Source organism: Enterobacter sp. EC_64 (assembly GCF_019584165.1).
Lineage (GTDB): Bacteria > Pseudomonadota > Gammaproteobacteria > Enterobacterales > Enterobacteriaceae > Enterobacter > Enterobacter roggenkampii.
Genome location: NZ_VDAS01000014.1, coordinates 55,376 through 113,046, shown reverse-complemented (window position 1 = coordinate 113,046; position 57,671 = coordinate 55,376). Strand labels below are relative to the sequence as shown.

General features: G+C 56.4%; 51 protein-coding genes (2 of these 51 running past the window's edge). 28 read left to right on the top strand and 23 right to left on the bottom strand.

Annotated features, from left to right (window positions below; genetic code table 11):
• The 6 genes from accC to FHC52_RS13430 all read right to left on the bottom strand — a co-directional run.
• On the bottom strand, positions 1 to 200 hold the 5' portion of the coding sequence (gene accC, locus FHC52_RS13455) for an acetyl-CoA carboxylase biotin carboxylase subunit (RefSeq protein ID WP_003860388.1). The gene continues 1,150 nt to the left of window position 1, outside the view; only the first 200 of its 1,350 coding nucleotides appear in the window; its start codon is at positions 198 to 200; the stop codon falls past the left edge of the window.
• 10 nt (positions 201 to 210) lie between these two features.
• Positions 211 to 675 carry an acetyl-CoA carboxylase biotin carboxyl carrier protein gene (gene accB, locus FHC52_RS13450; RefSeq protein ID WP_008502856.1) on the bottom strand — a complete coding sequence of 155 codons (465 nt, stop codon included), beginning with the start codon at positions 673 to 675 and terminating at the stop codon, positions 211 to 213.
• A gap of 21 nt (positions 676 to 696) precedes the next feature.
• Positions 697 to 1,149, bottom strand: a complete 453-nt coding sequence (aroQ, locus tag FHC52_RS13445) for a type II 3-dehydroquinate dehydratase (RefSeq protein WP_008502855.1) — start codon at positions 1,147 to 1,149, stop codon at positions 697 to 699.
• A gap of 234 nt (positions 1,150 to 1,383) precedes the next feature.
• The gene (gene msrQ / locus FHC52_RS13440; RefSeq protein ID WP_049121832.1) at positions 1,384 to 1,983 is read right to left on the bottom strand and encodes a protein-methionine-sulfoxide reductase heme-binding subunit MsrQ; all 600 of its coding nucleotides are present in this window, start codon (positions 1,981 to 1,983) and stop codon (positions 1,384 to 1,386) included.
• Positions 1,984 to 2,985 (bottom strand): protein-methionine-sulfoxide reductase catalytic subunit MsrP, encoded by a 1,002-nt coding sequence (gene msrP, locus FHC52_RS13435; protein ID WP_008502853.1) that lies wholly within the window; start codon positions 2,983 to 2,985, stop codon positions 1,984 to 1,986.
• 77 nt (positions 2,986 to 3,062) lie between these two features.
• On the bottom strand, positions 3,063 to 4,037 hold the full coding sequence (locus FHC52_RS13430; protein ID WP_023294684.1) for an MDR family oxidoreductase: 975 nt from the start codon (positions 4,035 to 4,037) through the stop codon (positions 3,063 to 3,065).
• Between the two features lie 182 nt (positions 4,038 to 4,219).
• Here FHC52_RS13430 and csrD point away from each other — a divergent pair, with 182 nt between their 5' ends.
• Positions 4,220 to 6,160, top strand: a complete 1,941-nt coding sequence (gene csrD, locus FHC52_RS13425) for an RNase E specificity factor CsrD (protein WP_023326184.1) — start codon at positions 4,220 to 4,222, stop codon at positions 6,158 to 6,160.
• Between the two features lie 80 nt (positions 6,161 to 6,240).
• On the opposite strand, the gene FHC52_RS13420 is transcribed toward csrD, so the two are convergent.
• Complete coding sequence (locus FHC52_RS13420; protein ID WP_162230876.1) at positions 6,241 to 6,474, bottom strand: hypothetical protein; 234 nt, start codon at positions 6,472 to 6,474, stop codon at positions 6,241 to 6,243.
• On the opposite strand from FHC52_RS13420, the gene mreB reads away from it, so the two are divergent.
• The 7 genes from mreB to tldD all read left to right on the top strand — a co-directional run bounded on the left by mreB (position 6,443) and on the right by tldD (position 16,484).
• On the top strand, positions 6,443 to 7,486 hold the full coding sequence (gene mreB / locus FHC52_RS13415) for a rod shape-determining protein MreB (RefSeq protein ID WP_000913396.1): 1,044 nt from the start codon (positions 6,443 to 6,445) through the stop codon (positions 7,484 to 7,486). The two genes, FHC52_RS13420 and mreB, sit on opposite strands and share 32 nt — an antisense overlap.
• A gap of 62 nt (positions 7,487 to 7,548) precedes the next feature.
• Positions 7,549 to 8,565 carry a rod shape-determining protein MreC gene (mreC, locus tag FHC52_RS13410; RefSeq protein WP_008502850.1) on the top strand — a complete coding sequence of 339 codons (1,017 nt, stop codon included), beginning with the start codon at positions 7,549 to 7,551 and terminating at the stop codon, positions 8,563 to 8,565.
• A complete protein-coding gene (gene mreD, locus FHC52_RS13405) occupies positions 8,565 to 9,053 on the top strand; it encodes a rod shape-determining protein MreD (RefSeq protein WP_008502849.1) in 489 nt (162 codons plus the stop codon). Before mreC ends, mreD begins: the two co-directional genes overlap by 1 nt.
• A gap of 9 nt (positions 9,054 to 9,062) precedes the next feature.
• Positions 9,063 to 9,656, top strand: coding sequence for a nucleoside triphosphate pyrophosphatase (locus FHC52_RS13400; RefSeq protein WP_008502848.1), 594 nt, complete (start codon positions 9,063 to 9,065; stop codon positions 9,654 to 9,656).
• A complete protein-coding gene (rng, locus tag FHC52_RS13395; protein ID WP_008502847.1) occupies positions 9,646 to 11,115 on the top strand; it encodes a ribonuclease G in 1,470 nt (489 codons plus the stop codon). The genes FHC52_RS13400 and rng overlap by 11 nt, the downstream gene beginning before the upstream one ends.
• Before the next feature lie 41 nt (positions 11,116 to 11,156).
• On the top strand, positions 11,157 to 14,954 hold the full coding sequence (gene yhdP / locus FHC52_RS13390; RefSeq protein WP_126289140.1) for an AsmA2 domain-containing protein YhdP: 3,798 nt from the start codon (positions 11,157 to 11,159) through the stop codon (positions 14,952 to 14,954).
• An 84-nt stretch (positions 14,955 to 15,038) separates the two neighbouring features.
• Positions 15,039 to 16,484 (top strand): metalloprotease TldD, encoded by a 1,446-nt coding sequence (tldD, locus tag FHC52_RS13385; protein ID WP_220420111.1) that lies wholly within the window; start codon positions 15,039 to 15,041, stop codon positions 16,482 to 16,484.
• Between the two features lie 46 nt (positions 16,485 to 16,530).
• Here tldD and FHC52_RS13380 read toward each other — a convergent pair whose 3' ends face one another.
• Both FHC52_RS13380 and aaeR read right to left on the bottom strand, forming a co-directional pair.
• Positions 16,531 to 17,145, bottom strand: a complete 615-nt coding sequence (locus FHC52_RS13380; RefSeq protein WP_058655008.1) for a YagU family protein — start codon at positions 17,143 to 17,145, stop codon at positions 16,531 to 16,533.
• A 219-nt stretch (positions 17,146 to 17,364) separates the two neighbouring features.
• Positions 17,365 to 18,291, bottom strand: coding sequence for an HTH-type transcriptional activator AaeR (aaeR, locus tag FHC52_RS13375; protein ID WP_008502843.1), 927 nt, complete (start codon positions 18,289 to 18,291; stop codon positions 17,365 to 17,367).
• A gap of 179 nt (positions 18,292 to 18,470) precedes the next feature.
• On the opposite strand from aaeR, the gene aaeX reads away from it, so the two are divergent.
• From aaeX to FHC52_RS13350, 5 genes are all read left to right on the top strand, one after another.
• Entirely contained in the window at positions 18,471 to 18,674 is a 204-nt protein-coding gene (aaeX, locus tag FHC52_RS13370) for a p-hydroxybenzoic acid efflux pump operon protein AaeX (protein ID WP_003860416.1), read from the top strand.
• A gap of 7 nt (positions 18,675 to 18,681) precedes the next feature.
• Positions 18,682 to 19,614, top strand: coding sequence for a p-hydroxybenzoic acid efflux pump subunit AaeA (gene aaeA / locus FHC52_RS13365; RefSeq protein ID WP_021242282.1), 933 nt, complete (start codon positions 18,682 to 18,684; stop codon positions 19,612 to 19,614).
• A gap of 5 nt (positions 19,615 to 19,619) precedes the next feature.
• Positions 19,620 to 21,587, top strand: a complete 1,968-nt coding sequence (gene aaeB / locus FHC52_RS13360; protein WP_008502841.1) for a p-hydroxybenzoic acid efflux pump subunit AaeB — start codon at positions 19,620 to 19,622, stop codon at positions 21,585 to 21,587.
• Positions 21,588 to 21,677: 90 nt separating this feature from the next.
• Complete coding sequence (locus tag FHC52_RS13355) at positions 21,678 to 23,132, top strand: NAD-dependent succinate-semialdehyde dehydrogenase (protein WP_008502840.1); 1,455 nt, start codon at positions 21,678 to 21,680, stop codon at positions 23,130 to 23,132.
• A gap of 45 nt (positions 23,133 to 23,177) precedes the next feature.
• Positions 23,178 to 23,450: a barstar family protein gene (locus FHC52_RS13350; protein WP_008502839.1), complete on the top strand. Its 273-nt coding sequence runs from the start codon at positions 23,178 to 23,180 to the stop codon at positions 23,448 to 23,450.
• A 61-nt stretch (positions 23,451 to 23,511) separates the two neighbouring features.
• Here the strand turns inward: FHC52_RS13350 and yhcN (FHC52_RS13345) are convergent, their stop codons facing one another.
• The 3 genes from yhcN (FHC52_RS13345) to argR all read right to left on the bottom strand — a co-directional run bounded on the left by yhcN (FHC52_RS13345) (position 23,512) and on the right by argR (position 24,998).
• Entirely contained in the window at positions 23,512 to 23,778 is a 267-nt protein-coding gene (gene yhcN, locus FHC52_RS13345) for a peroxide/acid stress response protein YhcN (protein ID WP_008502838.1), read from the bottom strand.
• Between the two features lie 110 nt (positions 23,779 to 23,888).
• Positions 23,889 to 24,152, bottom strand: a complete 264-nt coding sequence (gene yhcN, locus FHC52_RS13340) for a peroxide/acid stress response protein YhcN (RefSeq protein ID WP_008502837.1) — start codon at positions 24,150 to 24,152, stop codon at positions 23,889 to 23,891.
• Between the two features lie 375 nt (positions 24,153 to 24,527).
• Positions 24,528 to 24,998, bottom strand: coding sequence for a transcriptional regulator ArgR (argR, locus tag FHC52_RS13335; RefSeq protein WP_008502836.1), 471 nt, complete (start codon positions 24,996 to 24,998; stop codon positions 24,528 to 24,530).
• 397 nt (positions 24,999 to 25,395) lie between these two features.
• Between argR and mdh the strand changes: the two genes are divergently transcribed.
• The gene (gene mdh / locus FHC52_RS13330; RefSeq protein ID WP_008502835.1) at positions 25,396 to 26,334 is read left to right on the top strand and encodes a malate dehydrogenase; all 939 of its coding nucleotides are present in this window, start codon (positions 25,396 to 25,398) and stop codon (positions 26,332 to 26,334) included.
• A gap of 56 nt (positions 26,335 to 26,390) precedes the next feature.
• Here mdh and degS read toward each other — a convergent pair whose 3' ends face one another.
• The 3 genes from degS to zapG form a co-directional block, all read right to left on the bottom strand.
• Entirely contained in the window at positions 26,391 to 27,458 is a 1,068-nt protein-coding gene (gene degS / locus FHC52_RS13325; protein WP_008502834.1) for an outer membrane-stress sensor serine endopeptidase DegS, read from the bottom strand.
• A 91-nt stretch (positions 27,459 to 27,549) separates the two neighbouring features.
• The gene (degQ, locus tag FHC52_RS13320) at positions 27,550 to 28,917 is read right to left on the bottom strand and encodes a serine endoprotease DegQ (RefSeq protein ID WP_032653656.1); all 1,368 of its coding nucleotides are present in this window, start codon (positions 28,915 to 28,917) and stop codon (positions 27,550 to 27,552) included.
• A 171-nt stretch (positions 28,918 to 29,088) separates the two neighbouring features.
• Positions 29,089 to 29,487 carry a Z-ring associated protein ZapG gene (gene zapG / locus FHC52_RS13315; protein WP_008502832.1) on the bottom strand — a complete coding sequence of 133 codons (399 nt, stop codon included), beginning with the start codon at positions 29,485 to 29,487 and terminating at the stop codon, positions 29,089 to 29,091.
• Between the two features lie 189 nt (positions 29,488 to 29,676).
• On the opposite strand from zapG, the gene zapE reads away from it, so the two are divergent.
• From zapE to nanQ, 10 genes are all read left to right on the top strand, one after another.
• Positions 29,677 to 30,801, top strand: coding sequence for a cell division protein ZapE (zapE, locus tag FHC52_RS13310; protein WP_032675556.1), 1,125 nt, complete (start codon positions 29,677 to 29,679; stop codon positions 30,799 to 30,801).
• A gap of 299 nt (positions 30,802 to 31,100) precedes the next feature.
• Positions 31,101 to 31,529 (top strand): 50S ribosomal protein L13, encoded by a 429-nt coding sequence (gene rplM / locus FHC52_RS13305; protein ID WP_003860434.1) that lies wholly within the window; start codon positions 31,101 to 31,103, stop codon positions 31,527 to 31,529.
• A 15-nt stretch (positions 31,530 to 31,544) separates the two neighbouring features.
• Positions 31,545 to 31,937, top strand: a complete 393-nt coding sequence (gene rpsI / locus FHC52_RS13300) for a 30S ribosomal protein S9 (protein WP_003860436.1) — start codon at positions 31,545 to 31,547, stop codon at positions 31,935 to 31,937.
• Between the two features lie 308 nt (positions 31,938 to 32,245).
• Positions 32,246 to 32,884 (top strand): stringent starvation protein SspA, encoded by a 639-nt coding sequence (sspA, locus tag FHC52_RS13295; RefSeq protein WP_008502830.1) that lies wholly within the window; start codon positions 32,246 to 32,248, stop codon positions 32,882 to 32,884.
• A 5-nt stretch (positions 32,885 to 32,889) separates the two neighbouring features.
• Positions 32,890 to 33,387 (top strand): ClpXP protease specificity-enhancing factor, encoded by a 498-nt coding sequence (sspB, locus tag FHC52_RS13290; protein ID WP_032676057.1) that lies wholly within the window; start codon positions 32,890 to 32,892, stop codon positions 33,385 to 33,387.
• Between the two features lie 92 nt (positions 33,388 to 33,479).
• Positions 33,480 to 34,262, top strand: a complete 783-nt coding sequence (nanR, locus tag FHC52_RS13285; protein ID WP_032675555.1) for a transcriptional regulator NanR — start codon at positions 33,480 to 33,482, stop codon at positions 34,260 to 34,262.
• 122 nt (positions 34,263 to 34,384) lie between these two features.
• A complete protein-coding gene (nanA, locus tag FHC52_RS13280; protein WP_032675554.1) occupies positions 34,385 to 35,278 on the top strand; it encodes an N-acetylneuraminate lyase in 894 nt (297 codons plus the stop codon).
• A 112-nt stretch (positions 35,279 to 35,390) separates the two neighbouring features.
• Positions 35,391 to 36,881: an MFS transporter gene (locus FHC52_RS13275; protein WP_022651922.1), complete on the top strand. Its 1,491-nt coding sequence runs from the start codon at positions 35,391 to 35,393 to the stop codon at positions 36,879 to 36,881.
• A 46-nt stretch (positions 36,882 to 36,927) separates the two neighbouring features.
• On the top strand, positions 36,928 to 37,797 hold the full coding sequence (locus tag FHC52_RS13270) for an N-acetylmannosamine kinase (protein WP_032645685.1): 870 nt from the start codon (positions 36,928 to 36,930) through the stop codon (positions 37,795 to 37,797).
• Positions 37,794 to 38,261 carry an N-acetylneuraminate anomerase gene (gene nanQ / locus FHC52_RS13265; protein ID WP_032675553.1) on the top strand — a complete coding sequence of 156 codons (468 nt, stop codon included), beginning with the start codon at positions 37,794 to 37,796 and terminating at the stop codon, positions 38,259 to 38,261. Before FHC52_RS13270 ends, nanQ begins: the two co-directional genes overlap by 4 nt.
• 34 nt (positions 38,262 to 38,295) lie before the next feature.
• Here nanQ and gltD read toward each other — a convergent pair whose 3' ends face one another.
• Together gltD and gltB are read right to left on the bottom strand one after the other, a co-directional pair.
• Positions 38,296 to 39,714: a glutamate synthase subunit GltD gene (gene gltD, locus FHC52_RS13260; protein ID WP_032675552.1), complete on the bottom strand. Its 1,419-nt coding sequence runs from the start codon at positions 39,712 to 39,714 to the stop codon at positions 38,296 to 38,298.
• Positions 39,715 to 39,723: 9 nt separating this feature from the next.
• On the bottom strand, positions 39,724 to 44,184 hold the full coding sequence (gene gltB, locus FHC52_RS13255) for a glutamate synthase large subunit (RefSeq protein WP_032675551.1): 4,461 nt from the start codon (positions 44,182 to 44,184) through the stop codon (positions 39,724 to 39,726).
• A 687-nt stretch (positions 44,185 to 44,871) separates the two neighbouring features.
• Here gltB and FHC52_RS13250 point away from each other — a divergent pair.
• Positions 44,872 to 45,813, top strand: a complete 942-nt coding sequence (locus FHC52_RS13250) for a TIGR01212 family radical SAM protein (RefSeq protein ID WP_115437282.1) — start codon at positions 44,872 to 44,874, stop codon at positions 45,811 to 45,813.
• Here FHC52_RS13250 and FHC52_RS13245 read toward each other — a convergent pair.
• On the bottom strand, positions 45,793 to 47,295 hold the full coding sequence (locus FHC52_RS13245) for a helicase HerA-like C-terminal domain-containing protein (RefSeq protein ID WP_023344992.1): 1,503 nt from the start codon (positions 47,293 to 47,295) through the stop codon (positions 45,793 to 45,795). The genes FHC52_RS13250 and FHC52_RS13245 overlap by 21 nt on opposite strands.
• A 137-nt stretch (positions 47,296 to 47,432) precedes the next feature.
• Here FHC52_RS13245 and FHC52_RS13240 point away from each other — a divergent pair, with 137 nt between their 5' ends.
• The gene (locus tag FHC52_RS13240; RefSeq protein WP_032675549.1) at positions 47,433 to 49,073 is read left to right on the top strand and encodes a dihydroxyacetone kinase subunit DhaK; all 1,641 of its coding nucleotides are present in this window, start codon (positions 47,433 to 47,435) and stop codon (positions 49,071 to 49,073) included.
• A gap of 43 nt (positions 49,074 to 49,116) precedes the next feature.
• On the opposite strand, the gene FHC52_RS13235 is transcribed toward FHC52_RS13240, so the two are convergent.
• The 5 genes from FHC52_RS13235 to pepA all read right to left on the bottom strand — a co-directional run bounded on the left by FHC52_RS13235 (position 49,117) and on the right by pepA (position 55,774).
• Positions 49,117 to 50,136, bottom strand: coding sequence for an NAD(P)-dependent alcohol dehydrogenase (locus FHC52_RS13235; RefSeq protein WP_008502818.1), 1,020 nt, complete (start codon positions 50,134 to 50,136; stop codon positions 49,117 to 49,119).
• An 83-nt stretch (positions 50,137 to 50,219) separates the two neighbouring features.
• A complete protein-coding gene (locus FHC52_RS13230) occupies positions 50,220 to 50,723 on the bottom strand; it encodes a GNAT family N-acetyltransferase (protein WP_008502817.1) in 504 nt (167 codons plus the stop codon).
• Between the two features lie 123 nt (positions 50,724 to 50,846).
• The gene (locus tag FHC52_RS13225) at positions 50,847 to 53,702 is read right to left on the bottom strand and encodes a valine--tRNA ligase (protein WP_032675548.1); all 2,856 of its coding nucleotides are present in this window, start codon (positions 53,700 to 53,702) and stop codon (positions 50,847 to 50,849) included.
• Entirely contained in the window at positions 53,702 to 54,145 is a 444-nt protein-coding gene (gene holC, locus FHC52_RS13220) for a DNA polymerase III subunit chi (RefSeq protein WP_008502815.1), read from the bottom strand. The genes FHC52_RS13225 and holC overlap by 1 nt, the downstream gene beginning before the upstream one ends.
• A 117-nt stretch (positions 54,146 to 54,262) precedes the next feature.
• Positions 54,263 to 55,774, bottom strand: a complete 1,512-nt coding sequence (gene pepA / locus FHC52_RS13215) for a leucyl aminopeptidase (protein ID WP_032653629.1) — start codon at positions 55,772 to 55,774, stop codon at positions 54,263 to 54,265.
• Between the two features lie 266 nt (positions 55,775 to 56,040).
• Here pepA and lptF point away from each other — a divergent pair, with 266 nt between their 5' ends.
• The gene (lptF, locus tag FHC52_RS13210; protein WP_021242268.1) at positions 56,041 to 57,141 is read left to right on the top strand and encodes an LPS export ABC transporter permease LptF; all 1,101 of its coding nucleotides are present in this window, start codon (positions 56,041 to 56,043) and stop codon (positions 57,139 to 57,141) included.
• Positions 57,141 to 57,671: the start of an LPS export ABC transporter permease LptG gene (lptG, locus tag FHC52_RS13205; RefSeq protein WP_023326171.1), read on the top strand. The gene runs 552 nt beyond the window's last position; only the first 531 of its 1,083 coding nucleotides appear in the window; its start codon is at positions 57,141 to 57,143; its stop codon lies off the right edge, out of view. Before lptF ends, lptG begins: the two co-directional genes overlap by 1 nt.

Here is a 57,671-nt window from a genome sequence, read left to right as displayed (position 1 = left end):
ATGATAGCCGGGATGTTCAGATAGCTTTTTACGGACGGAGCCGGGCCAATACAGACCGTCTCATCCGCCAGCAATACGTGTTTTAAATCGCGATCCGCGCTTGAGTGCACAGCGACAGTCTTGATGCCCAGTTCTTTACAGGCACGAAGAATACGCAGTGCGATCTCGCCGCGGTTGGCGATAACAATTTTATCCAGCATGTACGCCTCGTTACTCGATGACGACCAGCGGCTCGTCAAATTCAACCGGCTGACCACTTTCGACCAGAATCGCTTTCACAGTACCTGATTTGTCTGCTTCGATCTGGTTCATCATTTTCATCGCTTCAACGATGCACAGGGTATCGCCTACGTTGACTTTCTGACCCACTTCGATGAACGCCTTCGCGTCCGGGCTCGGGGTGCGGTAGAAAGTACCAACCATTGGGGAACGTACGATGTGACCACTGATTTCTGCTGCAGCGGCAGGTGCGGCTTCAGCTGCTGCTGGTGCAACGGCTGCGGAGAGCGCAGGCTGCTGCACTGGCGCAGCGTAAGCTTGCTGCATTACCGGGAAGCTAGCGGCTGGGGCTGCACGGCTGATGCGTACAGACTCTTCGCCTTCAGAAATTTCCAGTTCGGAGATGCCTGATTCTTCAACCAGCTCGATCAGTTTTTTAATCTTACGAATATCCATGAGTGGGTTCCGTACTCTTGTTTAGTGTGATTGTGACAAGCGTTTTACCGCTGTCTGTAAAGCGTATGAATAGCCGTCTGCGCCCAGTCCGCAGATAACGCCAGCAGCGATATCCGACAGATACGAATGGTGACGGAACGGCTCTCGGGCGTGCACGTTACTCAGGTGGATCTCGATAAACGGGATACTCACCGCAAGCAGTGCGTCGCGGATAGCAACACTGGTGTGCGTAAACGCGGCCGGATTGATCAGGATATAGTCCACATTGTCTTTAGCCTGATGAATACGGTCGATGATTGCGTACTCCGCGTTTGACTGAAAATGATCCAAATCCACATTCAGCGACGCTGCTTCCGTGCTCAAACGGTTAACAATTTCGCTTAATGTCAGCGTGCCGTACTTCTCCGGCTCACGGGTGCCGAGCATGTTCAGGTTCGGTCCGTTCAAAACTAAGATCTGGAACTTATCAGTCATTATGCCGCTATCTCCTGCGATTTTCGGGTAAAAAACAAAATATACCGTCGAAGCGCAAATGTCACCTTTTCAGAGGCCAAAAACCACTGTCAGGCGAACCAAGGTCGCACATTATAACGATTTCGTAGCATTTGGCAGCTAAATACTGGTCTTATCAGGGAAGATTATCAACCGCAATCCAAAAAAGATTTGCGGTTGAGAGGCAATCTGCGGGAAAACGCACAGTTTCGCGAACTATCGCAACCACTGGCGGAACTTCTTGTAACGCCATGCTAAAAGCGCCACGGCCGCCAGCGCGTAAAGGATCGGCTGCGGAGAGAGGATCTTCACCGACCACAGATAATGAATGGGTGCGAGGATCGCGACAAGATAGACGAAGTTATGCAGCAACTGCCATCGACGGCCCAGCTTTCGCTGCGCATATTGCGTGGATGTCAGCGCTAACGCCAGTAAAATCACCCAGCTCACAATACCCAGCGTCAGATAAGGGCGCGTCACCAGTTCGCGGCCAAGCAGTGTCAGATTGTTAATTCCCAGTTCCAGCAGGGCATAGCTGGTCAGATGCAGCGTGGCCCAGGCAAAACACCATAGCCCCAAAAGCCGACGGGTGCGTATCAATAGTGGCTGTTTAGCGTAGCGCGCCAGCGGCGAGACGAGCAAGGTGGCCAGTAAAAATTTCAGAGCCATCCGACCGGTAAAATGCTGGATATCCTTGGCCGGATCGGCGCTAAAAAGCCCCTGGCTGGCGGCCCAGAACAGCCAGATAAAAGGGAGTAATCCGGCTAAATGCAGCAGCACTTTCAGCCAGGTAATCTGTTTTGCCGTTAAACGCACTCAGAAGTTCTCCCGTAAATTGAGGCCACGGTACAGCGAGGCCACTTCATCCGCATAACCGTTAAACAGCAGCGTTGGCTGGCGCTTTACGTCCAGCGCGCCGCCGGAACCGATAAAACGCTCGGTCGCCTGCGACCAGCGCGGATGATCCACGTGCGGATTCACGTTGGCGAAGAAACCGTATTCGTCCGGAGCCGCCAGATTCCAGGTGGTTGGCGGACGCTCGCGGGTGAGCTTAATGCTGACGATAGACTTAATTCCTTTGAAACCGTATTTCCACGGCACGGTCAAACGGATGGGCGCGCCGTTCTGCGGCGGAAGCGCCTTGCCGTAAACGCCGACGGTCAGCAGCGTAAGAGGGTGCATGGCTTCGTCAAGGCGTAACCCTTCAACGTAGGGATACTCCAGCCCGCCGCCAATGAACCGGTCTTTCTGGCCCGGCATCTCGTCCGGCGCATACCGCGTCTGGAAAGCGACATATTTTGCGTTGCTGGTGGGCTCCACCATCGCCAGCAATTTATGCAGCGGGAAGCCGATCCAGGGCACCACCATCGACCAGGCTTCCACGCAGCGCATGCGGTAGATACGCTCTTCGAGCGGGAAACGGGTGGTCAGATCGTGGTGGTCCAGCGTCAGGGGTTTTGCCACTTCGCCGTCGATTTTCAGCGTCCACGGATCGGTTTTGAGACTACCGGCGTTGGCCGCAGGATCGGCCTTGTCGAGGCCAAATTCGTAGAAGTTGTTATAGCCCGTCACTTTATCTTCTGGCGTAAGCGTCAGTTTGTTCTGCCATTGGGCGGGTTTCGTAAAGGTGAGCGGGGCGCCGGAAGGGGCCTTCGGCCGATCGTTGCCTTTAAACCAGTCGAGCAGGTCAGCGTGAGCCGAAGGCGAGAGCGAGAGCGCGGTGGCGCTGATGCCAAGCATTTTCAGGATCTGGCGGCGCTGTAACATAAAGACAGACTCGGACGTTACGTCGGCTTCCGTCAGTTTTCGGTTTTTCATGGCATCCTCCGTCATGCGTTTTCCTAAGCATGACGGAGGAGAGTGATTCGCGCGAATATGTCACGAAAATTTGAAGATTAGGCGATTTTCACCAGCGCGCGACCGTGGAACTGGTTATCCATGATCTTACTGGCATAGTCCGGTGCCTGGCTGAGCGTAATCTCCGTGGCGCTTTGGGTGTAGAAAGATTCCGGCAAATCGCGCACCAGACGTTCCCATGCCTCAGTACGACGAGCCGCAGGTGTCATCACGGAATCCACGCCCTGCAGGCGGACGTTACGCAGAATGAATGGCATCACGGTGGTTGGCAGGGCAAATCCGCCCGCCAGCCCGCAGGCGGCCACGCAGCCGCCGTAGTTCATCTGCGCCAGGACTTTTGCCAGCACTTTATCACCGACGGTATCCACCGCGCCCGCCCAGACCTGTTTTTCCAGTGGACGGGTTTCGGCGAATTCGTCACGGCTGAGAATGCGGTTTGCACCGAGCTGGCGCAGGTAATCGTGGGTACTTTCCCGACCGGAAACCGCCGCAACCTGATAGCCCAGCTTGTGCAGTAGCGTCACTGCCGTGCTGCCCACGCCCCCGCTGGCACCGGTGACGACAACTTCCCCCGATTCAGGGCGGATGCCTGCGTCTTCCAGCGCCATCACGCACAGCATCGCGGTAAAGCCTGCCGTGCCGACGATCATCGCCTTGCGGCCATCCATACCTTTCGGCATCGGCACCAGCCAGTCGCCCTTCACGCGCGCCTGCGTGGCCAGCCCGCCCCAGTGATTTTCACCTACGCCCCAGCCGGTGAGCAGGACCTGCTGGCCCGGATGGAAGCGCGGATCCTCGCTGGTATGTACCCGGCCAGCGAAATCAATACCCGGCACCATAGGGAAATTTCGGATGATTTTACCCTTCCCGGTAATCGCCAGCGCATCTTTATAATTTAAACTGGACCAGTCGATGTCGACGGTTACTTCGCCTTCCGGCAGGCGACTCTCTTCTACCGCCTGCACTGAGGCAAGCGTTTTGCCGTCCTGCTGTTCTAAGATCAAAGCCTGCATACGGGGTCCTCTCGACTCATTTGATTGGAAAATAATTTCTGAAGACTATACTCGCTCAGGGAAACGCAGTGCCGATTTAACGCAATAAATTGCCAGATACACCCGATTTGGTAGTATGCCGCATTTGACATGCAAGTTAGCGCTTACTCGCTACCCCATCAACCCACGGAGTAATCTCAAGGATGCGATTAACGACGAAGTTCTCAGCTTTTATCACCTTGCTGACGGGGCTTACCATTTTTGTCACCCTTCTGGGCTGCTCTCTGAGCTTTTACAACGCCATTCAGGACAAACTGGTTAACCGGGTACAGTCTGTCGCGTCGGTAATTGATACGCGTCTGCTGACGACGCCGCTACCGGCACTCTCCAGGGAGCTCGATGAGCTGATGGTACCTGTTGATATTGTTCAGATCGACATTCAGCAGGGAAAGCATCGTGTGTTAAGCCACGAACGCCCGGGAAGCTATCGGCCTGCGGGCGTGGTGAGCCAGTATCGGGAAGTGACCGTACATTCCCTTAAAAATCCGGGGATGACCATACACATGGTCTATCTTGATCCGATGGCCAGCTATTTCCGTTCCATGATGACCACCGCGCCGCTCACCGTCGCGGTGGCGTTTATCGTCCTGCTGATCTTTCTCGCGGTCCGCTGGCTGCGCCGCCAGCTCTCCGGCCAGGAGCTGCTGGAGATGCGCTCCGTGCGGATCCTTAACGGTGAACGCGGCCCGCAGGTCCGTGGTTCAGTCCACGAATGGCCGTCACGCGCCAGCAGCGCGCTGGATACGCTGCTTTCGGAAATCCAGTTTGCCAGCGACCAGCGCAGCCGAATGGATACGCTGATCCGCTCCTATGCCGCGCAGGATAATAAAACCGGCCTCAACAACCGCCTTTTCTTTGATAATCAGCTCGCCACGCTGCTCGACGATTCGGAAAAAGTGGGGACGCACGGGGTGGTGATGATGATTCGCCTGCCTGATTTCGATCTCCTGCGCGACACCTGGGGACAGCGGGCCGCGGAAGAAAATCTCTTTACGCTGATCAACCTGCTCTCCACCTTTATTATGCGCTACCCGGGCGCGCTGCTGGCCCGCTACCACCGCAGCGACTTTGCCGTGTTGCTGCCGCATCGGACGCTGAAGGAGTCGGAAAGCATCGCCAGCCAGCTGCTGAAGGCGGTTGATGCGCTGCCGCAGAGCAAAATGCTCGACAGGGACGATATGGTCCACATGGGGATCTGCGCCTGGCGTGGCGGACAATCGACAGAACAGGTGATGGAGCATGCGGAAGCGGCCACCCGCAACGCCGTGCTGCAGGGCGCGAACGGATGGGCGGTCTATGATGATTCGCTGCCGGAAAAAGGGCGCGGTAACGTGCGCTGGCGTACGTTGATTGAGCAAATGCTAAGTCGCGGCGGACCGCGTATTTATCAAAAACCCGCGGTCATGAAAAACGGCAACGTTCATCACCGTGAACTGATGTGTCGTATTTTTGACGGTACGGAAGAGGTTATTTCTGCGGAATATCTGCCAATGGTGCTGCAATTTGGGCTGTCCGAAGAGTATGACCGTCAGCAAATTAGCCGCTTGATTCCGTTTTTATCATTCTGGCCTGAAGAGAGCCTGGCGTTACAGGTCACCGTGGAGTCATTAATACGCCCGCGTTTTCAGCGCTGGCTGCGTGATACATTAATGCAATGCGAAAAATCGCAACGCAAACGCATTATTTTTGAACTTGCTGAGGCGGATGTAGGTCAACACATCAGCCGGTTACGTCCGGTGGTTCGTTTGATCAACGCGCTCGGCGCGCGCGTCGCGGTGACGCAGGCAGGTTTGACGCTGGTCAGCACCAACTGGATCAAGGAGCTGGATGTGGAGCTATTAAAGCTACATCCGGGGCTGGTAAGGAATATTGAAAAGCGCACGGAAAACCAGCTGCTGGTACAGAGCCTGGTTGAGGCGTGCAAAGGAACGCGAACACAGGTCTTTGCCGCGGGCGTGCGCGCCAGAGGCGAATGGCAAATGTTAACAGAGCGCGGTGTAATGGGTGGTCAGGGGGATTTTTTTGCTGCCTCTCAGCCGCTTGACACCAATGTGAAAAAATATTTGCAAAGATACTCGGTTTGACCTGCCGTTTACGCTGTTTTCACGTAGAATATCGCGCCTGTAGCTTTGAGTATGTCGAGCAAAAAGCCAGTGAACGACCTTTAACGGGTTACAAAGGTCAGTAAGGAGTGCTGCTGTTTACTCAGCCCTGAGGGAGTCAGGGGATGATTTTGTAACATCAGGAAACGTACTGCACAAATTTTCACCGTTGCAGATGATTTTTGCGCCTTGTCGCTGCTGCGTGTGGTTGGTAAAGTAAGCGGATTTTGTTTTCCGCCCCAGCTTTCAGGATTATCCCTTAGTATGTTGAAAAAATTTCGTGGCATGTTTTCCAATGACCTGTCCATTGACCTGGGTACTGCGAATACCCTTATTTATGTAAAAGGACAAGGCATCGTATTGAATGAGCCTTCCGTTGTGGCCATTCGTCAGGATCGTGCAGGCTCGCCGAAAAGCGTAGCCGCTGTGGGTCATGACGCGAAGCAGATGCTGGGTCGTACCCCTGGCAACATCGCCGCTATTCGCCCAATGAAAGACGGCGTTATCGCTGACTTCTTCGTGACTGAAAAAATGCTTCAGCACTTCATCAAGCAGGTTCACAGCAACAGCTTCATGCGTCCAAGCCCGCGTGTTCTGGTGTGTGTGCCGGTTGGCGCAACCCAGGTCGAGCGTCGCGCAATCCGTGAATCTGCTCAGGGCGCAGGTGCGCGTGAAGTGTTCCTGATTGAAGAGCCAATGGCGGCGGCAATCGGTGCAGGTCTGCCTGTGTCTGAAGCGACCGGTTCCATGGTGGTGGATATCGGTGGTGGTACCACTGAAGTGGCCGTTATCTCTCTGAACGGCGTGGTGTACTCCTCTTCCGTACGTATCGGTGGTGACCGCTTCGACGAAGCCATCATTAATTATGTGCGCCGTAACTACGGCTCTCTGATCGGTGAAGCCACCGCAGAGCGTATCAAACACGAAATCGGCTCTGCATATCCGGGCGATGAAGTGCGCGAGATCGAAGTACGTGGCCGCAACCTGGCTGAAGGTGTTCCACGCGGTTTCACCCTGAACTCCAACGAAATTCTGGAAGCACTGCAGGAGCCACTGACGGGTATCGTGAGTGCGGTAATGGTCGCGCTGGAACAGTGCCCACCAGAGCTGGCGTCCGATATCTCGGAGCGCGGTATGGTTCTGACCGGTGGTGGTGCGCTGCTGCGTAACCTCGACCGCCTGTTAATGGAAGAGACAGGTATTCCTGTCGTAGTTGCAGAAGATCCACTGACTTGCGTCGCCCGTGGTGGTGGCAAGGCGCTGGAAATGATCGACATGCACGGCGGCGATTTGTTCAGCGAAGAGTAGTCGAGTTTGAGAGGGTAGCAATTTGCTACCCTTTCTCTCTGACGCGAGAATACGCATAGCCTATGAAGCCAATTTTTAGCCGTGGCCCATCGCTACAGTTTCGCCTCATTCTGGCGGTTCTGGTTGCGCTTGGGGTCATTATTGCCGATAGCCGCCTCGGTACGTTCAGCCAGATCCGAACGTACATGGATACCGCCGTCAGTCCTTTCTACTTTATATCAAATGGTCCCCGTGAACTGCTCGACTCCGTTTCTCAAACGCTGTCTTCACGAGACCAGCTCGAACTTGAAAACCGGGCATTACGCCAGGAACTGCTGCTGAAAAACAGCGAACTTCTGATGCTGGGGCAATACAAGCAGGAAAACGCGCGTCTGCGTGAGCTGCTCGGCTCGCCGCTGCGTCAGGATGAGCAGAAGATGGTTACCCAGGTGATCTCCACCGTGAACGACCCTTACAGCGATCAGGTTGTGATCGACAAAGGGAGCGTCAACGGGGTGTATGAAGGCCAGCCCGTCATCAGTGATAAAGGCGTAGTAGGCCAGGTTGTTGCCGTCGCCAAACTGACCAGCCGCGTGCTGCTGATTTGTGACGCCACGCATGCGCTGCCGATCCAGGTCTTGCGTAACGATATCCGCGTGATTGCGGCCGGGAACGGCTGTACGGATGACCTGCAGCTGGAACACCTGCCGGCCAACACGGATATCCGCGTGGGCGACGTGCTGGTGACCTCCGGTCTGGGTGGCCGCTTCCCTGAAGGCTATCCGGTTGCGGTGGTCTCTTCGGTGAAGCTGGATACGCAGCGTGCCTATACCGTGATTCAGGCGCGTCCAACCGCCGGTTTACAGCGTCTGCGCTACCTGCTGCTGCTGTGGGGCGCCGATCGTAACGGTACTAACCCGATGACGCCTGAAGAGGTCCATCGTGTGGCAAATGAACGCCTGATGCAGATGATGCCGCAGGTTCTCCCGCCAGCGGACTCTATGGGGCCGCCTGCGCCAGTCCCGGCACCGGCAACGGGGTTAACGCAGCCGCTGCCGGATGCGCCGCCACCGCCTAAACTCTCTTCGGGAGGGCAGTAGTGGCAAGCTATCGTAGCCAGGGACGCTGGGTCATCTGGCTCTCGTTCCTCATTGCACTGTTGCTGCAGATTATGCCCTGGCCGGATAACATTCTCGTTTTCCGGCCAAACTGGGTCTTGCTCATTTTGCTCTACTGGATCCTTGCCCTGCCGCATCGCGTAAATGTCGGCACGGGTTTTGTGATGGGTGCCATACTGGATCTCATTAGTGGCTCTACGCTGGGCGTACGCGCCTTGTCCATGAGCATTATTGCGTACCTCGTCGCACTGAAATTCCAGCTCTTCCGTAACCTCGCGCTCTGGCAACAGGCCCTGGTCGTGATGCTGTTGTCGCTTGCTGCGGATATCGTTGTTTTCTGGGCAGAGTTTTTAGTGATCAACGTCTCTTTCCGACCGGAAGTGTTCTGGAGTAGTGTAGTAAACGGTGTGCTCTGGCCGTGGCTATTCCTGCTGATGCGTAAGGTTCGCCAGCAGTTTGCTGTGCAATAAAAGGTTTCTATGACGTCTTTGTATCTCGCTTCCGGCTCCCCGCGCCGTCAGGAACTCCTGACGCAGCTTGGGGTCTCTTTTGAACGCATCGTGACCGGCATTGAAGAAATACGTGCTGAGGGCGAAAGTGCTCAACAGTACGTGTCACGTCTGGCGCGTGAGAAAGCGCAGGCGGGCGTGGCCTGCGTGCCGCGCGATCTGCCCGTGCTGGGAGCTGATACCATCGTTATCCTTAACGGTGAAGTGCTGGAGAAACCGCATGACGCCGAACACGCGGCGCGCATGCTGCGCAAAATGTCCGGACAAACGCATCAGGTGATGACGGCCGTCGCGCTGGCGGACCGCCAGCACGTGCTGGATTGCCTGGTGGTGACGGATGTCACGTTCAGAGTACTTACCGACGACGAGATCGCCGCTTATATTGCCAGCGGTGAACCGATGGATAAAGCAGGTGCATACGGTATTCAGGGGCTGGGTGGCTGTTTTGTCAGGAAGATTCATGGCAGCTATCACGCCGTAGTCGGCTTACCGCTGGTGGAAACGTATGAGTTGCTGAGCAATTTTAACTCACTGCGTGAGGGAAGGGATAATTATGACGGCTGAATTGTTGGTAAACGTAACGCCATCGGAAACCCGTGTGGCCTATATTGACGGTGGCATTCTTCAGGAAATTCATATTGAGCGTGAAGCGCGGCGCGGAATAGTAGGCAATATCTACAAAGGTCGTGTCAGTCGTGTACTGCCGGGTATGCAGGCGGCTTTTGTAGATATTGGACTGGATAAGGCGGCATTTTTACATGCCTCCGACATCATGCCGCACACCGAGTGCGTCGCGGGCGAAGAGCAAAAGCAGTTTGCCGTGCGCGACATTTCTGAACTGGTGCGTCAGGGGCAGGACTTAATGGTGCAGGTGGTGAAAGATCCTCTTGGTACCAAAGGCGCCCGTCTGACCACCGATATCACCTTACCTTCCCGCTATCTGGTCTTTATGCCCGGCGCGTCGCACGTGGGCGTTTCGCAGCGTATTGAGAGCGAAAGCGAGCGCGAGCGCCTGAAGAAAGTCGTCAGCGCCTACTGCGATGAACAGGGCGGATTTATCATCCGCACCGCCGCGGAAGGGATCAGCGAGGAAGACCTGGCGTCAGATGCGGCTTACCTGAAGCGCGTCTGGACAAAAGTGATGGAGCGTAAAAAACGCAACCAGACCCGCTATCAGCTCTATGGTGAGCTGGCGCTGGCGCAGCGCGTGCTGCGTGACTTTGCCGACGCGCAGCTCGACCGCATTCGCGTGGATTCCCGCCTGACGTATGAAGCGCTGCTGGAGTTTACCGCTGAATATATCCCGGAGATGCCTGGCCTGCTGGAGCACTACACCGGGCGTCAGCCGATCTTCGATCTCTATGATGTCGAAAACGAGATCCAGCGTGCCCTGGAGCGTAAGGTTGAGCTGAAGTCCGGCGGCTATTTGATCATCGATCAGACCGAAGCGATGACCACCGTCGATATCAACACCGGCGCGTTTGTCGGTCATCGTAATCTGGACGACACCATCTTCAACACCAACATCGAAGCCACGCAGGCGATTGCGCGCCAGCTTCGTCTGCGCAATCTGGGCGGCATTATCATCATCGACTTCATCGATATGAGTAATGAAGACCATCGCCGCCGCGTGCTGCACTCGCTTGAGCAGGCCCTGAGTAAAGATCGCGTGAAAACCAGCATCAACGGCTTCTCACAGCTGGGGCTGGTGGAAATGACGCGTAAGCGTACCCGCGAGAGCGTGGAGCATGTGCTGTGTAATGAATGCCCGACCTGCCATGGACGCGGAACGGTAAAGACGGTTGAGACGGTCTGCTACGAGATCATGCGTGAAATCGTCCGTGTTCATCATGCCTACGACTCCGATCGTTTTCTGGTCTATGCTTCCCCTGCGGTGGCTGAAGCGCTGAAAGGCGAAGAGTCACACGCGCTGGCGGAAGTGGAAATCTTTGTCGGCAAACAGGTAAAAGTACAAATTGAACCGCTCTATAACCAGGAGCAGTTTGACGTCGTGATGATGTAAGCGCAGTACGCTGCGTGACGAATGCTGACAAGGAGAGATGCGTGAGGCGATTGCCGGGGATTTTATTGCTTACAGGGGCAACGCTGGTCGTGATTGTCGCGTTGCTCGTGAGCGGGCTACGCCTCGTTTTACCGCATCTGGACAGCTGGCGTCCGCAGCTGCTGGCAAAAATCGAATCCACCACCGGCGTGCCGGTGAACGTCAGCCAGGTAAGCGCCAGCTGGCAGAACTTTGGCCCGACGCTCGATGTGCGGGATATCAACGCCAGCCTGAAAGATGGCGGCCACCTCAAAATCAAACGCGTGACCCTGGCGCTGGACGTCTGGCAAAGCCTGCTGCATCTGCGCTGGCAGTTTCGCGATCTCACCTTTTATCAGCTTCAGTTTCTGACCAATACGCCCATCTCCGGCGGCGACAGCAGCCAGGGGCTTGAGGCCAACCGTTTTAGCGATCTTTTCCTGCGCCAGTTCGATCATTTTGATCTGCGCGACAGCGAAGTGAGCTTTATTACCCTTTCCGGCCAGCGTGCGGAACTGGCGATCCCCCAGCTGACCTGGCTCAACGGCAGGAACCGGCACCGCGCTGAGGGGCAGGTGAGTCTCTCCAGCCTGAACGGTCAGCACGGCGTGATGCAGGTGCGCATGGATCTGCGTGACGATGACGGTCTGCTAAATAACGGCAAAGTCTGGCTGCAGGCCGACGATGTGGACGTCAAACCGTGGCTGGGCGACTGGCTCCAGCAGAATATGCAGCTGGAAACGGCCCGATTCAGCCTTGAAGGCTGGCTGACCCTGACGAAAGGCGAATTTGCCAGCGGCGATATCTGGCTCAAGCAGGGGGGCGCGAGCTGGAAAGGTGAAAACCAGCAGCATCAGCTTTCCGTCGATAATCTCACCGCCCACGTGACGCAGGAGAAAGAGGGATGGCAGTTTGCCATTCCCGATACGCGGATCGCGATGGACGGCAAGCCGTGGCCGCGCGGTGCGCTGACGCTGGCCTGGATGCCGGAGCAGGACGTTGGCGGCACGGCCAGTAAACGCAGCGACGAGCTGCGCATCCGCGCCAGCAACCTGGATTTGGCCGCCATTGAAGGGCTGCGCTCAATGGCGGCAAAGCTCTCTCCAGACCTGGGCGAGATCTGGCTGGCTACGCAGCCGAGCGGAAAGATCGATTCTCTGGCGCTGGATATCCCGCTTCAGGCGACGGAAAAAACCCGTTTCCAGGCAACATGGAAAGATCTTGCCTGGAAGCAGTGGAAGCTGCTGCCGGGTGCGGAGCACTTTAGCGGCAAGCTGGAAGGCAGCGTGGAGAACGGCAGGCTGACGGTTGATATGCACGACGCCAGAATGCCGTACGAGACGGTCTTCCGCGCACCGCTGGAAATCGAACAGGGGAACGCAGTGCTTAACTGGCTCCGTAACGATAAGGGCTTCCAGCTCGATGGTCGCCACATCGATGTCAAAGCTAAAGCGGTACACGCGCGGGGTGACTTCCGCTATCTGCAACCGCAGGGGGACGAGCCGTGGCTGGGTATTCTGGCCGGAATCAGTACCGATGATGGCTCGCAGGCCTGGCGCTATTTCCCGGAAAACCTGATGGGTAAAGCGCTGGTCGACTATCTGAGCGGCGCGATTCAGGGGGGGCAGGCGGAAAACGCCACGCTGGTCTACGGCGGTAACCCCCATCTGTTCCCGTACAAACATAATGAAGGTCAGTTCCAGGTGCTGGTGCCGCTGCATGACGCCACCTTCGCGTTCCAGCCGGGCTGGCCCGCGCTGAAAAACCTGGATATCGAACTTAACTTCCTCAATGACGGCCTGTGGATGAAGTCCGACAGCGTGGCGCTGGGCGGCGTGACGGCCAGCAACCTGACGGCCAACATTCCGGACTACTCAAAAGAGAAGCTGCTGATTGATGCCGACATCAACGGTCCCGGCAAGGCGGTGGGACCGTACTTTGAGGAGACCCCCCTGAAAGAGTCGCTGGCGGCGACGCTTCAGCAGCTGCAGCTTGATGGCGATGTGAATGCTCGCTTACATCTTGATATCCCGCTGGACGGTGAGATGACCACCGCGAAAGGCGACGTCCGTCTGAAGAACAACAGTCTGTACATTAAACCCCTTGAGAGCACCCTGAAAAATCTCAGCGGGCAGTTCAGCTTTGAGAACGGTAACCTGAAGAGCGAGCCGCTGACCGCCAGCTGGTTTAATCAGCCCGTGAATATCGACTTCACGACCACAGAGGGTGAAAAGGCGTATCAGGTGGCCGTCAATCTGGACGGTAACTGGCAGCCAGCGCGAATGGATGTCCTGCCGAAGCCGATTGAGGCGTCGGTGGAGGGGGCGGTCGCCTGGCAGGGTAAAGTGGCAATCGACCTGCCTTATCACGCGGGTGCCCAGTACAAGGTCGACATCACGGGTGATCTGAAGAATCTTCGAAGCCAGCTGCCTGCGCCGCTGGATAAACAGGCCGGACAGCCGCTGCCGGTGAAGCTGAACGTCGAGGGCAACCTGAACAGCTTCGCGCTGACCGGAAACGCGGGCGGGACGAACCACTTCAACAGCCGCTGGCTGCTTAACCGCAAGCTCACCCTCGACAGGGCCATCTGGACGACGGATAGCCGCTCCACGCCGCCGCTGCCAGAGCAGACGGGCGTTGAGCTGAATCTGCCGCCGATGGACGGTGCAGAGTGGCTGGCGTTGTTCCAGAAAGGCGTTGGGCAAAATGTTGATGAAACCGCCCAGTTCCCGCAAACCATTACCGTACGCACGCCGTCGCTGATGCTGGGCGGGCAGCAGTGGAACAACCTGAGTATTGTCTCGCAGCCTGCTGCTAACGGAACGAAAGTGGAGGCCCAGGGCCGGGAGATCAACGGCACGCTGACCATGCGCAATCACGCGCCGTGGCAGGCGGCGATCCGCTATCTCTACTACAACCCGGCCGCCGCGAGTAAAGATAAACCGGCGGATACCTCGCCGCTGAGTCAAACCTCCCGCGTCGATTTTAGCGGCTGGCCCGATCTCCAGCTGCGCTGCGCGGAGTGCTGGCTGTGGGGACAGAAATATGGCCGTATCGACGGTGATTTTGCCATTCAGGGAAATACGCTTACGCTCACCGGTGGATTGATCGACACTGGCTTTGGCCGCATGACGGCAGGCGGGGAATGGGTGAATAACCCGGGCGAGCAGCGAACGTCCCTCAAGGGAGACATTAAAGGCAACAAACTGGATGCGGCAGCCAATTTCTTTGGCATCAGCACGCCGCTACGCGGTTCGTCATTTGACGTCGATTACGATCTTCACTGGCGCGACGCCCCGTGGAAGCCGGATGAGGCCTCGCTGAACGGCATTCTGAAAACCCGCTTCGGCAAAGGTGAAATCGCCGACGTGAGCACGGGGCGCGCCGGGCAGATCCTGCGCCTGCTGAGTTTTGATGCGCTGCTGCGCAAGCTGCGCTTCGATTTCAGCGATACCTTCAGCGAAGGGTTCTACTACGATTCCATCCGCAGTACGGCGTGGATCAAGGACGGCGTTCTGCATACGGACGATACGCTGGTGGATGGCCTGGAAGCGGATATCGCCATGAAAGGCTCGGTCAACCTCGTGCGCCGCGAGCTGGATATGGAAGCCGTGGTGGCGCCGGAAATTTCCGCGAGCGTGGGCGTTGCGGCGGCCTTCGTGGTGAACCCGATTGTCGGTGCGGCGGTGTTTGCCGCCAGTAAAGTGCTAGGGCCGCTGTGGAGCAAGGTCTCCATTCTGCGCTACCGCATTACCGGTCCGGTCGATAAACCGCAGATCAACGAGGTGCTGCGCCAGCCGCGCAAAGATGCACAGCAATGATTTGACGTGGGCAGGTAATTGCCTCACTCTCAATAAATACGATCTTTATACCGCCACGGGCGGCAACGAACGAGTAGCAATACGATGAGTCTGAACCTGGTAAGTGAACATTTGCTCGCAGCGAACGGCCTGAACCATCAGGACCTGTTCTCCATTCTTGGTCAACTGACCGAACGCCGTCTCGACTACGGCGACCTTTATTTCCAGTCGAGCTATCACGAATCCTGGGTTTTAGAAGACAGCATCATTAAAGATGGCTCTTACAACATCGACCAGGGCGTTGGCGTCCGCGCCGTCAGCGGGGAGAAAACCGGTTTTGCGTATGCCGATCAGATTAGCCTCGCCGCACTTGAGCAGAGCGCGCAGGCCGCGCGCACCATTGTGCGTGATACCGGCGATGGTCGCGTGAAAATCCTGGGAGAAGTGCAGCACTCTGCGCTCTATACCAGCATCGATCCGCTGCAGAGCATGAGCCGTGAAGAGAAGCTGGATATCCTGCGCCGCGTGGACAAAGTGGCGCGCGCGGCAGATAAACGCGTGCAGGAAGTTTCAGCCAGCCTGAGCGGTGTGTATGAACTGATTCTGGTGGCGGCAACGGACGGTACCCTGGCGGCAGATGTCCGTCCGCTGGTGCGTCTCTCTATCAGCGTGCAGGTTGATGAGGACGGCAAACGCGAGCGCGGTTCAAGCGGCGGCGGCGGTCGTTTTGGCTATGATTGGTTCCTGGGCGACGTTGACGGTGAAGCGCGCGCTGACGCGTGGGCAAAAGAAGCCGTGCGCATGGCGCTGGTGAATCTGAATGCCGTCGCGGCGCCGGCGGGTTCATTCCCGGTGGTGCTGGGTGCCGGCTGGCCGGGCGTGCTGCTGCATGAGGCGGTGGGCCATGGTCTGGAAGGCGACTTTAACCGTCGCGGAACGTCGGTATTCAGCGGTCAGATTGGTCAACTTGTCTCCTCTGAACTGTGCACCGTGGTGGATGATGGCACCATGCGCGATCGTCGCGGCTCGGTGGCTATCGACGATGAAGGTACGCCCGGCCAGTACAACGTGCTGATCGAAAACGGCGTGCTGAAAGGCTACATGCAGGACAAGCTCAACGCGCGCCTGATGGGCGTTGCGCCAACGGGTAACGGCCGTCGTGAATCCTACGCGCACCTGCCGATGCCGCGCATGACCAATACCTACATGCTGCCGGGCAAATCCACGCCGCAGGAGATTATCGAATCCGTTGATTACGGTATCTTTGCGCCTAACTTTGGCGGCGGCCAGGTGGATATCACCTCCGGTAAGTTTGTCTTCTCTACCTCAGAAGCGTACCTGATCGAAAAGGGCAAAGTGACCAAAGCGGTGAAAGGTGCAACGCTGATCGGCTCCGGTATTGAAGCCATGCAGCAGATCTCCATGGTCGGTAACGATCTGAAGCTGGATAACGGCGTGGGCGTCTGCGGTAAAGAGGGCCAGAGCCTGCCAGTGGGCGTGGGCCAGCCAACGCTGAAAGTAGACAACCTGACGGTGGGCGGCACAGCCTGACCTGAGCAAACATAAAAAAAGGCGCTACAGATGTAGCGCCTTTTTTTTAACGTAAGTTACCCAGCGTGATCTCCGGATCCGGCTCGTGAGTGATGCGGTTACGCAAGTCACGACGAATAATTTCGATCGACCAGAACCAGACCAGATGGCCCACGATCTCTGACACGTGTTCATACCACGGCAGCTCAAACAGCGGTGGCGTCAACCCCATCAGCGGGAAGGAAATCATATGCACAAAGAGCTGAGCTAACGCACCTGCCAGCAAACCCTGCCAGAGTTTAATTTTCGGGAAGACTTCAGCAACGACACAATAGCCAACAGCGAAGACGATGGAGAAAATAATATGCGTTACGCCGACCCAGTTAAATATATGTCCGGCAAATGTATAAACTGCCGCGTTAGGATCGACAACGCCAAGCCAGTCACGTAAAAATACATAGGGAGGATTTAAAAAATTGCGGGAGCAGTCAATCTGCCCTGCGGCTCTTATTAAGTGCTCAGGTCCGCATGCGCCGGTGAATAAGTCGGCGGGGCTGCGTGGCGGAAGCGGCACTTCGGCTCCCCATTTGACAAAAGCGGAGACGATCCCTGCAATTAAACCGATGAACGCGGCGAGTCCATAGCGCCTGCGTGAAGGCGGTGTTTGTTCAAATAGATTCATTTCTTTTCCTTGTTTAACGTCATCCTGCGAAATACATTTTATTATTCATATCAGCAACAAATTAATAACAGCCTGACGAGCAGACTGCATATAAAGTAATGGGCTGATGGCGGTAGTGTCAATTAGCTATTCCTGATAGTGGCGAAGGAATATTCCTGAATGAATACGGGATTCATCCTGGGAATATTCATCGGTCCTATACGTTCTGGAATAAATGGATTATTCCTTTCGTCTTCCCCGCATCCCCTGAAACAGCTCCGCCACGTCCACAAAATACTCGGTCAGATAGTTAATGCACACCTGGACTTTCAGCGGGAGCTTGTCTTTTTCGGTATACAGGGCGTACACCGGACGCGGATCGGATTGGTAGCGCGGGAAGAGGATCTCCAGCACGCCGCTGTTGATTTCGTTGATCACCCACATCAGCGGCACGTAGGCGATCCCGGCGCCAGCCACCAGCCAGCGCGAAATGGTCATGGGGTCGTTAGTGACAAACCGCCCCTCCGGCAGCAGTTTGGTGGAGATCCCTTCCGGGGCAATCAGCTCAAATTCATTGTCGGGCCGCACGCTGTACTCCAGCCACGAGTGGTTGGTGAGATCGGCGGGTTTCTCCGGCACACCGTACTGGGCCAGATAGCTCTTCGAAGCGCAGACGACCATCGGCATGCTGCCCAGCCGACGCGAGAACAGGCTGGAATCCTGAAGCGCGCCGACGCGGATCACCACGTCCAGGCCGTCGGCAATCAGATCCGGTGCCGGGATACCCGTCACCAGATTGACGGTAAGCCCGGGGTACTCTTTCAGCATATCCGCCGTCATGGCAGCGAGAACATTTTGTGCCATAGTTGAAGAACACCCGATGCGCAGCGTGCCGATGGGGGTGTTGTTGAAGGCGTAGAGCTGTTCGTGAACATCCCGCACTTCCAGAAGCATGCGACGACAGCCCTGATAGTAAATTTTACCCGCTTCCGTCAGACCAATGCTGCGGGTACTGCGGTTGAGCAGCTTGACCTGAAGCTCATCTTCCAGTTTGGACACCGTCTGGCTGATGGAGGAGACGCTCATCTGAAGCTGGCGTGCAGCGGCGGTAAAGGAGCCCAGTTCAACCACTTTGGCGAAGACTGACATGCGTTTTAAACGTTCCATTGTTCACTCTGACTTAAAAGTGATTTAGATCACATATTATAGATAACAGCATAACAGTTACGTTAATATATTATTAATTACATAACGGCTGCGCCATTCTCGCCCGGCGTTTCTTGCTCTCCTGCGGTGGCGTGCGCTAAAAAATTCTGAAGCCTGCACTCTCTCTTATCAAGGTCAACATGAGTCTGTTTCCCGTTATCGTGGTGTTCGGTCTGTCGTTCCCACCGATATTTTTCGAGCTTCTTTTATCACTGGCGATCTTCTGGCTGGTGCGCAAGGTGCTGGTCCCTACCGGGATCTACGATTTCGTCTGGCACCCTGCATTGTTCAATACCGCGCTGTATTGCTGCCTGTTTTACCTGATATCGCGCATGTTTGTCTGAGGTTGATGTGAAAACGCTAACAAGAAAAATCTCCCGCACTGCCATCACCATGGCGCTGGTTATCCTCGCCTTCATTGCCATTTTTCGCGCCTGGGTCTATTACACCGAATCACCGTGGACGCGTGATGCACGCTTCAGCGCCGATGTGGTGGCCATCGCCCCTGACGTGGCCGGTCTTATCACGGCGGTTAACGTTCACGATAACCAGCTGGTGAAAAAAGATCAGGTTCTGTTCACCATCGACCAGCCTCGTTACCAGAAAGCGCTGGAAGAGGCGGAAGCGGACGTGGCCTATTACCAGGCGCTGGCTGCGGAGAAACGCCGTGAGGCAGGCCGCCGTAATCAGCTTGGCGTTCAGGCAATGTCCCGTGAAGAGATTGACCAGTCCAACAACGTGCTGCAAACCGTGCTGCACCAGCTGGCGAAAGCAGAAGCAACGCGCGATCTGGCGAAGCTCGATCTGGAGCGTACCGTGATCCGCGCGCCGTCTGATGGCTGGGTGACCAACCTTAACGTCTATGCCGGGGAATTCATTACCCGTGGCTCAACCGCCGTGGCGCTGGTGAAACAGAACTCTTTCTATGTACTCGCCTATATGGAAGAGACCAAGCTGGAAGGCGTACGTCCCGGCTATCGGGCAGAAATCACGCCGCTGGGCAGCAACCGCGTCTTTAAAGGTACCGTCGACAGCGTCGCCGCAGGGGTCACCAACTCCAGCAGTTCGCGTGATGCAAAAGGGATGGCAACGGTGGATTCCAACCTCGAGTGGGTGCGTCTGGCCCAGCGCGTGCCGGTCCGTATCCACCTGGATGAACAGCAGGGCAATCTGTGGCCTGCGGGTACCACGGCGACGGTGGTGATTACCGGTGAGAAAGATCGGGATGCCAGCCAGGACTCGTTCTTCCGTAAAATCGCCCACCGTCTGCGCGAGTTTGGTTAATCGCTATGGGCATCTTTTCCATCGCCAGCCAGCACATTCGCTTCGCCGTGAAGCTGGCGTGTGCCATTGTGCTGGCGCTGTTTGTTGGCTTCCACTTCCAGCTTGAAACCCCGCGCTGGGCAGTGCTGACGGCCGCGATTGTCGCGGCGGGTCCCGCCTTTGCCGCGGGTGGGGAACCCTATTCAGGCGCGATCCGCTATCGCGGAATGCTGCGTATCATCGGGACGTTCATCGGCTGTATCGCGGCGCTCACCATTATTATCCTGATGATCCGCACGCCACTGCTGATGCTGATGGTGTGCTGTATCTGGGCGGGCTTCTGCACCTGGATCTCATCCCTGGTGAAAGTGGAGAACTCCTATGCCTGGGGTCTGGCGGGCTATACCGCGCTGATTATTATCATCACCATCCAGTCCGAGCCGCTGCTGGCTCCGCAGTTTGCGGTGGAGCGATGCAGTGAGATTGTCATTGGTATCGTGAGTGCAATTGTCGCGGACCTGCTGTTCTCCCCGCGCTCCATCAAGCAGGAAGTCGACCGTGAGCTTGATGCGCTGATTGTCGCCCAGTACCAGCTGATGCAGCTCTGCATTAAGCACGGCGATAGCGAAGAGGTGGATAAAGCCTGGAGCGGGCTGGTTCGCCGGACGCAGGCGCTGGAAGGGATGCGCAGCAATCTCAATATGGAGTCGTCACGCTGGGCTCGCGCTAACCGTCGTCTGAAAGCCCTTAATACGGTCTCGTTAACGCTGATTACCCAGGCATGTGAAACCTACCTGATTCAGAACACGCGCCCGGAAGTGGTCACCGATACGTTCCGCGAACTGTTCGCTGAGCCAGTGGAAACGGTGCAGGACGTGCACAAGCAGCTTAAGCGTATGCGCAGGGTTATTGCCTGGACAGGGGAACGTGACACGCCGGTAACGATCTACACCTGGGTCGGCGCCGCGACGCGCTACCTGCTGCTGAAACGCGGCGTGATCGGGAATACCAAAATCAGCGCGGCGGAAGAAGAGGTACTGCAGGGCGAAGTGGTGATCAAGCCGGAATCCGCCGAGCGCCATCACGCGATGGTCAACTTCTGGCGTACGACGCTTGCCTGTATGCTCGGCACGCTGTTCTGGCTGTGGACGGGCTGGACGTCCGGCAGCGGCGCGATGGTGATGATTGCCGTCGTGACCGCACTGGCGATGCGTCTGCCTAACCCGCGTATGGTCGCCATCGATTTCCTGTACGGCACCCTTGCCGCCCTGCCGATCGGCGCGCTCTATTTTCTGGTCATCATCCCGTCTACCCAGCAGAGCATGCTGCTGCTCTGTATTAGCCTGGCGGTGATGGCGTTCTTTATCGGTATAGAAGTGCAAAAGCGGCGTCTGGGATCGCTGGGGGCGCTGGCGAGCACGATTAACATCATCGTGCTGGATAACCCGATGACCTTCCATTTCAGCCAGTTCCTCGACAGTGCGTTAGGTCAGCTGGTGGGCTGTTTCCTGGCGATGATGGTGATTCTGCTGGTCCGCGATAATTCGCAGGCAAGAACGGGCCGCGTGCTGTTGAACCAGTTTGTGTCGGCCGCCGTCTCGTCGATGACAACCAACACCGCGCGCCGTAAAGAGAACCACCTGCCCGCGCTCTACCAGCAGCTGTTTTTACTGCTGAACAAGTTCCCGGGCGACATTGCGAAGTTCCGCCTGGCGCTGACCATGATCATTGCACACCAGCGTCTGCGCAATGCGCCGGTGCCGATCAACGACGATCTGTCGGCCTGGCACCGCCAGCTGCGTCGTACCGCGGACCACGTGCTTTCCGCCAGCAGTGATGACAAACGACGTCGCTACTTTACGCAGCTGCTTGCAGAGCTTGATATCTACCAGGAGAAGCTTAAAACCTGGGAAGCGCCGCCTCAGGTGACCGAGCCGGTAGGACGGCTGGTGTTGATGCTGCATCGCTACCAGAATGCCCTCACGGATAGCTGACTGAAGTAAAAAAACCGACGCCAAAAGCGTCGGTTTTTTTGTGGCTATACTTATTCCAGCACGTTCTTACATTTCAGGAAGGGAGGACACATGACGACCCAGGCGCTTCAGGATCACATCCTTTTTCAGACCGGTTATCTGGTCAACGGGATCTGGAAAACGCTGGACACGACCTTCGATGTGCTTAACCCCGCTACCGGGGAAGTCATCGCGAAAGTCGCGAAAGCGGGTAAAGCACAAACCGAAGAGGCTATCGCAGCGGCCACCAAAGCCTTCCCGGCCTGGCGTGCCAAAACCGCGAAAGAGCGCTCGGCGATTCTTTATCGCTGGTACGAACTGATTATTGAGAATAAAAGCTGGCTCGGGCAGTTAATGACCACCGAGCAGGGCAAGCCGCTGAAAGAAGCGGAAGGTGAGGTGGAGTACGCTGCCAGCTTTATCCAGTGGTTTGCCGAAGAGGCCAAGCGCGCCAACGGGGAAATTATTCCGCCGATCAAACCCGGCTCGCGCATTCTGGCAACCCGCGAACCCATAGGCGTGGTGGCGGCGATAACGCCGTGGAACTTCCCAATGGCCATGCTCACCCGCAAATTAGGCCCGGCGCTGGCTGCGGGGTGCACCGGAGTGATCAAACCGGCCAATAACACGCCGCTCAGTGCCTTTGCGCTGCTCACCCTGGCAAAACAGGCCGGCGTACCCGACGGCGTGCTCAACGCCGTGGCCGGGAATACCCATGAAATCAGCGATGCGATTATGGCAAGCCGAGACGTGCGTAAAATCTCCTTTACCGGCTCGACCTCCGTCGGCAAAACGCTGGTGCGTAATGCTGCCGAAACCATGAAAAAAGTCTCGATGGAGCTGGGGGGAAATGCCCCGTATATCGTTTTTGAGGATGCAGATATCGACGCGGCGGTGAAGGGGGCGATTGCCAACAAGTTCCGCAATGCCGGGCAGGTCTGCGTCAGCGTGAACCGTTTTTATATTCAGGAAACCGTCTACGACAAGTTTGTGAATAAACTTGCCGATGCCGTGAAGGCGCTCAAGGTGGGGAATGGCCTTGACGAGGGCGTCGTTGTCGGACCGCTGATTGAATCTGCTGCGGTCGACAAGGTGCGTGAGCATGTCGACGATGCCGTCTCCCGGGGGGCAACCGTACTGGCAGGGGGTAAGCCCCATCCGCTTGGCGGGAATTTCTGGATGCCAACCGTGCTGGGCGACTGCCATGAAGGCATGAAGCTGGCAGAGGAAGAGACGTTTGGCCCGGTTGCGGCGTGTTTCCGTTTCACCTCGGAAGATGAAGTTATCCAGCGTGCCAACAATACGCCCTACGGGCTGGCGGCTTACTTCTATACCCAGAATCTCTCACGTGTTTTCCGCGTTTCGCAGGCGATCGAGAGCGGGATGATTGGTATTAACGAGTGTGCCGTCTCCACGGAGCTGGGGCCCTTTGGCGGCGTAAAAGAGTCAGGCCTGGGTCGTGAGGGCTCCGTGCTGGGCCTGGAAGAGTATCTGGAAGTGAAAACCCTTCACATTGGGGGATTATAATAGACAGGGCGGCATCTGCCGCTCGCCTGGACTGGGTGGCTGGCAATGAAAACCTATACCTTTGATTTTGACGAGATCGACAGTCAGGAAGACTTCTACCGTGAATTTATCCGGGTGTTTGATCTTGAACGGGAAAGCGTGACAAATCTGGATACGCTGTGGGACGTGGTGACCGGTAGCCTGCTGCCGCTACCGCTGGAAATTGAGTTCATCCATTTGCCCGATAAGCTGCGCAGACGCTTTGGCGCACTGATATTACTGTTCGATGAAGCGGAAGAAGAGCTGGAAGGGCAGCTGCGTTTTAACGCGCGGCACTGAATGAAAAAAGCCCCTGACCATCAGGCCAGGGGCAAGTCGTATGATGAGATACGACGAGGGTTTATTTATACAGTTCTGCAGTTGCATGCCAGTGGTCACCCTGATTCAGTTCGGTGACGCGATAGCTGCTGGCACCTGCTTTTTCAGCTTTGGCAGCCAGTTCGTGACGGATATCCATCGGAGAGCCGGTAACAGACGTCACGGAGATGCTGCCCATAGGCTGCAGATTTTGTGCCTGGTCGGCATTCACCTGCTGTACGGCTGCGCTTGCGCCGAAAGAGAGAACAGATGCCAGACCGAGGGTTGCGATGATCAATTTGGTTTTCATAGTCTTTACTCCTGAATAGGGTTTTTGCTCAACGGCGAGAAGGGTTGAACAGCTATTTTTATGCCTGGTGCCGTTGAGTGGAGATTTACGTGTTCAGTTATTACTAAAACTTATTTGTACAGCTCAGCGGTGGCGTGCCAGTGTGCACCAGAGCGCGCTTCGATGATGCGATAGGATGACGCACCCTTTTCTTCCGCTTTTTTGTTCAGCATCTCATGCATGTCCATTGGCGATGTGCCGACCGCGCCGACAGAAACCGTACCGATGGCCTGGCGGGATTGCGCCTGGTCAGCATTGATAGCGTCAGCCGCGAAGGCACCGAATGACAGGACAGACAGGACGCTCAGCGCCGCTACAGTTGATTTGATTTTCATGATTTTTACCTCGTCGAATTTTTTAGTGGGGTCTTGTTTCGTGACCCTCATCACAAAATCAAGTATACACTAATAACGGAAAAAATTAATACCAGACTAATGGTTTCTATTGTTATTACGTGTTAAATAGTCTTTTTTTTATAACCAAATTGCATAATATTGGGTATTTTTTGCACATTTTAGTTGGTTATGTCTAATGAAATCATATGGATATCAGCTTTTGATTTTTTGTGCGATTTTTTGATTTATCATTCACCAGGTGAATGTTAATGGGTGGTAAAAAGCACTATTTGTCAAAGGCAGAGGCAGTGAAAAAGAGGGGGAAACGGTGTGGAGACAGAACGATCCCCGCAGCGGCGCTACGGGGAAAGGGGATTAGAGTTCCTGTTCGAACAGAACCAGAATCGCTTCGTGGAGATCTTTAACGGAGAAACCGCTGGCTGGCGTGGTAAAGATGGTGTCATCACCGGCGATAGTCCCGAGGATACCTTCCGTTTTACCCAATGAGTCCAGCATGCGGGCAATCAGCTGTGCGGCACCTGGGCTTGTGTGGATCACCACAACGGCATCGTTGTAGTCGATATCCAGAACCAGATTCTTGAGCGGGCTGGAGGTGGTCGGCACGCCAAGTTCAGCCGGCAGGCAATAGACCATCTCCATCTTGGCGTTACGGGTACGTACCGCGCCAAATTTCGTTAACATGCGGGAGACCTTCGACTGATTGATGTTGTCGAAGCCCTGTTCCTGCAGCGCCTGAACAATTTCTCCCTGAGAACTGAATTTCTCTTCTTTAAGTAGCGCTTTAAACGCCTTTACTAATTCTTCTTGCTTAGACGAGCTTCGCATAAGTCACCCGGAATATGACGATAGAAACAACATTATTATGCATGTGGATGAATTTTTATGCAAATTATCTACTCAGCGCCAGGCTGAAATAATGTTATGAAAGGGAGTGATTTTATCAGAATTCGTTATCAGAAAACATGCCTGGGTCACGCCGCGCAAATAAGCTTAAAAGTAAATTAAATGTTATCAAAATGATGTTGTTTTGGTGGCGGGGCAGGGTGTATTGTAACCACCTCTTAATTCGTTGCCGTCTGTCGTCAGATAGCCTTCTGAAGAGAGATAAAGTCGCGCGACCTCAAATTCTTTAGCTACGAAAATTGTAATTAAACACTTGCTGAATTATGGTCGCCGCAACGGATTTACAGATACTTAAGTTAACCATAATAAGGAGTTTAGGATGAAAGTCGCAGTCCTCGGCGCTGCTGGTGGTATCGGCCAGGCGCTTGCCCTACTACTGAAAACCCAACTGCCTTCAGGCTCAGAACTCTCCCTGTACGATATTGCTCCGGTAACCCCAGGTGTGGCGGTTGACCTGAGCCACATCCCAACTGCTGTAAAAATCAAAGGCTTCTCCGGTGAAGATGCGCGTCCTGCTCTGCAGGGTGCCGACGTGGTGCTGATTTCTGCAGGCGTGGCGCGTAAGCCAGGCATGGATCGTTCAGACCTGTTCAACGTCAACGCGGGCATCGTGAAAAACCTGGTGCAGCAGATTGCTGAAGTGTGCCCGAAAGCGTGCATCGGTATCATCACTAACCCGGTGAACACCACCGTTGCTATCGCGGCAGAAGTGCTGAAGAAAGCAGGTGTTTACGACAAAAACAAACTGTTCGGCGTAACCACGCTGGATATTATTCGCTCCAACACCTTTGTTGCTGAGCTGAAGGGCAAACAGCCAACAGAAGTGGAAGTGCCGGTCATCGGCGGTCACTCTGGCGTTACCATCCTGCCTCTGCTGTCGCAGATCCCAGGCGTGAGCTTCACCGAGCAGGAAGTGGCTGACCTGACTAAACGCATCCAGAACGCGGGCACCGAAGTGGTGGAAGCGAAGGCGGGTGGCGGTTCTGCAACCCTGTCTATGGGCCAGGCGGCTGCACGTTTCGGTCTGTCGCTGGTTCGCGCTCTGCAGGGCGAGAAAGGCGTTGTTGAATGCGCTTACGTTGAAGGCGATGGCGAACACGCTCGCTTCTTCTCTCAGCCGCTGCTGCTGGGCAAAAATGGTATCGAAGAGCGTAAATCCATTGGTACGCTGAGCGCGTTTGAACAACACGCGATGGAAGGCATGCTGGATACGCTGAAGAAAGATATCACCCTGGGTGAAGAGTTCGTTAACAAGTAATACGAACCGTCTCCCGGCAAAAAAACGGAGCTTATCGCTCCGTTTTTTTATGCCTGTCAGTTCGTTGCCGGGTATTCCTGAATGGTGACCTGCAGCGTCAGTTTCTTATCGTTGCGCATGACTTCAACAGGGATGATAGAGCCCGGGCGAATTTCTGCCACCTGATCCATCGTCTCCAGCGCAGAAACCGCCGGCGTGCCGTTGACCGACACAATGACGTCATTGACCTGAATCCCCGCGTTGGCCGCCGGACCCCCTGGCGCCACCTCGTTCACCACGATGCCCTGGATCTGATCGATCCCGCCACCCTGGGTATGCATCGGCGCAATTTCACGGCCACCGATACCGATATAGCCGCGGATCACGCGTCCGTCGCGGATCAGCTTATCCATAATTTTGGTCGCCAGCTGGAACGGAATGGCAAAGCCGATCCCTTCCGGCGTCTCGCCGTCGTTACTCTTATCGAACGAGAGGGTGTTGATGCCCATCAGTTCGCCCAGCGAGTTGACCAGCGCACCGCCGGAGTTACCGTGGTTGATGGAGGCATCGGTTTGCAGGAAGTTCTGCCGCCCGGATGGGTTGAGGCCAATACGCCCGGTCGCGCTGATAATCCCCTGGGTGATGGTCTGGCCCAGGTTGTAAGGGTTACCAATCGCCAGGACGACGTCACCAATATGCGGGGTACGTTTACGGTTGATCGGGATGACCGGCAAACCGCCCGTGGCGTTAATCTTCAGGACGGCGAGGTCAGTCAGGCTGTCAGAGCCAACGAGTAATGCCTCAAACACGCGGCCATCCTGTAGGGCGACGATGATCTGGTCGGCATCGTTTATCACGTGCTTGTTGGTAATAATGTAGCCGCGCTCGTCCATGATTACCCCGGAGCCGAGAGTGCGGATCTCCAGCTGGTTATGGGCTGAGGTATTCAGGCCACGGTTGTAGACGTTAACTACGGCAGGTGCGGCACGGCGAACGGCCTGGTTATAGGTGGCCGGCGTTTCATCCGTGCTATCGAACTGAGGGGCCGACAGTTTATTGAACTGACGTAAAGACGGCAGCGCCAGCAGCAGCAGGCCAGCGACAATCAAACCGATGACAATAGAACGTAAGAGCTTTAAAAGCATGATGCGCGTGTCGTTAAAAAAGGAACGATTTGCAGCATAACATGAGTTATCCGGACATCACACGCAGCGGTGATGTCCGGGTCGCAAATGCTTAGCGCAACAGAATATAGATAGACTCATTGCCGCGCATGACCTGCAGGGCAATAACCGCCGGTTTACTCTCCAGCACCTTGCGCAGTTCGGCAATGGACTGCACGCGATTGCGGTTTACCCCAATGATCACATCTTCCTGATGCAATCCGGCCTGTGCGGCAGGGCTGCTCTTCTCAACGGTGTCGATGCGAATGCCTTTCGTACCGTCTTTCAGCTGTCCATCGCTCAGCGTCGCACCCTGCAGCGCCGGGGCGATCAGCTCCGCACTGGCAGAGGAGGAGGTGCTCTTATCCAGCGTCACTTCAACGTCCAGCGGCTTACCGTCACGGATCAGACCCAGCTTCACTTTGGCGCCGGGTTCGGTGGTCGCTATCCGCGAGCGCAGCTCGGCAAAGCTGCTCAGCGGCTTGTCGTTGAGGCTGACGATCACATCGCCCGATTTGATACCTGCTTTTGCCGAGCCGGAGTTAGGCAGCACTTCACTGACAAACGCCCCGCGCTGTACGTTGATGTTGAACGCTTTGGCGATATCGGCGCTCATCTCCATACCTTTAATACCCAGCAGCCCGCGTTTGATTTCGCCGAATTGAATGAGCTGCTGCGCCAGGGTTTTGGCCATATTGCTGGGAATCGCAAAACCGATCCCGATGCTGCCGCCACCCGGGGCCAGAATGGCTGTGTTGATCCCAATCAGCTCACCGTTAAGGTTAAGTAACGCCCCGCCGGAGTTCCCGCGGTTGATTGAGGCATCGGTCTGGATAAAGTTTTCCAGCCCTTCCAGATTGAGGCCGCTGCGTCCCAGCGCGGAGACGATCCCGGAAGTGGCGGTTTGCCCTAAGCCAAAGGGGTTGCCCACGGCGACGGCAAAATCACCGACGCGCAGTTTGTCGGAGTCCGCGATGGCAATCTGGGTCAGGTTACTCGGGTTTTGTACCTGCAACAGCGCAATGTCGCTCTGGTCATCACCGCCAATCAGTTTGGCATCAAATTCGCGGCCATCGTTTAGCTGGACGCTGATTTTATCGGCCTGGCTGATGACATGATTGTTAGTCAGAATGTAGCCTTTTGCCGCATCAATAATGACGCCGGAACCCAGGCCTTCAAAAGGCTGGGCCTGCTGGTCGGGAGACTCATCGCCAAAATATTTTTTCAGTTCTTCAGGGACGCGTTGGCTTTGTACCGCCGTGCCCTCAACCTGAACGCTGACCACCGCAGGTAACACTTTTTCCAGCATGGGGGCAAGGCTTGGAATGGCCGCCTGGCCAGGCACCTGGGAGGGAAGGGCGGCAAATACAGGGACGGACGCCGAGAGAGATAACCCGACACTTAACGCGATAGCGCTCAACAGCTGGTTTTTTTTCTTCATCGATGTTGACTCTCGTAACCTGGAATAAAGGAAAAACGGCCCCAAAAACACGTTGATGTTATTGAATTTTAAACCGCTGAACAATGAGGTGTTTAACTAAATGATAGCTGGGGTCAGGAAGAAAGGACGGGCGCAATCGCTGCGCCCGTAAAATAAATTCAGGTTGTGCGATTAATCGCGTTTTACACCGCCGCGCAGCAGGCCGGACGCGCCGTCTGAATAGTCGCGAGGCATCTGAACAGGCGCCTGGTCGTTACCGGCTTCAGAGTCTGCCAGACGGTTGCGGAACGGATTGGTTTCCGCCGTCATTTCCGGCAGCAGGCTGCTGGAGCTTTTTGCCATATGCTGATACAGCTGACGATAGTCGGTCGCCATGTTGTCCAGCAGCTCGGCGCTACGGGCAAAATGGCTGACCAGCTCTTCACGATACTCTTCCAGCTCGGCTTTGTTCTTTTCCAGTTCGTACTGCAGTGACTGCTGCTGACGCAATTTGCGATTACCGAAACGCATGGCCACAGCACCGATGACGATGCCGACGACTAAACCGATTAGCGCATATTCCCAGGTCATGAACTTCTCCCGTTGTCTTGTTGTTCCGTAGGGTGTTGGCTCGGCTCCTGCCTGTGCCTGATAATGCCACTATAACCGCTATTTCCGTAGAAGTGGAATCCTGACGTATCATCGCGTAGTGTAGAACGGCCTTTTTTTCATCAGTCACGTCTGCTGGTGAGCGTTAATTGAAGGAATAACAATAAGATTATGCAAAACCTGTCCCCTGCATCGCGATATCAACTGGCCCTAAACGAGGGCACTCATCAGCCGGATGACGTACAGCGTGAGGCGGTAAGTCGTCTGGAGATGATTTATCAGGAACTCACGGCCAAACCCGCTGAAACCGAACAGAATGGCGGGCTAAAGGCGGCATTTGGACGGTTGCTCGGAAAAAAAACGCCACAGGCCCACGCGCCGGTGCGCGGTCTTTATATGTGGGGCGGGGTCGGTCGCGGAAAAACCTGGCTGATGGACATGTTCTACCAGAGCCTGCCGGGGGCGCGTAAACAGCGTCTGCACTTCCACCGCTTTATGCTGCGTGTGCATGAAGAGCTGACTGCGCTGCAGGGTAAAAGCGATCCGCTGGAGATTGTGGCCGACAGGTTCAAGGCGGAAACGGACGTGCTCTGCTTCGATGAATTTTTTGTGTCTGACATCACCGATGCCATGCTGTTAGGCGGCCTGATGAAAGCGCTTTTTGCCCGCGGGATCACGCTGGTGACCACGTCGAATATTCCGCCGGATGAGCTTTACCGCAACGGCCTACAGCGGGCACGCTTCCTGCCTGCCATCGACGCCATTAAGCAGCATTGTGACATTATGAACGTTGATGCCGGTGTCGATTATCGCCTGCGCACCTTAACCCAGGCGCACCTGTGGCTCTCGCCGTTAAATGCAGAGACCACCCGCGAGATGGATAAACTCTGGCTGGCGCTGGCGGGGGCAAAACGCGAGCACGCCCCGGAACTCGAGATTAACCATCGCCCGCTGCCAACGCTCGGCGTTGAAAACCAAACGCTGGCGGTCTCCTTTACGACGCTGTGCGTTGATGCCCGCAGCCAGCACGACTACATTGCGCTTTCACGTCTGTTCCACACCGTGATGGTGCTGGATGTGCCGGTGATGACGCGGCTGATGGAGAGCGAGGCGCGGCGCTTCATCGCGATGGTGGACGAGTTTTACGAGCGCCACGTTAAGCTGGTGATTAGCGCCGAGGTTCCTTTATATGAGATCTACCAGGGGGAGCGGCTAAAGTTTGAGTTCCAGCGCTGCCTGTCTCGCCTGCAGGAGATGCAGAGCGAGGAATACCTGAAGCTGGAGCATATGCCATAAACGCCACCCTCTCCCTGTGAAGGGGGACTTGTCGGCCGGGTAAGGCGCAGCCGCCACCCGGCATTTTCCACCGCCTCGAAAAACCCAATTTGAATCACATTTAAGGGTCGATCTTTGACCTCAACTTCTCTATAATCTTGCGACCCCACGTTACGAGAAGGTTTTTTTCCCGAAACTTTCTATGTGTCGGCATGTGCTATTCGAAGGGGTAGGTTTGCCGGACTTTGTCGTGTGAACCTCAACTGACTAAACGTTTGGGTGTTCACCAACGTGTAACTTATTATTTGGGTAAGCTTTTAATGAAAACTTTTACAGCTAAACCAGAAACCGTACAGCGCGACTGGTATGTTGTTGACGCGACCGGTAAAACTCTGGGCCGTCTGGCTACTGAACTGGCTCGTCGCCTGCGCGGTAAGCACAAAGCGGAATACACTCCGCACGTTGATACCGGTGATTACATCATCGTTCTGAACGCTGACAAAGTTGCTGTTACCGGCAACAAGCGTACTGACAAAATGTACTACCACCACACCGGCCACATCGGTGGTATCAAAGAAGCGACCTTTGAAGAGATGATTGCCCGCCGTCCTGAGCGTGTGATTGAAATCGCGGTTAAAGGCATGCTGCCAAAAGGCCCGCTGGGTCGTGCTATGTTCCGTAAACTGAAAGTTTACGCAGGCAACGAGCACAACCACGCGGCACAGCAACCGCAAGTTCTTGACATCTAATCGGGATTATAGGCAATGGCTGAAAATCAATACTACGGCACTGGTCGCCGCAAAAGTTCCGCAGCTCGCGTTTTCATCAAACCGGGCAGTGGTAAAATCGTAATCAACCAGCGTTCTCTGGAACAGTACTTCGGTCGCGAAACTGCCCGCATGGTAGTTCGCCAGCCGCTGGAACTGGTTGATATGGTAGAAAAACTGGATCTGTACATCACCGTTAAAGGTGGTGGTATCTCCGGTCAGGCAGGTGCGATCCGTCACGGTATCACCCGCGCTCTGATGGAGTACGACGAATCCCTGCGTTCTGAACTGCGTAAAGCTGGCTTCGTTACTCGTGACGCGCGTCAGGTTGAACGTAAGAAAGTGGGTCTGCGTAAAGCACGTCGTCGTCCACAGTTCTCCAAACGTTAATCCATTCTGCTTACGCAGAACGATTGGCGAAAAACCCGCTTCGGCGGGTTTTTTTATGGATAATGCGCAGGTTATCCACAATATCCATGCATATATCTTCTCTTTTTCCACATTTCCAGAATCCCCTCACCACAAAGCCATCAAAATCTGGTAAACTATCATCCAATTTTCTGCCCAAATATCGGTGAATACTCGATTTTTGTTCGATTCTTGAACAATGTGTCTTCTCTGGGATGGGCGATACAACATCTGGCTGGCCCCTGTTGGGCTGGTAGCAGTAAAAATTCTGAATATACCTGGAGGTTTTCATGGCTGTCGCTGCCAACAAACGTTCGGTAATGACGCTGTTTTCTGGTCCTACTGACATTTATAGCCATCAGGTTCGTATCGTGCTGGCCGAGAAGGGTGTCAGTTTTGAGATCGAGCATGTGGAAAAGGATAACCCGCCTCAGGATCTGATCGATCTCAACCCGAGCCAAAGCGTACCGACGCTGGTGGATCGCGAGCTGACCCTGTGGGAATCCCGTATCATTATGGAATACCTGGATGAGCGTTTCCCGCATCCGCCGCTGATGCCTGTTTACCCTGTTGCGCGTGGTGAAAGCCGCCTGTACATGCAGCGTATCGAGAAAGACTGGTATTCGCTGATGAACGTGATCACCAGCGGATCCGCTGCCGAAGCCGACGCTGCGCGTAAGCAACTGCGTGAAGAGCTGCTGGCAATCGCCCCGGTGTTTGGTCAGAAACCGTTCTTCCTGAGCGATGAGTTCAGCTTGGTAGACTGCTACCTGGCACCGCTGCTGTGGCGTCTGCCAATCCTGGGCGTAGAATTCAGCGGTCCTGGCGCGAAAGAGCTGAAGGGCTACATGACTCGCGTCTTTGAACGCGACTCTTTCCTGGCATCTTTAACTGAACCGGAACGTGAAATGCGTCTCGGCCGAGGCTAATGACTGTGGAAATGTCACAACTTACCCCACGCCGTCCGTATCTGCTGCGCGCCTTCTATGAATGGCTGCTGGATAACCAGCTCACGCCGCACCTGGTTGTGGATGTGACGTTGCCGGGCGTGCTGGTTCCAATGGAATACGCACGTGACGGACAGATTGTATTGAACATCGCCCCGCGCGCGGTGGGTAACCTTGAACTGGCAAACGACGAAGTGCGCTTCAATGCGCGTTTCGGCGGCGTGCCGCGTCAGGTTTCTGTGCCGCTGGCTGCGGTACTGGCGATCTACGCCCGCGAAAACGGTGCGGGCACCATGTTCGAGCCGGAAGCGGCATATGACGAAGATGTTTCCAGCCTGAACGACGACGACGCAACCGATGAACGCGAAAGCGACACGGTTATGTCGCTCATTGATGGCGATAAACCCGATCACCAGGACGACAACGACCCTGACGACGATCCGCCACCGCGCGGCGGCCGTCCGGCGCTGCGCGTCGTGAAATAATCAAACAGGCCCATTGGGCCTGTTTTGCTTTCCGCCCCCTCTGATTTCCTGTGTTATGATGAATTGTTTTCCTTCTACGGCACCGGACTGCAATGAAACCGACTGATCTTAAAGCTGAAAACTCTGATGAAACCATTGGCCGCAGCCTGCGCCGTCGGCCGCTGGCGCGCAAAAAACTGTCTGATATGGTGGAAGAAGAGCTGGAGCAGATGATCCGTCGGAAGGAATTTGCCCAGGGAGAGCAGTTACCCTCCGAGCGCGAACTGATGGAGTTCTTCAACGTGGGTCGCCCCTCGGTGCGCGAAGCGCTGGCGGCGCTAAAGCGTAAAGGGCTGGTGCAGATTAACAACGGTGAACGTGCCCGCGTAACCATGCCGTCTGCCGATACCATCATCAGTGAATTGTCGGGAATGGCGAAAGACTTTCTGACCCAGCCCGGCGGTATTGCCCATTTCGAGCAGCTTCGCCTGTTCTTTGAATCCAGCCTTGTCCGTTATGCCGCAGAATATGCCACTGACGATCAGATTGCGCAGCTCACGAAAGCCGTGGAGATCAACAGCCAGTCCCTGGATGACAACACGCTATTTATTCGTTCCGATGTCGATTTTCACCGCGTGCTGGCGGAGATCCCCGGCAATCCGATCTTCAATGCGATCCACGTTGCGCTGCTTGACTGGTTAATTGCGGCGCGTCCTAAAGTGCCGGACGCAGAGCTTTATCAGCATAATGAAGTCAGCTATCGCCAGCATATCGCAATTGTGGATGCGATCCGCCGCCGCGATCCCGATGAAGCGGATCGGGCGTTGCAAACTCACCTTAACAGCGTCTCCGCCACCTGGCATGCTTTCGGCCAGCATTCAAAAGCCAAAAAATAACGATCCTTTAGTGAAGCAGATCGCAATATAAGCGTTCTGTATTCTACTGCTGCTTAATTGATCTGGTATAACAGGTATAAAGGTATGTCGTTATAACAAACACACGATCGATTGAGGTAACTATGGCAACGCAATTACGCGGCGTAATGGCCGCACTCCTGACCCCGTTTAACTCTGAGCAGATGCTGGATAAAGAAAGCCTGCGCCGTCTGGTGCGGTTCAATATTGAACAGGGTATCGATGGGCTGTACGTCGGCGGTTCAACGGGAGAGGCCTTTGTACAGAGCCTTTCGGAACGAGAGCAGGTGATGGAGATTGTGGCGGAAGAGGCGAAGGGGAAAATCACGCTCATCGCCCATGTTGGCTGCGTCAGCACGGCGGAAAGCCAGCAGTTAGCCATGGCCGCCGCCCGCGTCGGTTTTGACGCTGTATCCGCCGTCACACCGTTTTACTATCCCTTTAGCTTTGAAGAACATTGCGATCATTACCGTGCAATTATTGATTCGGCGGATGGTCTGCCGATGGTGGTCTATAACATTCCGGCGTTAAGCGGCGTGAAGTTAAGCCTGGATCAGATCAACACGCTGGTGACGCTGCCGGGCGTCGGCGCGCTGAAGCAAACCTCCGGCGATCTCTTCCAGATGGAGCAGATCCGTCGTGAACATCCGGATCTGGTGCTCTACAACGGTTATGACGAGATCTTCGCCTCCGGCCTGCTGGTCGGCGCGGACGGGGGGATCGGCAGCACCTACAACATTATGGGCTGGCGCTACCAGGCGATCGCTAAAGCGGTTCGTGAAGGGGATAACGCCACCGCACAGCGCCTGCAAAGCGAATGCAACACGGTGATCGATCTGCTGATTAAAGCCGGGGTGTTCCGTGGTCTGAAAACGGTTCTGCACTATATGGACGTGGTATCCGTGCCGCTGTGCCGTAAGCCGTTTGCCCCTGTGGATGAAAAATTCGTGCCAGCGCTGAAAGCGCTGGCGGAGCAGCTAATGGCGGAAAAACGCTAACGCATAGCCGGGGGCGCTTCGCCTTATCCGGCCTACAAAAACATGCTACGTAGGCCGGATAAGGCGCAGCCGCCATCCGGCAAAACGACAGAGAAATCGTCGGGAGAGTGAAATGAGTAAGTCTACCCAAAGCATCCCGTGGTACCGCCATCTTACCCGTCCTCAGTGGCGCGCCTTCTCCGCCGCCTGGCTGGGATATCTGCTTGATGGCTTCGATTTTGTATTGATAGCCTTAGTCCTGACAGAAATAAAAAGCGAGTTTGCCCTGACGACAGTGGAAGCGGCGAGCTTGATTTCGGCGGCCTTTATATCGCGCTGGTTCGGCGGCCTGCTGCTGGGCGCCATGGGCGACCGCTATGGCCGCAAGCTGGCGATGATCACCAGCATCGTGCTCTTTTCCTGCGGTACGCTGGCCTGCGGTTTTGCGCCGGGTTACGTCACCCTGTTTATCGCCCGCATGGTGATAGGCATGGGGATGGCGGGGGAATATGGCTCCAGCGCAACCTATGTGATTGAAAGCTGGCCAAAGCACCTGCGCAACAAGGCGAGTGGTTTTCTGATTTCCGGTTTCTCCGTCGGCGCCGTGGTTGCGGCCCAGGTCTACAGCCTTGTCGTGCCCGTCTGGGGCTGGCGGGCGCTGTTCTTTATCGGCATTCTGCCCATCGTCTTTGCCCTGTGGCTGCGGAAAAATATTCCGGAAGCTGAGGACTGGAAAGCGAAGCACGAAGGCAAAGCCCCGGTGCGCACCATGGTTGATATTCTGTATCGCGGCAAATACCGCGTCATCAATATGGCGATGACGCTGTTTGCCGGTACGGCGCTGTGGTTCTGTTTTGCAGGCGAACTCAACAACGCGGGGCTGGTCGTTATTCTCGGCCTGCTGTGCGCCATCGTCTTTATCAGCTTTATGGTGCAAAGCAGCGGTAAACGCTGGCCGACGGGCGTCACGTTGATGGTTGTCGTGCTCTTCGCCTTTCTCTACTCCTGGCCGATTCAGGCGCTATTACCCACTTATCTGAAAACCGACCTGGCCTATGATCCGTCAACGGTGGCGAAGGTGCTGTTCTTTAGCGGCTTCGGCGCGGCGGTAGGCTGCTGCGTGGGTGGTTTTCTCGGTGACTGGCTTGGCACCCGCAAGGCCTATGTCTGTAGCCTGTTGGCCTCACAGCTCCTGATTGTTCCCGTCTTTGCGATTGGCGGCGCCAATGTCTGGGTGTTGGGCTTGTTACTCTTTTTCCAGCAGATGCTGGGGCAGGGGATCTCCGGGATCTTACCCAAACTCATCGGCGGCTATTTCGATACCGACCAGCGTGCGGCGGGTCTGGGCTTTACCTACAACGTTGGCGCGTTGGGCGGCGCGATTGCCCCGGTGATTGGCGCGCTGCTGTCGCAGGATATGGCGCTGGGCACGGCCCTGGGGTCGCTCTCCTTTGGCCTGACGTTTGTGGTGATCTTGCTTATTGGTCTGGATATGCCCTCCCGCGTTCAGCGCTGGATCAGGCCAGAAGCCCTGCGTACGCATGATGCTATTGACGGTAAACCGCTGAGTGGCGCACTCCCTTTTGGTGCCAGTAAAAGCGGTCTGATCAAACACAAAGGATAAGCTGATGTCATTGCTAAACCAGAAGACAGCAGCGCGAGGCGGTGAAATGACAACCCTGGCTATTGATATTGGCGGCACCAAACTCGCGGCTGCGTGCGTGGAGGGGCAGACCATTACTGCCCGTCGCGAGTGTCAGACGCCTGCCAGCCAGACGCCGGAGGCGTTGCAGGCTGCGCTACAAACGCTGATTGCACCCTTTACGGCGCAGGCAACGCGGGTCGCGGTGGCATCAACCGGGATCATTCACAACGGTATTTTGACCTCCATTAATCCGTCTAATCTGGGCGGGCTGGCGGAATTTCCACTGGTGGAATTTCTCTCGGGAATAACCGATCTGCCGGTGATGGCGATCAACGACGCGCAGGCCGCCGCCTGGGCTGAGTTCTGCGCCTTGCCGGATGATGACGATATGGTCTTTCTGACCGTCTCAACCGGTGTCGGTGGTGGCGTGGTCCTCAATCGAACACTGCAAACGGGCAGCGGCGGTCTGGCTGGACATCTGGGTCACACGCTGGCCGATCCCGCCGGTCCGCGTTGTGGCTGCGGGCGAAGAGGGTGCGTTGAGGCTATCGCCTCGGGGCGCGGCATCGCTGCTCAGGCAGAAGGCGTATTGTCCGGGCTGGATTCGAAAGCGATATTCAGCCTTGCAGCGCAAGGTAATCCACAGGCACAGGCGCTGATTGCGCGTTCAGCGCAGACGCTGGCGCGTCTTATTGCCGATGTCAAAGCCGTGACTGATTGCCAGATTGTAGTTATTGGAGGCAGCGTGGGGCTGGCAGAGGGGTATCTGGGGCTCGTGGAGGCGTATCTGTCGCGGGAGCCCGCCGTCTATCAGGCCGCACTTCGGCCTGCACACTATCGCCACGATGCCGGGCTGTTAGGTGCGGCGTTGTTAGCACATGGAGACGCGTTATGATGCTGGGAGAGTTGCAGTCGCTGGCGACATCTGGCCTGACCGGGGTTCTGATCAATGCCCTCACGCTGGCCGTGGCGGCACGGCCAGAAGAGAAACGCCCTGGTCATTATGAACTCCAGGGCACGGATATCTTTATGAACGTGATGCAGTTTGCCACGCAAGAGCCGAAGCAGAAAAAGGCGGAACTGCACGCACAGTATATTGATATTCAGCTTCTGCTCGCTGGAGAAGAACGCATCTTTTTTGGGGTTATGGGGTCCGCGCGGGCGTGTGAAGAAATGCATAGCGCAGAAGATTATCAGCTTTGCCGCCACATCAATGATGAACAATCCATTATATTAAAGCCTGGTATGTTCGTGGTCTTTATGCCGGGTGAGCCGCATAAGCCGGGATGTCTTGTTGAATCGGAGGGGGAAATTAAAAAAGCCGTGGTGAAAGTCCGGGCCAGCCTGTTAACCGCATAAAAAAGCCGGATGGGATGTCCATCCGGCTTGTCTCTTACACTTCCAGGAAGTTCATGATCCCGTCAGCCGCTTTACGGCCTTCGGCAATCGCCGTGACCACCAGGTCAGAGCCGCGAACGATGTCGCCACCGGCGAAGATTTTCGGGTTGCTGGTCTGGAACGCGTTATCGCTGCCTTCTGGCGCAATAATACGGCCCTGTGAATCCAGCTCAACGCTGTGCTTCGCCAGCCATTCCATGCTGTGAGGACGGAAACCGAACGCCATCACCACGGCGTCGGCCGGGATCACGTGTTCAGAACCGGCCACGATCTCGGCGCGACGACGGCCTTTCGCATCCGGTGCGCCCATCTCGGTACGCGCCATCTTCACGCCGCTCACTTTACCGTTGGCATTCACTTCAATACCCAGAGGCTGGATGTTGAACTGGAACTCCACGCCCTCTTCACGCGCGTTTTTCACTTCGCGCTTAGAGCCCGGCATGTTCTCTTCGTCACGACGGTAGGCGCAGATCACGTGTGCCGCATTCTGACGAATGGAGGTACGCACGCAGTCCATCGCGGTATCACCGCCGCCCAGCACCACCACGCGTTTGCCTTCCATGCTGACGAAAGGCTCATCGGCGGTTTCGCCGTAACCCATAATCTGCTTGGTGTTGGCAATCAGGAACGGCAGCGCGTCATAAACACCCGGCGCGTCTTCGTTTTCCAGACCACCGCGCATGGACTGATAGGTACCCACGCCCAGGAACACGGCGTCGTAATCCTTCAGCAGATCGTCGAGCTGTACGTCGCGGCCCACTTCTGTGTTCAGTTTGAACTCAATGCCCATGCCGGTGAAGATTTCGCGGCGACGGGTCATGACCTCTTTTTCCAGCTTGAAGGCCGGGATACCGAAGGTCAGCAGGCCGCCGATCTCCGGATGACGGTCAAAGACCACCGCCTTCACGCCGTTGCGGGTCAGCACGTCCGCACAGGCCAGGCCCGCCGGGCCCGCGCCAATGATCGCCACGCGCTTGTCAGTTTGCTTCACGCCGGTCATGTCCGGACGCCAGCCCATCTCAAACGCTTTATCGTTAATGTAGCGCTCGATGTTGCCGATGGTCACCGCGCCGAACTCGTCGTTCAGCGTACAGGAACCTTCGCACAGACGGTCCTGAGGACACACGCGGCCGCACACTTCCGGCAGGGTGTTGGTCTGGTGAGATAGCTCGGCGGCTTCAAAAATACGTCCTTCGTTGGCCAGCTTCAGCCAGTTCGGGATGTAGTTGTGTACCGGACATTTCCATTCGCAGTAAGGGTTACCGCAGGACAGGCAGCGGTCTGCCTGTGCTTTGGCCTGGCCTTCTGAAAACGGCTCGTAGATTTCAACAAATTCAATTTTGCGGATCTTCAGCGGTTTCTTTGGCGGATCAACACGCTGCAGGTCGATAAACTGGTATACGTTCTGGCTCATCTGAATTCCTTACTGCGCCTGCACGCGCAGCTCTGCTGCGCTACGACTACGGTGACCCAACAGGGCTTTAACATCGCTGGACTTCGGCTTAACCAGCGCGAATTTCGCAGAGAACGCCGGCCAGTTCGCCAGGATCTCTTCGCCGCGCGAAGAACCGGTATGCTGCACGTGTTCGGTAATCAAACCGCGCAGGTGTTCTTCGTGAATGGCCAGCGTGTCAACGTCCAGCACTTCTACCAGTTCAGGGTTCACGCGTTTACGGAACTCACCGTCTTCATCCAGGACGTAGGCAAAACCGCCCGTCATGCCTGCGCCGAAGTTCACGCCGGTTTTACCCAGAACGCAAACAATCCCGCCCGTCATGTATTCACAACCGTTATCGCCAATGCCTTCCACCACGGTGATAGCACCGGAGTTACGCACCGCAAAACGCTCGCCCGCACGGCCCGCGGCAAAAAGACGACCGCCGGTCGCGCCGTACAGGCAGGTGTTACCGATAATGCTGGCTTCATGGCTGCGGAAGGCTGAGCCGACCGGAGGACGTACCGCCAGAAGACCGCCCGCCATGCCTTTGCCGACGTAGTCGTTGGCATCGCCGGTCAGGTACAGCTCAACGCCGCCTGCGTTCCACACGCCGAAGCTCTGACCCGCAGTACCGCTGAAGTGTGCGGTAATCGGATCGGCTGCCAGCCCCTGGTCACCGTGCGTCTGCGCGATGTAGCCGGAGAGGGAGGCACCCACGGAACGGTCGGTGTTGCGGATATCAAACCAGAACGTTTTGCTCTGCTTCTCGTCCACATACGGTTTCGCCTGCTGCAGCAGCTGTGCGTTCAGCACGCCGTTGTCGAACGGCGGGTTGTTCTCGGTGCAGTAGACCGCTTTGCCAGGATGCGGCTGCGCGGTTTCCAGCAGCTTAGACAGCTCCAGCTTCTGCTGCTTGGCGGTGAAGCCTTCCAGCTCTTTCAGCAGGTCGGTACGGCCAATCAGGTCCACCAGACGCTTCACGCCCAGTTGCGCCATCAGCTCGCGGGTTTCACGGGCGATGAAGTCAAAGTAGTTGGTCACTTTGAACGGCAGACCGTGATAGTGATTCTTACGCAGCTTCTCGTCCTGGGTCGCAACACCGGTTGCGCAGTTGTTCAGGTGGCAAATACGCAGGTATTTACAGCCGAGCGCAACCATTGGGCCGGTACCGAAGCCGAAGCTTTCCGCACCCAGAATCGCCGCCTTGATGATGTCGAGGCCGGTTTTCAGGCCACCGTCCACCTGCAGACGGATCTTGTGACGCAGACCGTTAGCCACCAGCGCCTGCTGGGTTTCCACCAGTCCAAGTTCCCACGGGCAGCCCGCATATTTCACGGAGGAGAGCGGGCTTGCGCCGGTACCGCCGTCATAACCGGCGATGGTGATAAGGTCCGCATAGGCCTTCGCCACGCCGGTGGCAATGGTGCCGACGCCCGGTTCGGAAACCAGCTTCACGGAGATCATCGCTTTCGGGTTGACCTGCTTCAGGTCGAAAATCAGCTGCGCCAGGTCCTCAATAGAGTAGATATCGTGGTGCGGCGGCGGGGAGATCAGCGTCACGCCCGGTACCGAGTAGCGCAGTTTGGCGATGTACGGGGTAACTTTATCACCCGGCAGTTGACCGCCTTCGCCCGGTTTCGCACCCTGAGCGACTTTAATCTGAATCACGTCGGCGTTGACCAGGTACGCTGGCGTCACGCCAAAGCGGCCGGATGCCACCTGCTTGATACGGGACACCTTGTTGGTGCCGTAACGGGCAGGATCTTCACCGCCTTCGCCGGAGTTAGAGTTGCCACCGATGCTGTTCATGGCTTCCGCCAGCGCCTCGTGGGCTTCCGGGCTCAGCGCGCCGATGGACATCGCCGCGGTATCGAAGCGTTTGAACAGTTCGGATGCCGGTTCGACTTCGTCAATGCTGACCGCTTCATCACCCGGATTCAGGGCAATGAGGTCGCGCAGCGTCGCCGCCGGACGGTTGTTCACCAGCTCAGCGTACTGCTGATAATCACGGTATTCGCCGCTCTGAACCGCCTGCTGCAGCGTGCGCACCACGTCAGGGTTGTAGGCATGATACTCGCCGCCGTGAACGTATTTCAGCAGACCGCCCTGATCCAGCGGCTTACGTGCCAGCCAGGCGCGCTTGGACAGGTTCACCAGATCCTGCTGGAAGTCAGCAAAACCGGCGCCGCCGATGCGGCTGACCACGCCCTGGAAGCAAAGGTTGGCGACCTCATCGTGCAGGCCGACCGCTTCAAACAGCTTCGAGCAGCGGTAGGAGGCAATGGTCGAGATGCCCATTTTGGACATGATCTTGTACAGACCTTTGTTGATGCCGTTACGGTAGTTCAGCATCACCGCGCGGTAATCTTTGTCGATCGCGCGGGTATCCACCAGACGGGCCAGCGTTTCATAGGCCAGGTACGGGTAGATCGCCGTCGCGCCAAAGCCTAACAGCACGGCAAAGTGGTGCGGGTCGCGCGCGCTGGCGGTTTCAACAATGATGTTGGCGTCGCAGCGCAGGCTCTTATCCACCAGACGCGTCTGGATAGCGCCCACCGCCATTGGTGCAGGCACCGGCAGACGGTTTTTCGCGATGTTGCGGTCGGACAATACCAGCAGCACGGTACCGTTACGCACCATCTGTTCGGCTTTGTCGCACAGCGCATTCACCGTCTCTTCGAGGCTCGCGTCGTTCACGTCGAAGGTAATATCGAGCGTGTCGGCGCGATAGTGCTCCTCTTTCATGGTGGTGAGCTGTTTGAAATCGGAGTACAGCAGGATCGGCGATTTAAAGGTCAGACGGTGCGCCTGGCCTTCGGCCTCGCAGAAGACGTTCATCTCGCGACCGATGCTGGTGGCCAGCGACATCACGTGGGCTTCACGCAGCGGATCGATTGGCGGGTTGGTGACCTGCGCAAACTGCTGGCGGAAGTAGTCGTAAATGATGCGCGGCTGGCTGGAGAGCACGGCAAACGGGGTATCGTCACCCATCGAGCCGACCGCTTCCTGGCCGTTTTCACCGAGCACGCGGATGACGGAGTCCAGCTCTTCCGCGCTGTAGTTAAACTGCTTCTGGTAGCTCGCGAGGGTGTCATCGTCCAGCTCGCGGCTGCCCACTTCTTCATCCGACAGATCTTCAAACGGCACCAGACGACGCACGTTTTTCTCCATCCACTCTTTGTACGGATGGCGGCTCTTCAGATCGTTGTCGGTTTCGGCGGAGTGCAGGATGCGTCCACTGCGGGTGTCGATCACCATCAGCTCGCCCGGACCGACGCGGCCTTTCTCGACCACTTCGTCAGGCTGGTAATCCCAGATGCCGACTTCAGAGGCGCAGGTGATGAGCTTATCTTTGGTGATGACGTAGCGCGCCGGACGCAGGCCGTTACGGTCCAGGTTACACGCAGCGAAACGACCGTCGGACATGACGATGCCCGCCGGGCCGTCCCACGGCTCCATGTGCATGGAGTTAAAGTCGAAGAACGCGCGCAGCTCAGGGTCCATATCCGGGTTGTTCTGCCAGGCCGGCGGCACGAGCAGACGCATGGCGCGCACGATATCCATCCCGCCCGCCAGCAGCAGTTCCAGCATGTTATCCATCGAGCTGGAGTCCGAGCCGGTTTCGTTCACGAACGGCGCGGCATCATGCAGGTCAGGGATCAGTGGCGTCTGGAACTTATAGGTACGGGCGCGGGCCCACTGGCGGTTACCGGTAATGGTGTTGATCTCGCCGTTATGCGCCAGGTAGCGGAACGGCTGCGCCAGCGGCCAGCGTGGAACGGTGTTGGTGGAGAAGCGCTGGTGGAACAGGCAAATGGCCGATTCCAGACGCAGGTCCGCCAGGTCCAGGTAGAAGCGCGGCAGGTCAGCCGGCATACACAGACCTTTATAGATGTTCACCAGGTTAGAGAGGCTACAGACGTAGAACTCTTTATCGTCCTGGAGACGTTTTTCAATGCGGCGGCGGGCGATAAACAGACGGCGTTCCATATCACGCGGACGCCAGCCCGCAGGCGCATTGACGAAAATCTGTTCAATACGAGGCAGCGAGGAGAGGGCGATTTCACCGAGCACCCCTTCGTTGGTTGGCACATCGCGCCAGCCGACAATCGACAGGGTTTCACGCTGAAGTTCTTCTTCGACGATGCGGCGTGAGGCGGCAGCCTTTTCAGGATCCTGGTTCAGGAACAGCATGCCGACAGCGTAGTTTTTGGCTAAACGCCAGCCGCGCTCTTCCGCCACGATGCGGAAGAAACGATCCGGTTTTTGCAGCAGCAGGCCGCAACCGTCGCCAGTTTTACCATCGGCAAGAATGGCGCCACGGTGCTGCATACGGGCCAGTGCGTGAATAGCGGTACGCACCACCTTGTGGCTAGGTTCGCCTTCTATGTGGGCGATCAGGCCGAAACCACAGTTATCCTTCTCAAGGGATTTATCGTACAACATATCAGTGAACCTCCCCAGGCTCGTCGGGCTTCCCACTGAACTTTACCGTGGCGCACAGGCACAGAAAGAGCATGGCGACGGGGTTTGCGTTTCATACGCGGACCTCGCATTCGCCCTCTTTTTCATCCTTTCGCGCAGGTAAACAAGTTTGAGGACTTGCTTCAGAGGGAATCTCAATTACTGCATAAATATGATGAGCAGGCCGCTCATCCAGAAAGCTTCCAGCGGATTTCCAACTTATCGGGAATTGGTACACAGGTCAAATGGCAATCTTATTTATACAAAAATGTGCTAAAGAGAGTTTATCTTTTTGTATTTTAAGGTTATTTAACTAATTTTACATTGAATGAATGCCCTGAAAGAGCGCAGCGGAGTGTGATCTGACTCACTATATGAAAGCGGTATTATCCATGTAGCGTGCTGAATAGCGGTTTTATAGCAGAACAATAATCTGGCATTGTCTGCAAACCCGCATAAACACACTGTTTTTCAGTGATGGCGCTATAAATGAAAAAAACAATCAGAACATAAGGAAAAGTAATCACATGCGGCGTGAATGAAATTGCAGTAATCCTGAGTATTTATTCATATAGATAAAGGCCGTCCAGGGCGATTGATCCAGGTCATCGCCGACAGAGGCTAAAAATGGCAGGCTTGTCCCCTTTCTCCGGGACGGTCTATCAGATTATGCAGTTACAGAAATTAGTCAATATGTTTGGTGGGGATCTTTTGCAGCGCTACGGGCAAAAGGTTCATAAGCTGACGCTGCACGGCGGGTTTAGCTGCCCGAATCGCGACGGCACCATCGGGCGCGGGGGCTGCACCTTCTGTAACGTTGCGTCGTTTGCCGATGAAGCGCAGCAACATAACTCTATCGCTGAACAGCTTGCTCATCAGGCCAGCCTGGTGAACCGTGCGAAGCAGTATCTGGCCTATTTTCAGGCTTACACCAGCACGTGGGCGGAGGTGCAGGTATTGCGATCGATGTATCAGCAGGCCGTCAGCCAGGCCAACATCGTTGGGCTGTGCGTGGGAACCCGCCCGGACTGCGTACCGGACGCGGTGCTGGACCTGCTCAGCGAGTACAAAGAAGAAGGCTACGAGATCTGGCTGGAGCTGGGCTTGCAAACGGCACATGACAAAACGCTGCACCGTATCAACCGTGGCCATGATTTCGCCTGCTACCAGCGCACCACGCGGCTTGCACGCGAGCGCGGGCTGAAGGTCTGTTCACATCTGATTGTCGGTCTGCCCGGCGAAAGTCAACAGCATGCCCTTGAAACGCTGGAAAAAGTCGTTGAAACCGGCGTGGACGGCATCAAGCTTCATCCGCTGCATATCGTGAAGGGCAGCATTATGGCGAAAGCCTGGGAGGCCGGGCGGTTAAGCGGTATCGAGCTTGAGGACTATACGGTGACGGCGGGGGAGATGATTCGCCACACGCCACCGGAGATTGTCTACCACCGCATCTCGGCCAGCGCCCGCCGACCAACGCTTCTGGCACCGCTGTGGTGTGAGAACCGCTGGACGGGGATGGTGGAAATTGACCGCTACCTGCAGGAGAACGGCGTACAGGGTTCGGCGCTGGGCCGCCCGTGGGTTCCGCGTCTAGCGGCGACGGCCGCCTAACAAACTCCCCAGCATGCCGCGCACGATCTGATTGGTGACCTGTCGCGCGGCGCTTTTCGCCATGGTCTGCACTACGCCGTCGCGTTTGCCGCCGCGCGGCCCGGTGCTGCCGAACAGGATGTCTTTGAGTCCGCCAAGAATGCCGTCATCCACGGCGACAGACTGCCCTTTAGCGGCAGGCGCATCCTGCGATTCCGTTGTCGCCTGGACTCCTTTTTGCAGCATCTCGAACGCAGATTCGCGATCCACCTCGTCTTCGTACTTCCCGTAAACCGGTGAGTGGTTAATCAGGCCGTTGCGTTCATCGTCGGTCACCGGCCCCATGCGCGAGCAAGGCGCAATGACCATGGCGCGTTCCACTACGGACGGGCTGCCCTTCGCATCCAGGAACGAGATCAGCGCTTCACCGGTGCCCAGAGCCTGAATGGCGGCTTCGGTATCAAAGGCCGGATTGGCGCGCATGGTTTGCGCGGCGGCTTTTACCGCTTTTTGATCTTTCGGCGTGAAGGCGCGCAGGGCATGCTGTACGCGGTTACCGAGTTGTCCCAGTACGTTATCGGGGATATCCGACGGGTTTTGCGAGACAAACCAGACGCCGACGCCTTTGGAGCGGATCAGGCGGATAACCTGCTCGATCTTGTCCAGCAGCACCTGCGGTGCATCGTTAAACAGCAGGTGCGCTTCATCAAAGAAGAACACCAGCTTCGGCTTCTCAAGGTCGCCCGCCTCTGGCAGCTGTTCGTAAAGTTCAGAGAGCATCCACAGCAGGCTGGCGGCGTAGAGTTTCGGCATCTGGTAGAGCTTCTCGGAGCTCAGGATGTTAATAATCCCTTTGCCGCTGCTGTCGGTGCGCATCCAGTCTTTGATCTCCAGCATCGGCTCGCCGAAGAAGTGCTCGGCACCCTGTTGCTCCAGCGTCAGTAGACCACGCTGAATTGCGCCCACCGAGGCGCTGCTGATGTTGCCGTACTGGTTCTGGAAGGATTTGGCGTTATCGCCGATGTATTGCGTAATGGCGCGCAGATCTTTGAAATCAAGCAGCAGCAACCCCTGGTCATCGGCAATACGGAAGATGATATTCAACACGCCGGACTGCACGTCGTTGAGGTTAAGCAAACGGGCCAGCAGCAAGGGACCGAGATCGGAGACGGTGGCGCGCACCGGGTGGCCTTTTTCACCGAAGATGTCCCACACCACCACCGGGTTACCGTGCGGCGTCCAGTCCGTGATGCCGATATTCTTCAGCCGTTCGAGCAGTTTTTCAGAGGCGGTACCCTCCTGAGCCACACCGGTTAAATCGCCTTTTACGTCAGCCATAAAGACCGGTACGCCAATCTCTGAAAGCGACTCCGCCAGCTTTTGCAGGGTGACCGTTTTCCCCGTCCCGGTCGCACCGGTGATCAGACCGTGGCGGTTCGCCATCGCGGGCAGTAAATAGAGCTCTTTTTCCAGCGTCCGGGCAATTAACAATGGTGTACTCATGATGCGCTTCCTCTCGTAGTCCTGGGTGGAGTATAGGCAACCTGACGGTAAAACGGCTGAGTAAATTGCTGACTTTGCGGCGCATTATCCAGCGCGGACTATGCTTTTGCATACGGTTCACAAAATAGTGGGAAACTATGTCCAGATTCTTCTTTAACGATCGCAAACAGCTGGTCAACGATGCCATTGAAGGCATACTGCTCTCTGCGCCACATGCCAATCTCGTCAAGCTTGATATCGATCCGGCCATCAGGATCGTCGCGCGCGGCGACTGGGATAAAAGCCGCGTGGCGGTAATTTCCGGCGGCGGCTCAGGCCACGAACCCGCACACGCCGGGTTTGTTGGCAAAGGGATGCTGACGGCGGCAGTGTGTGGCGATCTTTTTGCCTCGCCGAGCGTGGATGCGGTACTGAATGCCATCGTCGCGGTCACGGGCGATCGTGGCTGTCTGCTGATCGTCAAAAACTACACCGGCGACCGCCTGAACTTCGGCCTGGCCGCTGAAAAGGCCAAACGCTACGGCCTGAAGGTGGAGATGGTGATTGTGGCGGACGATATCGCGCTGCCGGATAACAAGCAGCCGCGCGGTATTGCCGGCACGGCGCTGGTGCACAAGATTGCGGGCTATGCGGCGGAACAGGGGAAATCGCTGAGCGAGGTGCGGGATATTGCGCAACAGGCCTGCGATAACCTCTGGAGCCTGGGCGTAGCGATGCAAACGTGCAACCTGCCGGGCAGCGACGATGAAGAGGGGCGCATTAAGCAAGGCCATGTCGAGCTGGGCCTGGGCATTCACGGCGAGCCCGGGGCTTCCGTGGTGGATACGCAAAACAGCAAAGCCATTATCGACACCCTGGTGACGCCGTTACGCGCGCAGGCGGGGGAGGGGCGTTTTGCGGTGCTGATTAACAATCTTGGCGGCGTATCGGCGCTGGAGATGGCGCTGCTGACCAAAGAGCTGGCGCACTCGGCGCTGAAAGAGAATATCGCGTACCTGATTGGCCCTGCGCCGCTGGTCAGCGCGCTGGATATGAAAGGCTTTTCGCTGACGCTGCTGAAGCTCAACGATTTCTTTGAAAAAGCGATTCACGCCGACGTCGAGACGCTGGGATGGCAGAAGCCCGTCGCGTTTGCGCCACTGCGCACCGTGGCGCATAGCGCCATTCATGACCGTGTGGAGTACACTCCGTCTGACAATCCACAGGTGCGTGCGTTTGTCTCCTCCGTGTCGACAACGCTGATCCAGCTGGAAAACCGCCTGAACGCGCTGGATGCTAAAGTGGGGGATGGCGATACCGGCTCTACCTTTGCGCAAGGGGCGCGGGATATTGCGCAGCGCCTGGAGGAGAACGCGCTCCCGCTTAATGACGTGCCTAAGCTGCTGCTGCTGGTTGGCGAGCGGCTGGCTACGGTGATGGGCGGGTCGAGCGGGGTGCTGATGTCGATCTTCTTTACCGCGGCCGGGCAAAAGCTTCACGATGGTCAGACGCTCCCGGAGGCCTTGCTCAGTGGACTTGCGCAGATGAAGCAGTACGGCGGGGCAGATCTCGGCGATCGCACGCTGATCGATGCGCTGCAACCGGCGCTGGAGGCGTTACAGAAAGGCAATATTCAGGCGGCAGCGCAGGCCGCGCAGCAGGGCGCAGAAGCAACGTCGAAGATGGCGAAAGCCGGCGCGGGACGCTCGTCGTATGTCAATAAAGATAACCTAGATGGGGTGATGGATCCGGGAGCGGTCGCGGTAGCGGAAGTATTTAACGTATTGGCGCAGCAGTGAAAGTAGGCCGGGTAAGGCGAAGCCGCCACCCGGCAAACTCACATCAGAAATCTGCTTTCAGCACCACGCGGTAGCGGGCTTTGCCGTCGCGCACGTGCTGGATCGCTTCGTTGATTTTTGACATCGGATACAGTTCGGTGGTCGGCGCCACTTTGGTGCGTCCGGCGAATTTCATCAGTTTGCGCAGCTCGTACGGCGTACCGGTTGCAGAACCGGAGATGCTGCGATCCCCGCCGATCAGGGTAAACGCCGGAACCGGCAGCGGCTTCATTACCGCACCCACGGTGTGGAAGTTACCGCCGTAGGCCAGCGCTTCAAAGTACGGCTGCCAGTCGAGATCCACGTTAACGGTGTTGATGATCAGGTCAAACTGGCCCGCCAGCGCGTTCAGCGCGTCCGGATCGCGGCTGTTCACCACTTTATCCGCCCCCATCGCCAGCACTTCTTTCTCTTTCGCCGGGTTCGAGCTGAACGCCGTGACTTCACAGCCCATCGCGTGCAGCAGCTTAATGGCAATATGCCCCAGGCCGCCGATACCGATGACGCCGACGCGGCTGGTGGCGGTGATATGGTGCATCAGCAGCGGCTTGAAGACGGTGATGCCGCCACACAGCAGCGGACCGGCGGATTCGATATCAATGCTGTCCGGCAGCGGGATAACCCATTGCCAGTCGGCGCGCAGTTTATCGGCAAAACCACCTTTGTTGAGAATGGTGGGAACAGCGCCTTCGAGGCAGTTGATTTGATTGCCGCTGATACAGGCATCGCAGTGACCGCAGCTGCGTGCCGTCCAGCCAATGCCCACGCGCTGGCCCACTTTGAGCCCTTTGTCCTGCGCGGCGCTACCGAGCGCCACGACGCGGCCAATAACTTCGTGCCCGGCAACCAGCGGATAGCTGGAGAAGCCCCATTCGTTGTCGATCATCGAGAGATCCGAGTGGCAGATCCCGCAGTAATCAACCTGTACTTCGACGTCTTCTGCTTTTAGTTCGCCCGCATCGTACTCGTACAGCTCAAGTTCTGCACCCGCCTGCGGTGCGGCGTAGCTTTTTATCTTCGACATCGTGTTTCCCCCGTTGTGGTGTGAACTGAGAGTGTAGAGCATTCAGTTTACAGCCGCTTAACAGAAGAGGGCAGGAACGAAAGTTACAGACTTTTCAGCATTCTGACTTCGCAATCAACGTGGCCGGTACAGCCCAGCGGCGCATCGATATGCTCAAAGCCCAGATGTTCATACAGGCCGATGGCCTCTTTGAGGAAGGCGGTCGTTTCAAGGTAGCAGCGGGTAAAACCCTGCTTGCGCGCGTGGTCCAGCGCCATCAGCGCCAGCTTTTTTGCCAGTCCTTGTCCGCGTGCCGTTGGCAGGAAATACATTTTCTGCAGTTCGCAGATATCCGGCTCGCTGCAGCTGAGGGGCGCCACGCCGCCGCCGCCCACGACCTGGCCGTTCTGCTCGATGACCCAGTAGGCATGACCAGGCTGGCTGTAGAGCTGGAAAAGCGCGTCCAGATTCGGGTCGGCAACCGTGTAGCCCTTGTCAGCCGTCAGTCCATATTCGGCAGAAACGGTGCGAATAACGGCGGCGATAGCCGGGTTATCCTGCTCAGCGATCCGGCGCATCGTCGTCGCGACGGGGGTAATCACGCTCATAGCATTACTCATTACAAAAATTGACACATAACTGCTGTTAATAGCACCGCAGAAAGGGGAGTGCAAGCGAGGAGTTTTCAGGAAGGTTACCCCTTACGCCCTGAAGCGTAAGGGGTAAAAGCATTACAGGGCAGCGATAACCGCCTGCTGCTCAATCAGCTTGGTCTTCGCATCGGCGAAGGCAACCAGACGCTCACGCTCTTTCGCGATGACCGCTTCCGGCGCGCGGGCAACAAAGCCTTCGTTCGCCAGTTTGCTTTCGATTTTGCCAATTTCCACGTCGACTTTCGCCACTTCTTTCGCCAGACGAGCCAGCTCAGCGTCTTTGTCGATCAGACCTGCCATCGGGATCAGCAGCTCGGCACCGTCGATGATTTTGGTCACGGAAACCGGACCTTTGTCATCAGCAGGCAGCACGGTGATGCTTTCCAGACGCGCCATGGTTTTCAGGAAGGTGTTGTTCTCGGTGACGCGACGAACGGCCGCTTCGCTACAGCCGCGCAGCAGCAGCTCCAGCGGTTTGCCCGGCGCGATGTTCATTTCAGCACGAATGTTACGTACCGCCACGATCGCCTGCTTCAGCCACTCGGTATCCGCAGACGCCGCTTCATCAACCTTAGCTGCATCGAATGCCGGGAACGGCTGCAGCATGATGGTGTCGGCGTTGATGCCTGCAATCACCTTCACGCGCTGCCAGATGGTCTCGGTGATGAATGGAATAACCGGATGCGCCAGGCGCAGCAGGCCTTCCAGAACGGTAATCAGCGTGTTGCGCGTGCCGCGCAGTTCCGCCTCAGTGCCGCCGTTCATGACCGGCTTCGCCAGCTCCAGATACCAGTCACAGAACTGGTTCCAGGTGAATTCATACAGAATGCCCGCCGCGATATCGAAGCGGTAGCTGTCCAGCGCCTCGCGGAACGCTTTCACGGTCTGGTTGAATTCCGCCAGGATCCAGCGGTCGGCCAGGGAGAGGGTCATCTCGCCGCCGTTGAAGCCGCAATCCTGATCTTCGGTGTTCATCAGCACAAAGCGGCTGGCGTTCCAAAGCTTGTTACAGAAGTTACGGTAACCTTCCAGACGCTTCATGTCCCAGTTGATGTCACGGCCGGTCGAGGCCAGCGCTGCCAGGGTGAAGCGCAGGGCGTCGGTACCGTGAGCCTCAATCCCGTTCGGGAACTGTTTCTCGGTGCGCTTGCGGATTTTCTCCGCCAGCTGAGGCTGCATCATGTTGCCGGTGCGTTTTTCCAGCAGCTCTTCCAGAGAAATACCGTCAACCATATCCAGCGGGTCAATGACGTTACCCTTGGATTTGGACATCTTCTGGCCTTCGTCGTCGCGGATCAGACCGGTCATGTAGACGGTATGGAATGGAACCTGCGGCTTGCCGTCTTCATCTTTGATGAAGTGCATGGTCATCATGATCATGCGGGCGATCCAGAAGAAGATAATGTCGAAGCCGGACACCATCACGCTGGTTGGGTGGAACTGACGCAGCGCGTCGGTGTTTTCTGGCCAGCCGAGGGTGGAGAAGGTCCACAGCGCGGAGGAGAACCAGGTATCCAGCACGTCTTCGTCCTGACGCAGGGCAACGTCAGCGCTCAGGTTGTTTTCCTGGCGCACTTCATCTTCGCTGCGGCCAACGTACACGTTGCCTTCGTTGTCGTACCATGCCGGGATACGGTGGCCCCACCACAGCTGACGGGAGATACACCAGTCCTGAATATCGCGCATCCAGGAGAAGTACATGTTTTCGTACTGCTTCGGCACGAACTGAATGCTGCCGTTTTCAACCGCTTCCACAGCCGGTTTCGCCAGCACGTCGGCACGCACGTACCACTGGTCGGTCAGCATTGGCTCGATAACCACGCCACCACGGTCGCCGTATGGCACGGTCAGATCGTGAGGTTTGATCTCTTCCAGCAGGCCGAGTGCGTCAACAGCAGCCACGATGGCTTTACGCGCGGCAAAACGTTCCAGCTTCTGGAACTCAGCCGGGATGTCGCTGGAATAGACGTCGGATTCGTTGCCTTTGGTGTCGTACACTTCTGCGCTTTCACGGATATCGCCGTCGAAGGTCAGAATGTTGATCATCGGCAGGGCGTGACGACGGCCCACTTCATAGTCGTTGAAGTCGTGCGCCGGAGTGATTTTCACGCAGCCGGTGCCTTTTTCCATGTCGGCGTGTTCGTCGCCCACAATCGGAATACGGCGGTTTACCAGCGGCAGCACCACGAATTTGCCAATCAGATCTTTATAACGCGGATCTTCCGGGTTAACGGCCACGCCGGTATCGCCCAGCAGGGTTTCCGGACGGGTGGTCGCGACCACCAGGTAATCTTTACCGTCAGCGGTTTTTGCGCCGTCGGCCAGCGGATAGCGGATGTGCCACATGGAGCCCTTGGACTCGCGGTTTTCCACTTCCAGATCGGAAATCGCGGTGCGCAGTTTCGGATCCCAGTTAACCAGGCGTTTGCCGCGGTAAATCAGGTCTTCTTTGTACAGGCGGACGAAGACTTCTTTCACGGCGTTGGAAAGGCCTTCATCCATGGTGAAGCGCTCGCGCTCCCAGTCCACGGAGTTGCCGAGACGGCGCATCTGACGGGTAATGGTGCCGCCAGATTCCGCTTTCCACTGCCAGATTTTGTCGATGAACGCGTCGCGACCGAAGTCGTGGCGGGTTTTCCCTTCTTCAGCGGCAATTTTACGCTCAACCACCATCTGGGTCGCGATACCCGCGTGGTCAGTCCCCGCCTGCCACAGGGTGTTTTTGCCCTGCATGCGCTGGTAGCGGATCATGGTGTCCATGATGGTCTGCTGGAAAGCATGGCCCATATGCAAACTGCCGGTGACGTTCGGCGGCGGGATCATGATGCAGAAGGACTCTTTGCTTTCGTCGCCGTTAGGCTTGAAATAGCCCTGCTGTTCCCAGTGCTCGTAAAGCGGCTGTTCGATATCGCGTGGGTTATATGTCTTTTCCATTATTTCCAGGTTGCCGTATTCAGGTTAAAACCAGCCAGGCGGTACGCTTTATAGCGTTCGCGCGCCAGTTGTTTCAAGGATTCTTCGTAAGGGACAAAGTCTACCACTTCTGTGAAAGCGGTGGCAAAATCTGCAAAATCTATCCGCAGGCTAATCAGAATGTCGCGCGCGCTGCTGTTGCGCTTTTGCGGCCAGGCAATTTCCACCGGCGCCCCGCCGCGTGGCCCTTCGCCTGACAGGTTATGCGGAACAAAGCTCTCCGGCGGGCGGGCCCACAGCGCTTCATCGAGACGAATCGCCTGCTGCTCATCTTCACAGGCTATCAACACGCGTTTGCCTGCGCGCCAACGTTCTGCGGCAATTTCACACACCAGCTGTTCGACGGCGCTGAGTCCATCCTGATGGGTGTCGTTGTCCAGAAGGTAGAACGTTGCATTCTTCATATATGGGGCTTCTTGTCGTGGATTTAAATGCAAAGCCGGGTGGCGCTTCGCTTACCCGGCCTTCGGTTGAGTGGCGTGTAGGCCGGGTAAGGCGAAGCCGCCACCCGGCACTTTATATCACTCGTCGCCGTTAAAACCCGCACGATTGAGCAGGAACTGCGACAGCAGCGCCACCGGACGACCGGTTGCGCCTTTGGCCTTACCGGAGCGCCATGCGGTGCCCGCGATATCCAGGTGCGCCCAGTTGTACTTGCGGGTGAAGCGCGCCAGGAAGCATCCCGCGGTGATCGCCCCGCCAGGACGTCCGCCAATGTTCGCCATATCCGCGAAGTTAGACTCCAGCTGCTCCTGATATTCGTCACCCAGCGGCAGACGCCATGCGCGGTCACCGGCCTGCTCCGAGGCGCTAATCAGCTCGTGCGCCAGCGGGTTGTGGTTCGACATCAGGCCGGTAATGTGGTGGCCAAGAGCAATCACACAGGCGCCGGTGAGGGTGGCGACGTCAATGACCGCTTCCGGCTCGAAGCGCTCAACGTAGGTCAACACGTCACAGAGTACCAGACGGCCTTCAGCGTCGGTGTTCAGCACTTCTACCGTCTGGCCAGACATGGTGGTCAGTACGTCACCCGGGCGATACGCGCGACCGCCGGGCATGTTTTCGCAGCCCGCCAGGACCCCGATCACGTTGATCGGCAGCTGGAGTTCCGCGACCATGCGCATCACGCCGTAAACCGCCGCCGCGCCGCACATGTCGTATTTCATCTCGTCCATGCCTTCGGCAGGCTTGATGGAGATACCGCCGGAATCGAAGGTCAGGCCTTTACCGACCAGCACGACAGGGCGCGCGTCTTCGGCCGAGTTGCCCTTGTACTCGATAACCGACATCAGGGATTCGTTCTGCGAGCCGTTACCCACCGCCAGGTAAGAGTGCATTCCCAGCTCTTTCATCTGCTGTTCGCCGATGACGCGGGTAATCACGTTTTTGCTGTAGGCGTCTGCCAGCTGGCGCGCCTGAGAGGCGAGGTAAGCGGCGTTACAGATGTTCGGCGGCATGTTGCCGAGATCTTTTGCCGCTTTAATACCGGCGGCAATGGCCAGACCGTGCTGAATGGCGCGCTCGCCGCTGGTCAGCTCGCGACGGGTTGGCACGTTAAAGACCATTTTACGCAGCGGACGACGCGGCTCGCTTTTATTGGTCTTCAGCTGATCGAAGCTGTACAGGCTCTCTTTTGCCGTTTCGACTGCCTGACGCACTTTCCAGTAGGTGTTACGCCCTTTAACGTGCAGCTCGGTCAGGAAGCATACCGCTTCCATTGAACCGGTATCATTCAGCGTATTGATGGTTTTCTGAATCACCTGCTTGTACTGACGTTCATCCAGCTCGCGTTCTTTGCCGCAGCCAATCAGCAGAATGCGCTCTGACAGTACGTTCGGAACATGGTGCAGTAACAGCGTCTGCCCAGGTTTGCCTTCCAGTTCGCCACGGCGCAGCAGGGCGCTAATATAGCCGTCACTGATTTTATCGAGTTGTTCGGCGATCGGGGAGAGTCGGCGTGGTTCAAAGACGCCCACAACGATGCAGGCACTCCGCTGTTTCTCCGGGCTACCGCTTTTTACACTGAACTCCATGCACTACGCTCCTGAATCTTAAAGACAACGGCGGCGGCTACGGATAGAATTGAAACCTTTCGTAACTCATGTCCGCTGTTGTGGTGACTTCGTGTTAATCTTACGTTACTACGGTTTCGACACGTCAGAAAAAGTCCTGAAGCGTGAATCCGCCGGATGTTTTAATCTTAGCGATGATTTCGACGACTCAAGAGAATAAATGACGTTTAAGCCATGAAACAAGCGATTTTCCAGCAAAGAGACGGGTTTTTACGGGCGTATTTAAAGTGATAATCATAAGATATCTGGTGCGGGAGACGCTCAAAAGCCAACTGGCGATCCTCTTCATCCTGCTGCTGATTTTTTTCTGTCAGAAGCTGGTTAAGATCCTCGGTGCGGCCGTTGACGGCGAAATTCCAACAAATCTGGTGCTTTCCCTGCTTGGTTTAGGGATCCCGGAAATGGCGCAGCTTATCCTGCCGCTAAGTCTTTTCCTTGGCCTGCTCATGACGCTTGGGAAACTCTACACCGAGAGTGAAATCACGGTGATGCATGCCTGTGGCCTGAGCAAAGCGGTGCTGGTCAAAGCCGCCATGATACTGGCGCTGTTCACGGGTATCGTTGCGGCGGTGAATGTGATGTGGGCGGGTCCTCTGTCTTCTCGCCATCAGGACGAAGTGCTGGCCGAAGCGAAAGCCAACCCCGGCATGGCGGCATTAGCCCAGGGGCAGTTCCAGCAGGCAACCGACGGGAACTCCGTGCTGTTTATTGAGAGCGTTGACGGCAGCAAATTCAACGATGTCTTCCTGGCGCAGCTGCGTCCTAAAGGTAACGCGCGTCCTTCTGTGGTGGTTGCCGACTCCGGTCAGCTTGCTCAGCGCAAAGATGGTTCTCAGGTCGTGACGCTGAACAAAGGCACCCGTTTCGAAGGCACCGCGATGCTGCGTGACTTCCGCATTACGGATTTCCAGAACTATCAGGCCATTATCGGCCATCAGACCGTGGCGCTCGATCCAACGGATACCGAGCAAATGGACATGCGTACCCTCTGGAATACCGATACCAACCGAGCGCGTGCTGAGTTCCACTGGCGTATTACGCTTGTCTTCACCGTGTTTATGATGGCGCTGATTGTCGTTCCGCTGAGCGTGGTGAACCCGCGTCAGGGACGCGTGCTCTCTATGCTGCCAGCGATGCTGCTTTACCTGATCTATTTCCTGCTGCAAACCTCGATTCGTTCCAACGGCGCGAAGGGTAAGCTGGACCCTATGGTCTGGACATGGTTCGTTAACAGCCTGTACATCTTACTGGCGCTGGGGTTAAACCTGTGGGATACGGTGCCTGTGCGCCGCATACGTGCCCGATTCTCGCGTAAAGGAGCCATCTAATGCAGGCGTTTGGCGTTCTTGATCGCTATATCGGTAAAACCATTTTTACCACCATCATGATGACGTTGTTCATGCTGGTGTCCCTCTCCGGCATTATCAAATTTGTCGATCAGCTGAAAAAAGCCGGGCAGGGGAGCTATGACGCGCTGGGCGCGGGGATGTATACCCTGCTCAGCGTGCCGAAAGATGTGCAGATCTTCTTCCCGATGGCGGCCCTGCTGGGGGCGCTGCTGGGGCTGGGGATGCTGGCGCAGCGCAGTGAGCTGGTCGTTATGCAGGCTTCGGGTTTTACCCGTATGCAGGTCGCGCTGTCGGTAATGAAAACCGCCATCCCCCTGGTGCTGTTGACCATGGCGATTGGCGAGTGGGTCGCGCCGCAGGGCGAACAGATGGCGCGTAACTACCGTGCTCAGGCCATGTACGGCGGCTCACTGCTCTCGACTCAGCAAGGTTTATGGGCGAAAGACGGTAAAAACTTCGTCTACATCGAACGGGTGAAGGGGAATGATGAACTGGGCGGAGTGAGCATC

Bases quoted from the DNA above. Each gene is read 5' to 3' on its own strand.
- rplM (WP_003860434.1), top strand. From the start codon at position 31,101: ATGAAAACTTTTACAGCTAAACCAGAAACCGTACAGCGCGACTGGTAT.
- aaeX (WP_003860416.1), top strand. From the start codon at position 18,471: ATGAGTCTGTTTCCCGTTATCGTGGTGTTCGGTCTGTCGTTCCCACCG.
- FHC52_RS13225 (WP_032675548.1), bottom strand. From the start codon at position 53,702: ATGGAAAAGACATATAACCCACGCGATATCGAACAGCCGCTTTACGAG.
- aaeB (WP_008502841.1), top strand. From the start codon at position 19,620: ATGGGCATCTTTTCCATCGCCAGCCAGCACATTCGCTTCGCCGTGAAG.
- rng (WP_008502847.1), top strand. From the start codon at position 9,646: ATGACGGCTGAATTGTTGGTAAACGTAACGCCATCGGAAACCCGTGTG.
- accB (WP_008502856.1), bottom strand. From the start codon at position 675: ATGGATATTCGTAAGATTAAAAAACTGATCGAGCTGGTTGAAGAATCA.
- tldD (WP_220420111.1), top strand. From the start codon at position 15,039: ATGAGTCTGAACCTGGTAAGTGAACATTTGCTCGCAGCGAACGGCCTG.
- nanQ (WP_032675553.1), top strand. From the start codon at position 37,794: ATGATGCTGGGAGAGTTGCAGTCGCTGGCGACATCTGGCCTGACCGGG.
- msrP (WP_008502853.1), bottom strand. From the start codon at position 2,985: ATGAAAAACCGAAAACTGACGGAAGCCGACGTAACGTCCGAGTCTGTC.
- aaeR (WP_008502843.1), bottom strand. From the start codon at position 18,291: ATGGAACGTTTAAAACGCATGTCAGTCTTCGCCAAAGTGGTTGAACTG.
- FHC52_RS13235 (WP_008502818.1), bottom strand. From the start codon at position 50,136: ATGTCGAAGATAAAAAGCTACGCCGCACCGCAGGCGGGTGCAGAACTT.
- degQ (WP_032653656.1), bottom strand. From the start codon at position 28,917: ATGAAGAAAAAAAACCAGCTGTTGAGCGCTATCGCGTTAAGTGTCGGG.
- sspA (WP_008502830.1), top strand. From the start codon at position 32,246: ATGGCTGTCGCTGCCAACAAACGTTCGGTAATGACGCTGTTTTCTGGT.
- FHC52_RS13230 (WP_008502817.1), bottom strand. From the start codon at position 50,723: ATGAGCGTGATTACCCCCGTCGCGACGACGATGCGCCGGATCGCTGAG.
- FHC52_RS13400 (WP_008502848.1), top strand. From the start codon at position 9,063: ATGACGTCTTTGTATCTCGCTTCCGGCTCCCCGCGCCGTCAGGAACTC.
- FHC52_RS13380 (WP_058655008.1), bottom strand. From the start codon at position 17,145: ATGAATCTATTTGAACAAACACCGCCTTCACGCAGGCGCTATGGACTC.
- mreB (WP_000913396.1), top strand. From the start codon at position 6,443: ATGTTGAAAAAATTTCGTGGCATGTTTTCCAATGACCTGTCCATTGAC.
- rpsI (WP_003860436.1), top strand. From the start codon at position 31,545: ATGGCTGAAAATCAATACTACGGCACTGGTCGCCGCAAAAGTTCCGCA.
- FHC52_RS13350 (WP_008502839.1), top strand. From the start codon at position 23,178: ATGAAAACCTATACCTTTGATTTTGACGAGATCGACAGTCAGGAAGAC.
- FHC52_RS13275 (WP_022651922.1), top strand. From the start codon at position 35,391: ATGAGTAAGTCTACCCAAAGCATCCCGTGGTACCGCCATCTTACCCGT.
- FHC52_RS13355 (WP_008502840.1), top strand. From the start codon at position 21,678: ATGACGACCCAGGCGCTTCAGGATCACATCCTTTTTCAGACCGGTTAT.
- yhcN (WP_008502838.1), bottom strand. From the start codon at position 23,778: ATGAAAACCAAATTGATCATCGCAACCCTCGGTCTGGCATCTGTTCTC.
- mreC (WP_008502850.1), top strand. From the start codon at position 7,549: ATGAAGCCAATTTTTAGCCGTGGCCCATCGCTACAGTTTCGCCTCATT.
- nanR (WP_032675555.1), top strand. From the start codon at position 33,480: ATGAAACCGACTGATCTTAAAGCTGAAAACTCTGATGAAACCATTGGC.
- mdh (WP_008502835.1), top strand. From the start codon at position 25,396: ATGAAAGTCGCAGTCCTCGGCGCTGCTGGTGGTATCGGCCAGGCGCTT.
- FHC52_RS13245 (WP_023344992.1), bottom strand. From the start codon at position 47,295: ATGAGTACACCATTGTTAATTGCCCGGACGCTGGAAAAAGAGCTCTAT.
- zapG (WP_008502832.1), bottom strand. From the start codon at position 29,487: ATGACCTGGGAATATGCGCTAATCGGTTTAGTCGTCGGCATCGTCATC.
- yhcN (WP_008502837.1), bottom strand. From the start codon at position 24,152: ATGAAAATCAAATCAACTGTAGCGGCGCTGAGCGTCCTGTCTGTCCTG.
- holC (WP_008502815.1), bottom strand. From the start codon at position 54,145: ATGAAGAATGCAACGTTCTACCTTCTGGACAACGACACCCATCAGGAT.
- gltD (WP_032675552.1), bottom strand. From the start codon at position 39,714: ATGAGCCAGAACGTATACCAGTTTATCGACCTGCAGCGTGTTGATCCG.
- gltB (WP_032675551.1), bottom strand. From the start codon at position 44,184: ATGTTGTACGATAAATCCCTTGAGAAGGATAACTGTGGTTTCGGCCTG.
- FHC52_RS13240 (WP_032675549.1), top strand. From the start codon at position 47,433: ATGTCCAGATTCTTCTTTAACGATCGCAAACAGCTGGTCAACGATGCC.
- csrD (WP_023326184.1), top strand. From the start codon at position 4,220: ATGCGATTAACGACGAAGTTCTCAGCTTTTATCACCTTGCTGACGGGG.
- FHC52_RS13270 (WP_032645685.1), top strand. From the start codon at position 36,928: ATGACAACCCTGGCTATTGATATTGGCGGCACCAAACTCGCGGCTGCG.
- FHC52_RS13250 (WP_115437282.1), top strand. From the start codon at position 44,872: ATGCAGTTACAGAAATTAGTCAATATGTTTGGTGGGGATCTTTTGCAG.
- degS (WP_008502834.1), bottom strand. From the start codon at position 27,458: ATGCTTTTAAAGCTCTTACGTTCTATTGTCATCGGTTTGATTGTCGCT.
- FHC52_RS13430 (WP_023294684.1), bottom strand. From the start codon at position 4,037: ATGCAGGCTTTGATCTTAGAACAGCAGGACGGCAAAACGCTTGCCTCA.
- pepA (WP_032653629.1), bottom strand. From the start codon at position 55,774: ATGGAGTTCAGTGTAAAAAGCGGTAGCCCGGAGAAACAGCGGAGTGCC.
- argR (WP_008502836.1), bottom strand. From the start codon at position 24,998: ATGCGAAGCTCGTCTAAGCAAGAAGAATTAGTAAAGGCGTTTAAAGCG.
- aroQ (WP_008502855.1), bottom strand. From the start codon at position 1,149: ATGACTGATAAGTTCCAGATCTTAGTTTTGAACGGACCGAACCTGAAC.
- zapE (WP_032675556.1), top strand. From the start codon at position 29,677: ATGCAAAACCTGTCCCCTGCATCGCGATATCAACTGGCCCTAAACGAG.
- nanA (WP_032675554.1), top strand. From the start codon at position 34,385: ATGGCAACGCAATTACGCGGCGTAATGGCCGCACTCCTGACCCCGTTT.